The organism is Oryzomicrobium sp. (assembly GCF_036820405.1).
Classification (GTDB): Bacteria; Pseudomonadota; Gammaproteobacteria; order Burkholderiales; family Rhodocyclaceae; genus Oryzomicrobium.
In genome coordinates this window covers 25,936-80,649 of sequence record NZ_DAISLS010000011.1, presented here as the reverse complement: position 1 = coordinate 80,649, position 54,714 = coordinate 25,936, and the positions used below count along the sequence as shown (strand labels likewise).

At 69.0% G+C, this 54,714-nt stretch carries 56 protein-coding genes (1 of these 56 only partly in view); 26 read left to right on the top strand and 30 right to left on the bottom strand.

The genetic code is table 11. From position 1 onward, the window contains the following. Positions 1 to 1,114: the 5' portion of a 2-isopropylmalate synthase gene (leuA, locus tag V7Z98_RS11990; protein ID WP_334158224.1), read on the bottom strand. 596 nt of this gene lie to the left of the window's left edge; 1,114 of the gene's 1,710 nt are visible here — the first part of the coding sequence; its start codon is at positions 1,112 to 1,114; the stop codon falls past the left edge of the window. A gap of 556 nt (positions 1,115 to 1,670) precedes the next feature. On the opposite strand from leuA, the gene V7Z98_RS11985 reads away from it, so the two are divergent. From V7Z98_RS11985 to V7Z98_RS11955, 7 genes are all read left to right on the top strand, one after another. Then, entirely contained in the window at positions 1,671 to 3,293 is a 1,623-nt protein-coding gene (locus V7Z98_RS11985; RefSeq protein WP_334158222.1) for a diguanylate cyclase domain-containing protein, read from the top strand. A 175-nt stretch (positions 3,294 to 3,468) separates the two neighbouring features. Then, complete coding sequence (locus tag V7Z98_RS11980; protein WP_334158220.1) at positions 3,469 to 5,091, top strand: MFS transporter; 1,623 nt, start codon at positions 3,469 to 3,471, stop codon at positions 5,089 to 5,091. 216 nt (positions 5,092 to 5,307) lie between these two features. After that, the gene (locus V7Z98_RS11975; protein WP_334158218.1) at positions 5,308 to 5,625 is read left to right on the top strand and encodes a hypothetical protein; all 318 of its coding nucleotides are present in this window, start codon (positions 5,308 to 5,310) and stop codon (positions 5,623 to 5,625) included. Positions 5,626 to 5,704: 79 nt separating this feature from the next. Then, complete coding sequence (locus V7Z98_RS11970; protein ID WP_334158216.1) at positions 5,705 to 8,065, top strand: TonB-dependent receptor; 2,361 nt, start codon at positions 5,705 to 5,707, stop codon at positions 8,063 to 8,065. Positions 8,066 to 8,077: 12 nt separating this feature from the next. After that, complete coding sequence (locus tag V7Z98_RS11965; protein ID WP_334158214.1) at positions 8,078 to 8,734, top strand: MotA/TolQ/ExbB proton channel family protein; 657 nt, start codon at positions 8,078 to 8,080, stop codon at positions 8,732 to 8,734. After that, positions 8,721 to 9,125, top strand: a complete 405-nt coding sequence (locus tag V7Z98_RS11960; RefSeq protein ID WP_293264452.1) for an ExbD/TolR family protein — start codon at positions 8,721 to 8,723, stop codon at positions 9,123 to 9,125. The genes V7Z98_RS11965 and V7Z98_RS11960 overlap by 14 nt, the downstream gene beginning before the upstream one ends. Next, positions 9,115 to 9,825 carry a TonB family protein gene (locus tag V7Z98_RS11955; RefSeq protein WP_293264454.1) on the top strand — a complete coding sequence of 237 codons (711 nt, stop codon included), beginning with the start codon at positions 9,115 to 9,117 and terminating at the stop codon, positions 9,823 to 9,825. Before V7Z98_RS11960 ends, V7Z98_RS11955 begins: the two co-directional genes overlap by 11 nt. A 21-nt stretch (positions 9,826 to 9,846) precedes the next feature. Here the strand turns inward: V7Z98_RS11955 and V7Z98_RS11950 are convergent, their stop codons facing one another. Beyond that, entirely contained in the window at positions 9,847 to 10,608 is a 762-nt protein-coding gene (locus V7Z98_RS11950) for a sulfite exporter TauE/SafE family protein (RefSeq protein ID WP_293264456.1), read from the bottom strand. Between the two features lie 111 nt (positions 10,609 to 10,719). Here V7Z98_RS11950 and V7Z98_RS11945 point away from each other — a divergent pair, with 111 nt between their 5' ends. Further along, the gene (locus V7Z98_RS11945) at positions 10,720 to 11,643 is read left to right on the top strand and encodes a LysR family transcriptional regulator (RefSeq protein ID WP_334158208.1); all 924 of its coding nucleotides are present in this window, start codon (positions 10,720 to 10,722) and stop codon (positions 11,641 to 11,643) included. 3 nt (positions 11,644 to 11,646) lie between these two features. Here V7Z98_RS11945 and V7Z98_RS11940 read toward each other — a convergent pair whose 3' ends face one another. The 5 genes from V7Z98_RS11940 to V7Z98_RS11920 form a co-directional block, all read right to left on the bottom strand. Then, on the bottom strand, positions 11,647 to 12,699 hold the full coding sequence (locus V7Z98_RS11940; RefSeq protein WP_334158206.1) for a DMT family transporter: 1,053 nt from the start codon (positions 12,697 to 12,699) through the stop codon (positions 11,647 to 11,649). 112 nt (positions 12,700 to 12,811) lie between these two features. Beyond that, complete coding sequence (locus V7Z98_RS11935) at positions 12,812 to 13,165, bottom strand: nucleotide pyrophosphohydrolase (RefSeq protein ID WP_293264462.1); 354 nt, start codon at positions 13,163 to 13,165, stop codon at positions 12,812 to 12,814. A 171-nt stretch (positions 13,166 to 13,336) separates the two neighbouring features. After that, the gene (locus V7Z98_RS11930) at positions 13,337 to 13,756 is read right to left on the bottom strand and encodes a GreA/GreB family elongation factor (protein WP_293264464.1); all 420 of its coding nucleotides are present in this window, start codon (positions 13,754 to 13,756) and stop codon (positions 13,337 to 13,339) included. Between the two features lie 193 nt (positions 13,757 to 13,949). Next, positions 13,950 to 14,114: a hypothetical protein gene (locus V7Z98_RS11925; protein ID WP_334158202.1), complete on the bottom strand. Its 165-nt coding sequence runs from the start codon at positions 14,112 to 14,114 to the stop codon at positions 13,950 to 13,952. A 184-nt stretch (positions 14,115 to 14,298) separates the two neighbouring features. After that, complete coding sequence (locus V7Z98_RS11920; protein ID WP_334158200.1) at positions 14,299 to 15,549, bottom strand: CaiB/BaiF CoA transferase family protein; 1,251 nt, start codon at positions 15,547 to 15,549, stop codon at positions 14,299 to 14,301. Between the two features lie 165 nt (positions 15,550 to 15,714). Here V7Z98_RS11920 and V7Z98_RS11915 point away from each other — a divergent pair, with 165 nt between their 5' ends. Both V7Z98_RS11915 and V7Z98_RS11910 read left to right on the top strand, forming a co-directional pair. After that, positions 15,715 to 16,473: a 7TMR-DISMED2 domain-containing protein gene (locus V7Z98_RS11915; RefSeq protein ID WP_334158198.1), complete on the top strand. Its 759-nt coding sequence runs from the start codon at positions 15,715 to 15,717 to the stop codon at positions 16,471 to 16,473. Next, the gene (locus tag V7Z98_RS11910; protein ID WP_334158196.1) at positions 16,473 to 17,903 is read left to right on the top strand and encodes a sensor histidine kinase; all 1,431 of its coding nucleotides are present in this window, start codon (positions 16,473 to 16,475) and stop codon (positions 17,901 to 17,903) included. Before V7Z98_RS11915 ends, V7Z98_RS11910 begins: the two co-directional genes overlap by 1 nt. 58 nt (positions 17,904 to 17,961) lie before the next feature. Here the strand turns inward: V7Z98_RS11910 and V7Z98_RS11905 are convergent, their stop codons facing one another. Next, positions 17,962 to 19,401 carry an aldehyde dehydrogenase family protein gene (locus V7Z98_RS11905; protein WP_334158194.1) on the bottom strand — a complete coding sequence of 480 codons (1,440 nt, stop codon included), beginning with the start codon at positions 19,399 to 19,401 and terminating at the stop codon, positions 17,962 to 17,964. Between the two features lie 265 nt (positions 19,402 to 19,666). Here V7Z98_RS11905 and V7Z98_RS11900 point away from each other — a divergent pair, with 265 nt between their 5' ends. After that, the gene (locus V7Z98_RS11900) at positions 19,667 to 22,741 is read left to right on the top strand and encodes a diguanylate cyclase (RefSeq protein ID WP_334158192.1); all 3,075 of its coding nucleotides are present in this window, start codon (positions 19,667 to 19,669) and stop codon (positions 22,739 to 22,741) included. A gap of 143 nt (positions 22,742 to 22,884) precedes the next feature. Continuing rightward, positions 22,885 to 23,328, top strand: coding sequence for a hypothetical protein (locus V7Z98_RS11895; protein ID WP_334158190.1), 444 nt, complete (start codon positions 22,885 to 22,887; stop codon positions 23,326 to 23,328). 427 nt (positions 23,329 to 23,755) lie between these two features. Here V7Z98_RS11895 and V7Z98_RS11890 read toward each other — a convergent pair whose 3' ends face one another. Further along, entirely contained in the window at positions 23,756 to 24,676 is a 921-nt protein-coding gene (locus V7Z98_RS11890) for a LysR family transcriptional regulator (RefSeq protein ID WP_334158188.1), read from the bottom strand. A 125-nt stretch (positions 24,677 to 24,801) separates the two neighbouring features. Here V7Z98_RS11890 and V7Z98_RS11885 point away from each other — a divergent pair, with 125 nt between their 5' ends. Beyond that, a complete protein-coding gene (locus V7Z98_RS11885) occupies positions 24,802 to 25,974 on the top strand; it encodes a YeiH family protein (protein WP_334158185.1) in 1,173 nt (390 codons plus the stop codon). A 96-nt stretch (positions 25,975 to 26,070) separates the two neighbouring features. Here the strand turns inward: V7Z98_RS11885 and uraH are convergent, their stop codons facing one another. Further along, positions 26,071 to 26,484, bottom strand: a complete 414-nt coding sequence (gene uraH, locus V7Z98_RS11880) for a hydroxyisourate hydrolase (RefSeq protein ID WP_293264480.1) — start codon at positions 26,482 to 26,484, stop codon at positions 26,071 to 26,073. Between the two features lie 27 nt (positions 26,485 to 26,511). Continuing rightward, a complete protein-coding gene (locus V7Z98_RS11875) occupies positions 26,512 to 26,997 on the bottom strand; it encodes a GlcG/HbpS family heme-binding protein (protein WP_293264482.1) in 486 nt (161 codons plus the stop codon). A 138-nt stretch (positions 26,998 to 27,135) separates the two neighbouring features. Between V7Z98_RS11875 and V7Z98_RS11870 the strand changes: the two genes are divergently transcribed. Further along, positions 27,136 to 27,807, top strand: coding sequence for a heavy metal response regulator transcription factor (locus V7Z98_RS11870; RefSeq protein WP_334158183.1), 672 nt, complete (start codon positions 27,136 to 27,138; stop codon positions 27,805 to 27,807). Beyond that, positions 27,804 to 29,216, top strand: coding sequence for a heavy metal sensor histidine kinase (locus V7Z98_RS11865; protein WP_334158182.1), 1,413 nt, complete (start codon positions 27,804 to 27,806; stop codon positions 29,214 to 29,216). The genes V7Z98_RS11870 and V7Z98_RS11865 overlap by 4 nt, the downstream gene beginning before the upstream one ends. Positions 29,217 to 29,361: 145 nt before the next feature. Here V7Z98_RS11865 and V7Z98_RS11860 read toward each other — a convergent pair whose 3' ends face one another. Next, the gene (locus V7Z98_RS11860; protein WP_334158180.1) at positions 29,362 to 30,237 is read right to left on the bottom strand and encodes a LysR family transcriptional regulator; all 876 of its coding nucleotides are present in this window, start codon (positions 30,235 to 30,237) and stop codon (positions 29,362 to 29,364) included. Between the two features lie 241 nt (positions 30,238 to 30,478). On the opposite strand from V7Z98_RS11860, the gene V7Z98_RS11855 reads away from it, so the two are divergent. Continuing rightward, entirely contained in the window at positions 30,479 to 31,195 is a 717-nt protein-coding gene (locus V7Z98_RS11855) for a DUF554 domain-containing protein (RefSeq protein WP_334158179.1), read from the top strand. A 147-nt stretch (positions 31,196 to 31,342) separates the two neighbouring features. Here V7Z98_RS11855 and V7Z98_RS11850 read toward each other — a convergent pair whose 3' ends face one another. The 10 genes from V7Z98_RS11850 to V7Z98_RS11810 all read right to left on the bottom strand — a co-directional run bounded on the left by V7Z98_RS11850 (position 31,343) and on the right by V7Z98_RS11810 (position 39,526). Beyond that, positions 31,343 to 31,621 carry a hypothetical protein gene (locus tag V7Z98_RS11850; protein ID WP_334158178.1) on the bottom strand — a complete coding sequence of 93 codons (279 nt, stop codon included), beginning with the start codon at positions 31,619 to 31,621 and terminating at the stop codon, positions 31,343 to 31,345. A 221-nt stretch (positions 31,622 to 31,842) separates the two neighbouring features. Further along, positions 31,843 to 32,139, bottom strand: coding sequence for a GIY-YIG nuclease family protein (locus tag V7Z98_RS17890; RefSeq protein ID WP_442951839.1), 297 nt, complete (start codon positions 32,137 to 32,139; stop codon positions 31,843 to 31,845). A 106-nt stretch (positions 32,140 to 32,245) separates the two neighbouring features. Continuing rightward, a complete protein-coding gene (soxB, locus tag V7Z98_RS11845; protein ID WP_293264494.1) occupies positions 32,246 to 33,973 on the bottom strand; it encodes a thiosulfohydrolase SoxB in 1,728 nt (575 codons plus the stop codon). 82 nt (positions 33,974 to 34,055) lie between these two features. After that, positions 34,056 to 34,736: a sulfur oxidation c-type cytochrome SoxX gene (soxX, locus tag V7Z98_RS11840; RefSeq protein ID WP_334158176.1), complete on the bottom strand. Its 681-nt coding sequence runs from the start codon at positions 34,734 to 34,736 to the stop codon at positions 34,056 to 34,058. A 10-nt stretch (positions 34,737 to 34,746) separates the two neighbouring features. Continuing rightward, positions 34,747 to 35,595, bottom strand: coding sequence for a sulfur oxidation c-type cytochrome SoxA (gene soxA / locus V7Z98_RS11835; protein WP_293264498.1), 849 nt, complete (start codon positions 35,593 to 35,595; stop codon positions 34,747 to 34,749). A gap of 122 nt (positions 35,596 to 35,717) precedes the next feature. Next, complete coding sequence (soxZ, locus tag V7Z98_RS11830) at positions 35,718 to 36,029, bottom strand: thiosulfate oxidation carrier complex protein SoxZ (RefSeq protein WP_293264500.1); 312 nt, start codon at positions 36,027 to 36,029, stop codon at positions 35,718 to 35,720. A gap of 60 nt (positions 36,030 to 36,089) precedes the next feature. Then, on the bottom strand, positions 36,090 to 36,572 hold the full coding sequence (soxY, locus tag V7Z98_RS11825; protein WP_334158173.1) for a thiosulfate oxidation carrier protein SoxY: 483 nt from the start codon (positions 36,570 to 36,572) through the stop codon (positions 36,090 to 36,092). Between the two features lie 57 nt (positions 36,573 to 36,629). Beyond that, positions 36,630 to 37,712, bottom strand: coding sequence for a c-type cytochrome (locus tag V7Z98_RS11820; protein WP_334158171.1), 1,083 nt, complete (start codon positions 37,710 to 37,712; stop codon positions 36,630 to 36,632). Next, positions 37,696 to 39,081 (bottom strand): sulfite dehydrogenase, encoded by a 1,386-nt coding sequence (gene soxC / locus V7Z98_RS11815; protein WP_293264504.1) that lies wholly within the window; start codon positions 39,079 to 39,081, stop codon positions 37,696 to 37,698. The genes V7Z98_RS11820 and soxC overlap by 17 nt, the downstream gene beginning before the upstream one ends. Before the next feature lie 103 nt (positions 39,082 to 39,184). Continuing rightward, positions 39,185 to 39,526 carry an ArsR/SmtB family transcription factor gene (locus V7Z98_RS11810; protein ID WP_054621613.1) on the bottom strand — a complete coding sequence of 114 codons (342 nt, stop codon included), beginning with the start codon at positions 39,524 to 39,526 and terminating at the stop codon, positions 39,185 to 39,187. Between the two features lie 270 nt (positions 39,527 to 39,796). Here V7Z98_RS11810 and V7Z98_RS11805 point away from each other — a divergent pair, with 270 nt between their 5' ends. Next, the gene (locus V7Z98_RS11805; protein WP_293264507.1) at positions 39,797 to 40,120 is read left to right on the top strand and encodes a c-type cytochrome; all 324 of its coding nucleotides are present in this window, start codon (positions 39,797 to 39,799) and stop codon (positions 40,118 to 40,120) included. A 12-nt stretch (positions 40,121 to 40,132) separates the two neighbouring features. Further along, positions 40,133 to 41,431: an NAD(P)/FAD-dependent oxidoreductase gene (locus V7Z98_RS11800; RefSeq protein ID WP_334158169.1), complete on the top strand. Its 1,299-nt coding sequence runs from the start codon at positions 40,133 to 40,135 to the stop codon at positions 41,429 to 41,431. Between the two features lie 181 nt (positions 41,432 to 41,612). On the opposite strand, the gene V7Z98_RS11795 is transcribed toward V7Z98_RS11800, so the two are convergent. The 3 genes from V7Z98_RS11795 to coaBC all read right to left on the bottom strand — a co-directional run bounded on the left by V7Z98_RS11795 (position 41,613) and on the right by coaBC (position 44,129). Beyond that, a complete protein-coding gene (locus V7Z98_RS11795; RefSeq protein WP_334158168.1) occupies positions 41,613 to 42,245 on the bottom strand; it encodes a c-type cytochrome in 633 nt (210 codons plus the stop codon). A 135-nt stretch (positions 42,246 to 42,380) separates the two neighbouring features. After that, a complete protein-coding gene (dut, locus tag V7Z98_RS11790; protein WP_334158167.1) occupies positions 42,381 to 42,830 on the bottom strand; it encodes a dUTP diphosphatase in 450 nt (149 codons plus the stop codon). A gap of 30 nt (positions 42,831 to 42,860) precedes the next feature. Continuing rightward, positions 42,861 to 44,129 (bottom strand): bifunctional phosphopantothenoylcysteine decarboxylase/phosphopantothenate--cysteine ligase CoaBC, encoded by a 1,269-nt coding sequence (gene coaBC / locus V7Z98_RS11785; RefSeq protein ID WP_293264513.1) that lies wholly within the window; start codon positions 44,127 to 44,129, stop codon positions 42,861 to 42,863. A gap of 158 nt (positions 44,130 to 44,287) precedes the next feature. On the opposite strand from coaBC, the gene radC reads away from it, so the two are divergent. From radC to rpmG, 4 genes are all read left to right on the top strand, one after another. Next, entirely contained in the window at positions 44,288 to 44,965 is a 678-nt protein-coding gene (gene radC, locus V7Z98_RS11780) for a RadC family protein (RefSeq protein WP_334158166.1), read from the top strand. Between the two features lie 98 nt (positions 44,966 to 45,063). Continuing rightward, positions 45,064 to 45,426 (top strand): PilZ domain-containing protein, encoded by a 363-nt coding sequence (locus V7Z98_RS11775; protein ID WP_334158165.1) that lies wholly within the window; start codon positions 45,064 to 45,066, stop codon positions 45,424 to 45,426. A 106-nt stretch (positions 45,427 to 45,532) separates the two neighbouring features. Continuing rightward, entirely contained in the window at positions 45,533 to 45,766 is a 234-nt protein-coding gene (rpmB, locus tag V7Z98_RS11770; protein ID WP_054621621.1) for a 50S ribosomal protein L28, read from the top strand. A 16-nt stretch (positions 45,767 to 45,782) separates the two neighbouring features. After that, on the top strand, positions 45,783 to 45,938 hold the full coding sequence (gene rpmG / locus V7Z98_RS11765) for a 50S ribosomal protein L33 (protein ID WP_293264516.1): 156 nt from the start codon (positions 45,783 to 45,785) through the stop codon (positions 45,936 to 45,938). Between the two features lie 151 nt (positions 45,939 to 46,089). Here rpmG and V7Z98_RS11760 read toward each other — a convergent pair whose 3' ends face one another. Together V7Z98_RS11760 and V7Z98_RS11755 are read right to left on the bottom strand one after the other, a co-directional pair. Next, complete coding sequence (locus tag V7Z98_RS11760) at positions 46,090 to 47,388, bottom strand: Y-family DNA polymerase (RefSeq protein WP_334158164.1); 1,299 nt, start codon at positions 47,386 to 47,388, stop codon at positions 46,090 to 46,092. Positions 47,389 to 47,397: 9 nt separating this feature from the next. Then, positions 47,398 to 48,051, bottom strand: coding sequence for a LexA family protein (locus V7Z98_RS11755; RefSeq protein ID WP_334158163.1), 654 nt, complete (start codon positions 48,049 to 48,051; stop codon positions 47,398 to 47,400). A 193-nt stretch (positions 48,052 to 48,244) separates the two neighbouring features. Here V7Z98_RS11755 and V7Z98_RS11750 point away from each other — a divergent pair, with 193 nt between their 5' ends. Continuing rightward, complete coding sequence (locus V7Z98_RS11750) at positions 48,245 to 48,625, top strand: oxidoreductase (protein WP_293264522.1); 381 nt, start codon at positions 48,245 to 48,247, stop codon at positions 48,623 to 48,625. A gap of 76 nt (positions 48,626 to 48,701) precedes the next feature. Next, on the top strand, positions 48,702 to 49,283 hold the full coding sequence (locus V7Z98_RS11745) for a DNA-3-methyladenine glycosylase I (protein ID WP_334158162.1): 582 nt from the start codon (positions 48,702 to 48,704) through the stop codon (positions 49,281 to 49,283). Here V7Z98_RS11745 and V7Z98_RS11740 read toward each other — a convergent pair. Beyond that, positions 49,280 to 49,603 carry a hypothetical protein gene (locus V7Z98_RS11740; RefSeq protein WP_334158161.1) on the bottom strand — a complete coding sequence of 108 codons (324 nt, stop codon included), beginning with the start codon at positions 49,601 to 49,603 and terminating at the stop codon, positions 49,280 to 49,282. The two genes, V7Z98_RS11745 and V7Z98_RS11740, sit on opposite strands and share 4 nt — an antisense overlap. A gap of 11 nt (positions 49,604 to 49,614) precedes the next feature. Next, positions 49,615 to 50,106 (bottom strand): META domain-containing protein, encoded by a 492-nt coding sequence (locus V7Z98_RS11735; protein ID WP_334158159.1) that lies wholly within the window; start codon positions 50,104 to 50,106, stop codon positions 49,615 to 49,617. A gap of 91 nt (positions 50,107 to 50,197) precedes the next feature. Here V7Z98_RS11735 and V7Z98_RS11730 point away from each other — a divergent pair, with 91 nt between their 5' ends. Then, a complete protein-coding gene (locus V7Z98_RS11730) occupies positions 50,198 to 51,130 on the top strand; it encodes a 1,4-dihydroxy-2-naphthoate polyprenyltransferase (RefSeq protein WP_334158158.1) in 933 nt (310 codons plus the stop codon). 234 nt (positions 51,131 to 51,364) lie between these two features. After that, complete coding sequence (locus V7Z98_RS11725; RefSeq protein ID WP_334158157.1) at positions 51,365 to 53,089, top strand: cytochrome D1 domain-containing protein; 1,725 nt, start codon at positions 51,365 to 51,367, stop codon at positions 53,087 to 53,089. Between the two features lie 114 nt (positions 53,090 to 53,203). Here the strand turns inward: V7Z98_RS11725 and V7Z98_RS11720 are convergent. After that, positions 53,204 to 54,714 (bottom strand): pseudouridine synthase (locus V7Z98_RS11720; RefSeq protein ID WP_334158155.1); only part of this gene is annotated, 1,511 nt, incomplete at its 5' end.

The following is a 54,714-nucleotide window of genomic DNA, read 5'->3' as shown; positions in this document are numbered from 1 at the left end:
CCACGTCGGCCGGGTCGATGGGCAGGTAGGGCACTTCCCAGACGGCGTCCGGCCGCTGGACGGCCAGGCCCTTCTTGATGGCGTCCTGGTGGGATCCGGAGAAGGCGGTGAACACGAGGTCGCCGACATAGGGGTGGCGCGGGTGGATCGGCAACTGGGTGCAGTGCTCGACGGTGCGGGCCACGTCGTTGATGCGGGAGAAGTCGAGGCCCGGGTCCACGCCCTGGGAGTAGAGGTTGAGGGCGAGGGTCACCACGTCCACGTTGCCGGTGCGCTCGCCGTTGCCGAACAGGCAGCCTTCGACCCGGTCGGCGCCGGCCATCACTGCCAACTCGGCGGCGGCCACGGCGCAGCCCCGGTCGTTGTGGGGGTGCACCGAGAGGATGATCGAATCGCGCCGGGCGAGGCGGGTGTGCATCCACTCGATCTGGTCGGCGTAGTAGTTGGGGGTGCCCATCTCCACCGTGGCCGGCAAATTGATGATGCACTTGCGTTCCGGGGTGGGCTGCCAGACCTCGGTGACGGCGTCGCAGACCTCCCGGGCAAAGTCGAGCTCGGTGCCGGTAAACACTTCGGGGCTGTACTGGAACACCCACTCGGTGTCGGGCTGTGCAGCGGCGCAGTCCCGGATCAGGCGGGCGTGCTCAATGGCGATGGCCTTGACCCCGGCCTGGTCGGTGTCGAAGACGATGCGGCGGAAGTTGGGGGCCGTGGCGTTGTAGAGGTGCACGATGGCGCGGCGGGCGCCCTGCAACGATTCGAAGGTGCGGCGAATGAGGTGATCCCGGGCCTGGGTGAGGACCTCGATGGTCACATCGTCCGGGATGTGGCCGCCTTCGATCAATTCGCGGACGAAGTCGAAGTCGGTCTGGGAGGCGGAGGGGAAGGCGACCTCGATTTCCTTGAAACCGATGGCCACGAGGGTCTTGAACATGCGCATCTTGCGCTCGGCATCCATGGGCTCGAAGAGCGCCTGGTTGCCGTCCCGCAGATCGGTGCTCATCCAGATCGGCGGGCGGGCGATCACCTGGTTAGGCCAGGTCCGCGCGAAGGTGGGGTCGGTGACGTGCACCGGGGTGAAGGGACGGTATTTGGCGGCGGGGTTCTTCAACATGATGATCTACTCCAATGCGGTCGATAACGGAAAGAAGGGGCACGCATGGGGCTGCCAGGCTGTCCGGCGGTGTCGCGGACATGGTTCGCGGCCTGGCAGCCGGACGGCAGTCGCAGGATGGAGAAGGCGGGCAGTAGCAGCAGTTGCAGGGAGGTCATGACAGTCTCCGGAGGAGAAAAACGACGACGAAAGGGGAGTCGAGGATGGCCCGAAGCCGCGAGGCTCGCGCATTCCGCCCTTGCCGGCCCGGAGGCTGGCGGAGGCGGTTTCAACAGGAGGGGGGAGAGTATGTGCGCGCTAGACGCGCAGCAGCAGACCCAGGTCCAGGAGCTGGGCCAGGGAGAGGGAAGCGATCGGAGCGTTGCGCTCGATCATGGGGGTCTGCTGGGAAGTCATGACGGCAACCGTAACCGAAGGCGCGGCGGCAGGTCAACCCCGCCCGGCGGGCGGGCACGGAACGCGGGGTGCGGATTTTTCCGCCCTTCCGTGCCGAATCACGCACCGGCCACGCCAGTCCGCTCCCATTCGGTCATACCCAGGGATTATCATCGGCGGCATGATGTTCCGCCTGAACCGCCGTATCCGCCCCTTCGACAGCCTCATCTCCCGATTGATGCTGCTCGGGCTGTGCCTCGTCACGATCGGCATCGCCGCCCGCTACTACGCCATCAGCCATTTCCTGCGCGAGGACCTGGCGACGGTGGTGGAGGCCCAGCAACTGGCGCTGGCCACCTATGTGGCCCGGGACATCGACGAACGCATCGTGCACCGTCGCAACCTGTTGGAACGCATCGGCGCGGCCCTGCCGCCGGACCTGCTGCGCCGCCCGGCGGCGCTGCGCGCCTGGCTCAAGGAACACTACGAGTTCCAGCCCCTGTTTTCCGCCGGCCTATTCGTCACCGACACCCGGGGCGTGGCGCTGGCCGACTACCCGGTGCTGCCCGACCGGGAGCATGGCGACTATGCCGACCGGGATTACATCAAGGACGCCCTGGCCGGCCGCACCACCATCGGCCGGCCGGTGATGGGCCGGGCCGCCAAGGAACCGGTGCTGCCCATGGCGGTGCCGCTCCTGGACGGCCGGGGCGAGGTGCGGGGCGCGCTGGTGGGCATCACCGCCCTGGCCACACCGGGCTTTCTCGACCTGCTACAGCAGAGCCACATCGGCAAGGGCACTGGCGGCTTCCTGCTCGTCTCGCCCCAGGACAGGCTGTTCGTTGCCGCCTCGGAACCCGACATGGTGTTCACCCCCACCCCGCCCTCCGGGGTGAACGCCCTGCACGACCGGGCCATGGGGGGCTACCGGGGCACCGGCATCACGGTCAACGCCAAGGGTGTGGAAGAAGTCTCGGCCATGGTCACGGTGCCCAGCACCGGCTGGTTCCTGGTGGCCCGCCTGCCCAGCCGGGAGGCCTTCGCCACCGTGGCCCGCACCCAGTCCTTCCTGCTGCGCAACGGCGTGCTCGCCTTCATGGTGTTCGCCGCCCTCGCCTCCACTGGCATGTACGTTCTGCTGCGCCCCCTGTCCCGTGCCGCCGACCACGCCGAGCGCATGACCCGGGGCGAGATTCCCCTGGAGCCCCTGCCGGTGGTGCGCCAGGACGAGGTGGGCCACCTGATCGGGGCTTTCAACCGGTTGCTGATGAAGCTCGACGAGCAGCAGGCGGAACTGGCCCGCATCGCCCACCACGACTCCCTCACCGGCCTGCCCAACCGGGCCCTGCTGGCGGACCGGCTGCACCAGGCCCTGGCCCGCGCCCAGCGCACCGGCAGCCGGGTGGCCCTGCTGTTCATGGACCTGGACGGCTTCAAGCTGATCAACGATTCCCTCGGCCACGAAGCCGGCGACGACGCCCTGCGCCAGGTGGCCCAGCGCCTTGGCAAGATCGTGCGCCAGAGCGACACCCTGGCCCGGGTCGGCGGCGATGAGTTCGTGCTGTTGCTCTGCGATCTGGGCGAGGACGCCGAAGCCGCCGCCGGCATCGTCGCCCAAAAGTGCATCGAGACGCTGCTCCCGCCCCTCACTGTCGCCGATATCCCCTGTGCTATCGGCGTGTCGATCGGCATCGCCACGGGCAGCGGCGACACCGCCGCCGGAGCCCTGCTGCAAGCGGCGGACCGTGGCATGTACCGGGCCAAGAAGGCCGGCCGGGGACGCTACGTCGCCTGCCCGGTGTAAGCCGGCGCAGGCCGCCCCAGGCCGGCGGCGCCCCTTCCTGTCCCTCGGCGCCCCGCCCTACACGGCCGGCCGTGGGCAAGGCCGCCGGCATCGCCGATAATGGCGCGCCGCGGCCGCCGCCAGCGCCGCATTCCCCGATCCCCACGCTCCACGCCTCGACGTCCCCGACGCCGCCATGCCCGATACCCGCGCCACTCCGCCATCCGCCGCTGCCTCCGTCAATTCCGCCCAGAAATCCCCGAACCTGCAACGCCAGGTGGCGGTGGCGGCCTGCTTCGGCACCTTCCTGGAGTGGTACGACTTCCTCACCTTCGCCACCCTGGCCACCTACTTCGGGCCCCTCTTCTTCCCGCCGGACAACCCGGTGGCCGGGCTGCTGGCCAGCCTGGCCACCTTCGGTGCGGGCATGGTGGTGCGGCCCCTGGGGGCGGCCCTGTTCGGTTCCCTGGGCGACCGCATCGGCCGGCGCCGGGTGTTCATCGTCACCATCATGCTGATGGGCATCGCTACGGTGGGGGTGGGCCTGCTGCCCACCTACGCCCAGGTCGGCCTGCTCGCCCCGGGCCTGCTGCTGGCCCTGCGCCTGTTGCAGGGCCTGTCGGTGGGCGGCGAGATCGGCGGCTCGGCGGTGTATTTGACCGAGCACGCTCCGGAAGGCCGGCGCGGCCTGTTCACCAGCGTGCTGCAACTGATGGGCCCCCTGGGCATGATGGCTTCCGCCGCCCAATTGGTGCTGCTGCAATCCTGGCTGACCGAGGCGGACTTCGCCGCCTGGGGCTGGCGCGTGCCCTTTCTGGTGTCGGCGCTGCTGCTGGCGGTGTCGCTGAAGAGCCGGGTGGCCCTGCACGAGTCGCCGGTATTCCGCCAGTTGCAGGCGAAAAAGGCCCTGTCGGCCACGCCGCTGCGCGACTGCTTCCGCGACCGCACCACCCTGGCGCGCATGGGGGTGCTGGCCCTGTGCATCTCCGCCGGCGGCTCGCTGCTGTTTTTCTCCGCCCAGGTCTACACCACGGTCTTTCTCAAGAGCGTGGTCAAGCTGGAGGCCAAGACCGCCAGCCAGCTGGTGATGGTGGCCACCGTCGCCCTGTTCCCCTTGACCCTGGCCGCCGGCGCCCTGTCGGACCGCATCGGCCGGCGCCCGGTGCTGTTGGCCGGACTCTTGGTGGGCGCGCTCACCCTGCTGCCGGTGTTCCAGGCCTTCATCCCCGCCGGCAACCCGGCCATGGCCCGCTTCCAGCGCGACGTATCGGTGGTGCTGGCGGGCAGCGACTGTTCCTATTCGCCCTTCGCCGCCCCGGCCAGCGACTGCGCCCGGGCCCAGGAATGGCTGGTCAAGCAGGGAGTGACCTATACCCGCGACGACCTGCCGGCCGGCAGCCCCACCACCGTGCGGATCGGCACCGCCGAGCCGGTGGCAGCCCGCGACGCCGCCGCCCTGGCCCCGCTGCTGGAAGCCGCCGGCTGGCCCGGCCGGGCCGACCCGGCCCAGGTGGACGGCCTGACCCTGGTGCTGCTGCTGTTGGTGCCGATCGTCGCCGTGGCGCTGATCACCGGCCCCCAGACGGCGGTGCTGGCCGAACTCTTTCCGGCCCGCACCCGCTACTCGGCGGTGGCCCTGCCCCACAATCTGGCGGCGGGCTGGATCGGCGGGCTGTCGCCCTTCGTCGTCACCCTGCTCAACGTGCGCTACGGCGACGGCACCGCCGGCCTGTGGTACCCGGTGGTCCTGCTCGGCCTGGCCTTCCTGGTGGGGCTGCGCTTCCTGCCGGAGACGAAGCAGGCGCGGCTGGAGGAGTGACGAGCGCCGCCCCGGGCGACGCTCGTCACTCCGCCGGCATGAGCGGTCCTCCCGCCGAGGAGGCCGGGCAACGCGGACAACAGTAACAATTGCAACAATGTTGCATTAAAAGAGACGCGGCGCTTACCATGACGCCATGGTCGCCATCGCCCTTCGCCCATTCGCCAAGCCCGCCACGGGAGCGGAAGGGAAAGCCTTGCCGCCCGGGGTGAGGTCATGACCGGCCGGGCGCCCGCGGCGCGCCGCCCCTGGCAGAACTGGCGGCTGGCGCTGCTGCTGGTCCTGCTCGCCTGTTTCGTCGGCCTGGTAGCGGCCGAAGCCTTCCACCGCCACGACTCCGTCGCCGCCGGGGACGCCTGCGTTCTGTGCCAGGCGGCGGCCCACCCCCCTCTCGACGCGGCGCTGTCGGGCAGCGAACTCGCCCCGCCTCTGCTCGTCGCCCTCTATTTCATCGCCCGCCTGCGGGAGCGGATTCGTTTCGCCTCGCCCAGCCGCGTCCCCTATCGCTCCCGCGCACCGCCACTCGCTTTCTAGTTTCGCCTGCATTGCCGCAGTACTAGAACCGCCTCGACCCCGTCGAGGCGACGTGCATCCGTCTCGTGGGAGTGGTTCCATGCCATCGATCAAGAAAGGTGCGGGCGCCGTCTGGGCGCCCGCCGGCTTCGCCTTCGCCCTTGCCGTCCATGCGGCCCCCGCCGCCGCAGCCGACATCCGGGGGACCGTCGCGGACGCCCTGGGGCAGCCCCTGGCCGCAGCGGCCCTCACCCTGAAAACGCCGGACGGCCAGGTGGCCGGGCAGGCCCGCAGCGACGCATCCGGGCAGTTCGCCTTTTCCGGCGCCGCGCCGGGCACCTACGCCATCCTCGCCAACAAGCCGGGGTTCCAGACCGGCACCGCCATCGTCAACCTCACCGCCCAGGGCGCCGCCCCGGTGAAGATCACCCTGGCCTCGAAGGAGGCCCTGGAAATCAGCGTGGCGGCGGAACGCCTCAACAAGGCCCGCAGCGGCCTGTCGCCCCAGACCGGAGGCAGCGTCTACCGGCTGGCGGACCAGGACATCCAGGCTTTGCCCGAAGGCGCCAACACCTCCTTCAACCAGGTGCTGCTGCAGGCGCCCGGCGTGGCCAACGATTCCTTCGGCCAGCTGCACGTGCGTGGCGACCACGGCAACCTGCAGTACCGCATCAACGGCGTGATCCTGCCGGAAGGCATCAGCGGTTTCGGCCAGGCGCTGGACAGCCGCTTCGCCCAGCGCATCGACCTGCTCACCGGCGCCCTGCCGGCCCAGTACGGCTACCGCACCGCCGGGGTCGTCGAGATCGAGACCAAGACCCGATTCGACCAGGGCGGGCGCCTCGACCTCTACGGCGGCAGCCGGGGCACGGTCAATCCGAGCATCGAGTACGGCAACACCCAGGGCAACCTGAGCTACTACGTGACCGGCTCGTTCCTGACCAACGACGCCGGCATCGAGAATCCGACCTCCAGTTCATCGCCGATCCACGACCGTACCGAGCAGAGCAAGGGATTCGGCTACCTGTCCTACCTGATCGACCCGACCACGCGCTTGACCGCCATGTTCGGCACCTACGACGGCAAGTTCCAGATACCCAACAACCCGGGGCAAACGGCAACCCCAGCCTACCTCACCGGAGCAGGCGTGGCCGGCTTCGACTCGTCCAAGCTCGACGAGCGCCAGCGGGAAAGCAACCGCTACGGCATCCTCGCCCTGCAAAGCTCCATCGGCGCCAACTTCGACTACCAGGTGGCCCTGTTCACCCGCTACACCAGTGTGCGTTTCAACCCGGACCCGGTGGGCGACCTGGTGTTCAACGGGGTTGCCTCCCAGGTCTTCCGCAGCAGTTCCAGCACCGGCCTCCAGGGCGACGGAACCTACCGCCTGAACGACAGCCACACCCTGCGCATGGGCCTCTTCGCCAGCACCGAGAACATCCGCTCCGACAACAGTTCGACGGTCTTCCCGGTGGACGCCGGCGGCACGGTCACCGGCGCGCCCTACACCATCGTCGACAACAACGCCAAGAACGGCAACACGCTGATGGGGCTCTACCTCCAGGACGAATGGCGGGCCACCGACAAGCTGACCGTCAATTACGGCCTGCGGGCCGACCAGATGGACGCCTTCGTCAAGGCCGGCCAACTGAGCCCGCGACTGGGGCTGGTGTACAAGGCGACGCCCGAGACCACCTTCCACGCCTCTTACGCCCGCTATTTCACCCCGCCCCCCACCGAACTGGTATCGCCCCGCACCCTGGCCCTGTTCTCCGGCACCTCCAACGCGGCGTCGAACATGCAGAACGACCCGGTGCAGCCGGAACGCTCCCACTACTTCGACCTGGGGATGTCCCACCAGCTGACGCCTGCGTTCAACGTCGGCGTGGACGCCTTCTACAAGCAGGTGACGAACCTCCTGGACGAGGGGCAGTTCGGCCAGGCCCTGATCTTTTCGCCCTTCAACTACGCCCAGGGCAAGATCTACGGCATCGAGCTGACGGCCAGCTACAAGACCGACAGCTTCTCGGCCTACGCCAACCTGGCGCGCACCACCAGCCTGGCCAAGCAGATCACCTCGGCCCAGTTCAACTTCAGCCAGGACGAGCTGGACTACATCGCCAACCACTGGATCCACACCGACCACGACCAGAAATACACCGCCTCGGCCGGCGTCGCCTACACCTGGCTCGGCACCCAGTACTCCGCCGACGCCATCTACGGCAGCGGCCTGCGCCGGGGCTTTGCCAATACCGAGCACCTGCCGTCCTACGTCCAGGTCAACCTGGGGGCCAACCGCAAGTTCCAGGCCGGCGAGCTGGGCACCCTGGAAGGCCGGGTGGCGGTCATCAACGTCTTCGACCGGGTCTACGAGCTGCGCGACGGCAGCGGCGTGGGCGTCGGTGCCCCCCAGTTCGGCCCACGGCGCGGGCTGTTCCTGGGCTTGAGCAAACTTTTCTGAGGAGAACCGGACATGCAGGACATCCACGAGGCCCTCGCAGCCCTCAAATTCGGCGGCGCGATGGTCTACCCGCTCCTGGCGCTGGCGGTGCTGGCGCTGCTCATCACCCTGGACAAGCTGTTCGTCTACTGGCGCTACGTGCGCCTGCCGACGGCCTTGCTCGACCTGGCCGAAACCTACGGCTTCCGCTGGCAGGAGTTGGAAGGACAGCTCGACGCCCTGGGGCCGCGCAACTACTTCGGCCGCTTCTTCCGCGTCATCGTCGCCAACCGCGGCCAGCCCGCCTGGTGGGTCGAGTCCCGGGCCGGCGACGAAGCCCAGATCATCGAGAAGACCCTGAGCCGGGGGCTGTGGGTGCTGGAGACCATCGTCACCGCCGCTCCCCTGCTGGGGCTGCTCGGCACCATCACCGGCATGATGCATTCCTTCAACCTGATCGGCGCCGGAGGGCTGGTGGACCCCACCGGGGTCACCGGCGGCGTCGCCCAGGCGCTGATCGCCACCGCCCTGGGCTTGTTCATCGCCATCCTGGCCCTCTTCGCCTTCAACTTCTTCTCGCGCCGGCAATCCCAGGCCCTGGACGAGATGGAGCGCCTGGGCACCCGGCTGGTGGACAACATCCGCCTCGGGCAGGACCGGGGGGAAGGCGGCGGCCATGAAGCTGCGTAGAACCCGGCAGGCCAAGCGCGGCCGCATCGAGATCATCCCCATGATCGACGTCATGTTCTTCCTGCTGGCCACCTTCATGCTGGCCTCGCTGTCGATGCAGAACCTGCATTCCCTGGCGGTGGACCTACCCCAGGGCCATGCCGCGCCGATGCACACGCAGACCCCGGTAACCCTGACGGTGACATCGGACAGCCGGCTCTTCCTGGACAAGACGCCGGTGACCCTGGACACCCTGGCCCCGACCCTGAAGGCCATGCTGGCCGGCCCCGAGGCCAGCGTCATTGTCGCCGCAGACAGCGCCGCCCCCAACGGCACCACCGTGCGGGCCATGCTGCGTGCCCGGGAGGCCGGGGCCCGGCATTTCCAGATCGCGGTCAAGCATGTCGACTGACGCCTCCGCCCTACCCCGCCCGCGGGAATTCGACAATCCCTGGCGGCGGCTGCCCTGGACCCTGCCCCTGTCGCTGCTGATCTGGGCAGCGGTGCTGTGGGCCTTCGCGCTGTTCACCGAGGGGCCCCGGCAACGCCTGCCCGAGCCGCCCCCCATCGAGGCCCAGTTGATCGAGCTGCCGCCGGAGCCCGCCAGCCCGTCCCCGCCCACGCCCAAGGCGCCGCCCCGGCCCGCCCTGGAGCCGACCAGGACGCCGCCGCAACGAACGCCGCCCCCCAAGGCGGCCCCCCTTTCCGCCCACGCCCCGTCACTGCCGGCCGCCGCGCCCACACCTTCCGCACCTCCCGCCCCGGCCGCCGCCCAGGAGGCGCCGGCCCGCCCACCGCCGCCCCCGTCCGCCGCGGCCCCATCCACCGGCGGCAAACTGTCCGCCAGCGGCGGCGCCCAGGCCATCGTCAAGCCGATGCCCCGGATTCCGGACGAACTGCGCGAGGAGGCCCTTCACGTGGTGGTCACGGCCCGCTTCCACGTCGCCGCCGACGGCAGCGCCACCGTGGAACTGGTCAAACCCACGCCCAATCTCCGGCTCAACCGGCTGCTGCTGGACACCCTCCGGCAATGGAAATTCTTCCCGGCGCTGCGGGACGGCCAGCCGACCGCCTCCACCGAGGAGATCGCGATCCACATCGACGTGAAATGACCCGCCTCCGGCCTTGTCCCGCTACTTGAGGATGTCGTAGGCCAGCTTGACGATCAGGGCCACCAGCAGGACCAGGAACAGGCCGCGCACGAAGCCGGCACCGCGCTTGATCGCCAGGCGGGAGCCGACCACGGCACCAGCCATGTTGAAGACGGCCATCGGCAGCGCGACGGCGTAGATCACCTTGCCGGCGCCAATGAAGAAGATCAGGGCCGCCGCGTTGGTGGCCAGGTTCACCACCTTGGCGCAGGCCGACGCCACCAGAAAATCCAGGGCGTAGCAGCGGATGAAGAGAAAGATCAGGAAGCTGCCGGTGCCCGGGCCGAACAGGCCGTCGTAAAAGCCGATGGCGCCGCCGATCAAGAGCGCCAGCAGGCGTTCGCGGCGGCCGATGGACAGGGGCTTGCGGATCGCCCCGAAGTCCTTCTTGACGAAGGTGTAGATCGCCATCGCCACGATCAGGAACAGCACCAGGGGGCGCATGGCGGCGGTGGGCACCGCCGACACGGCCATGGCACCGCAGAACGACATGACGAAGGCGGTGGCCGCCGCCGGCAGCGCCAGTGACCAGGGCACCCGCACCCGGCTGACCCAGGACTTGGCAGCCAGGGCCGTGCCGCAGGCCGAGGTGAGCTTGTTGCTGCCGAGCAAGGTGGCCGGGGCCACACCGGGCATGAAGTTGAACAGGGCCGGCACCTGGATCAGGCCGCCGCCACCCACGGCGGCATCGATCAGGCCCGCACAGAAGGCGAAGCAGCAGAGCAGCAGCGTGGTTTCGATCATGACGTAGCGGAGTGGCGGGGAAAAAACAGGGGCCATCCTAGCGGCCGCCGATTGCCGCTGGTTGCAATATCATGTTGCACAAAACGCAACGTGAGATGTGAGGCACACGCCATGGCCATGCTCTGGGAACTACAGGCCTTCTGCGCGGTGGTGGAGCGCAAAAGCTTCGTCGTCGCCGCGCGCATGCTGGGGCGCTCCCCCAGCGCCGTGACCCGGGCGGTGCAATCCCTGGAACAGCAGCTCGGCCAGGAACTGCTCAGGCGCTCCCATAAAGAGGTGGGGGTCACCGAGGCCGGCGGCACCTACTATGCCTACGCCTCGGAGATGATCGCGTTGCAGGACGAGGCCGAGGAAAAGCTGGCCGGGGTGGCCGCCCAACCCCAGGGCTGGATTCGCTTCTCGGCGCCGGAAAGCCTGGCCCTGCGCCTGATGCCGGAGATGATCGCCCGCTTCGGCACCGCCTATCCGGACGTGCAGATCGACGTGCGCTACGCCGACGGCCTGCTCGACCCGATCAAGGAAAGCCTGGACTTCGCCATCCGCGGCGCCTTTCCCCAGTCCAGCGAACTGCGCGCCTTTCCCCTGTGGAACTACCGGCGCTACCTCTACGCCAGCCCGGACTACGTGGCCCGGCGCGGCCTGCCGCAGACCCCGGAGGCCCTGGCCGGCCACGACTTCGTCATCCACACCGCGCCCCGGGTCCTGCGCGACTGGTTCCTGCGCAGGGGCGGCGACAGCTACCGGCTCAACCCCCAGCCGCGCCACCGCTTCAGCTCCGGCATCGCCGTCTACCAGGCGGCCCTGCACGGCATGGGCATCGTGCGTCTGGCGGACTGGCTGTGCCGCCCGGCGGAAGCGGCCGGCCAGCTGGTGCGGATCTGCCCGGACTGGCACCTGACCTCGTCCACCGGGGTGGAGCCGCGCATGCACGCGGTCTACGCCGGCGAGCGCATGCCGCGCCGGGTGCGCCTGTTCCTCCAGGCCCTGCGTGAAGCCGGGGAGGCGGAGGCCAGGGCGACGCGGGCCAGTGTTTAGTGGCTAGTGGCGGTGGTCCCGATGGTGGGCATCGGGGAAGTGGGGGTGGGAATGGACCATGGGCTCGTGCCGGTGGGCGTGGACATGGCGGGTCCCCGGGGCAACGGGATAAGGATGGTCGTGCTGGTGATGGGCGTCGTGGGTGTGGGCGTGGGAATGCTCCAGGGCCCCGTGGTAATGCGCGTGATCGTGGCGCTCGGTCAGGTGCAGCCACACGCCCCAGGCCATCAGCGCCCCGGCCAGGGCCAGCCGGACGGTGAGGGGCTCGCCGGAAGCCAGCGCGATCAGGGTGCCGAAGAACGGCGCCACCGAAAAATAGGCCCCGGTCCGCGCCGTGCCCAGGTGGCGCAGGCCGACCACGAACAGGACCAGGCTCACCCCGTAGGCCAGCAGCCCGACCACCATGGCTAGCGCCGTGGCCGGCCAGGGTGGTAGCCGGTCCCCCAGGGCGAAGGCCAGGGCCAGGTTCACCGTGCCCGCCGCCAGCCCCTTGACCATGGCGATCCAGGTGGCGTCGCTGAGGGACACCTTGCGCGTCAGGTTGTTGTCGATGCCCCAGGCCAGACAGGCCCCGAGCACCGCCAGCGCCGGCCAGGCGCCGGCGAAGCGGGCATCGCCGGGCCAGCTGACGAGCACGGTGCCGGCGACGATGGCGACCATGCCGGCGGCAATGCGCCGGTCCACGCCTTCCTTGAAGGCGATCCAGGCCAGCAGGGCGGTGAACACGCCCTCGGCATTGAGCAACAGGGCCGCGCCGGAGGCTGGCATCCCGGCCAGCCCGAACATCAGCAGCACCGGGCCGACCACGCCCCCGGCGCACACCGCGCCGGCGAACCAGCCGGCCTCGCCGGCCGAGAGCCGCACCGGGGCGGCCCGGACCAGCAGGCGGTAGGCCGCCAGGCCGAGGCCCGAGCCCAGGTAGAACAGGCCGGCCAGCAGCCACGGTCCGGCATCGCGCAGCAGGAACTTGGCGAGGGGGGCGCTGGCGCCGAAGAGCAGCGCGGCGCCTAGGGCGGCGGCAATGCCGGGGTTGAACAAGCGCTGGAGAAAAGACATGGGCAATGGTTCCGGTTCCCTGGTCGCCCCTGACCACGTCCCCGGAGCGGAACGGCCATTCGAGCAGCCGCTCCCGGGGAGCGCTGGACGGCGCCGGTCTATCGGGATCGGGCTACAGCTCGGTGTACTTGAGCGCCTTGCCCCGGGCCTTTTCCACCGGGTACTTGGCCCGGTTGAGGACCATCTTGTCGCGGAAGGCCTGGGCCAGGTCCACGTCGAGCCGGTCGGCCAGGCGGGTCAGCACCAGCAGCACGTCGGCCAGCTCGTGGGCCACCGCCTCGCGCTTCCCTTCCGGCAGGGCGGCGCTTTCCTCCGGGGTCAGCCAGAGAAAGTGCTCCAGCACCTCGGCGGCCTCCACCGACAGGGTCATGGCCAGGTTCTTGGGGGTGTGGAAGGGCGTCCACTCGCGCTCTTCGACGAAATCGCGCACCTGGGCGCGCAGCTCTTCCAGGGTCATGGACGGCATGGGTCCGGCTCGCAAAAAATCACTAGGGCGGATGATCCCCCAACCCGGCCCGGGATGCATCAGTTCCCGCCCCGGTCGGCATGGCCCATTGCCGGCGACCATGGCAAAACCCCGCGCCTGGCGCGGGGTTTGGGCGGGCGCCAACGGCGCCGGGAGGGGGCGAGAGGGGGCTTACAGGGCCGCCCAGCCCTTGGACTCGGGTTGGAACGGCAGGGCGGCCACGGTCCATTCCTGCACCGCGCCGTCGGCGCCCGGCACCTCGATGCGCTCGCCGACGCGCACGCCGAACAGGGCAGCACCCACCGGGTGCAGGATCGACCAGCACTCCTCGTCCGGATCGTGGTCTTCCGGATAGACCAGGGTCAGTTCCCGCTTGGTGCCGTCGGCGGCTTCCAGCACCACGGTGGAGTTCATGGTCACCTGGTCCGGGGGGATGCCGTCCGGCGGCACCACCTTGGCCGAGCGCAGCCGCGCCAGCACCCGGGAAGCGGCGTCGGACACGCCCTGTCCGCGCTGGAAGCGGGTCTCGATCAGCACCACCAGACGGGATTGGTCGACGGCGGAAATACAGGGTTGCGAAGCTTGGGTCATGGCTGGACTCCTGGCCCGCGGGGCCGGACGGCATCTGGCCGGGCGCGGGCGACGAACGAAAAACGGCGAAGGATGAAAGGGCTGGGGCGGTGGCGGATGCCCGGCAGGGGAAGGGCGGCGGCGACGAACCTCGGTCGGGGCCGCGCCGGGACCCGGGGTGGCGCCGGGGAGGCGCCGCAGCGTTGCCGGAAGATCAGGCGGAAACGCTGGCCCGCGGGTCGGGCCGCTGCCGGGCGGGGGAGAGGCAGGCGGCCAGTCGGTGGCGACTCATGCCGGCGCGGCCGCTCCCCCGGGCGACCCGGTCCCCGGTCTGGGGGCGCGGCAGGTCGCGGGCGAAGATGGAGGCGGATACGGGCATGGTTGGCGCGGGAAGGACTCGGAATGCACCACAACGGTGCAGATGGCCCATTCTACCCCGCCCCACCGTTCCCCCCAAGCCCCGGGCGCCGGGGCCGCTTGCCACCACCGCCAGGCGCCGCCCAGTGCCTCCTTGTGGCGAACAGCGACGGAGCCCCCGGCAAGCCCCGGCAAGCCGTTTCCGTTTAAATCGCCCCCGCCGCCCGCAATCGGGCGATGTCGGCCGGAGTAAAGCCGAGGCGGCCGAGCACCGCATCGGTGTGCTCCCCCAGGGTCGGGCCGAGCCAGTCGGTGCGCCCCGGGGTGGCGGTGAGGGTGGGCACCACGCCGGGGATGGTGAACGGCTTGCCGTCCGGCAACGTGGCCGCCTGGAGCATGCCCCGGGCGAGGAACTGGGGGTCGGCGAACATGTCGGCCACCGAATAAACGCGGGAAGCCGGCACCTCCGCCGCCTCCAGGGTGGCCAGCACGGCGTCGTGGTCGTGGGCGGCGGCCCAGGCGTCGATCACCGCGTACAGCTCGTCGCGGCGGGCGTCGCGTCCGGCGTTGTCGGCCAGGGTGGGGTCATCCGCCAGGTCGGAGCGGCCGATGGCCTGCATCAGGCGGCGGAAGATGGCGTCGCCGTTGGCGCCGATGGCAATGTGCCGCCCGTCCCGGGTGGTGTGGGTGTTGGACGGGGTAATGCCCTTCATGATGTTGCCGCTGCGCTCGCGCACGAAGCCGAACACGTCGAACTCTGGCACCAGGGATTCCATCATGGCGAACACCGCCTCGTAGAGGGCCACGTCCACCACCTGGCCGGCGCCGCCGCCCACCTCCTTGTGGCGCAGGGCCATCAGGGCGCCGATGGCGCCCCATAGCGAGGCCAGGGCGTCGCCGATGGATATGCCGGTGCGCACCGGCGGCCGATCCTCGAAGCCGGTGACGTAGCGCAGCCCGCCCATGCTCTCGCCGATGGCGCCAAAGCCCGGCTGGTCACGGTAGGGCCCGGTCTGGCCGAAACCGGAGAGGCGCACCATGACCAGCCCCGGGTTTGCGGCGCGCAGGGTCTCCCAGCCCAGGCCGAGCTTTTCCAGCACGCCGGGACGGAAGTTCTCGATCACGACGTCCGCCTCTTGCGCCAGCCGGCGCACGATGGCGGCCCCTTCCGGGTGTTTGAGGTTCACCGTCACCGACTGCTTGTTGCGCGACTGCACGTACCACCACAACGAGGTGCCCTGGTACAGCTGGCGCCAGCGGCGCAGGGGGTCGCCGCCGTCCGGCGACTCGACCTTGACCACCTCGGCGCCGAAGTCGGCCAGGATGCGGGAGCAGAACGGCCCGGCGATCAGGGTGCCCAGTTCGAGCACCTTGACCCCGTCCAGGGGGCGGGGCGCGGCAGCAGCGGCAGTGGGGGTCTGGGAGGAATCGGGGGCAGGGGCCGGAGGAATGGACATGGGGCAGGCTCCAGGTAAGGCGCGGTGGCACGGGTGGCAAGAGCGGTTGCCGCCATGCTACCGGCTTTGCTCCGGAGCGACCCGTGGTACCGGCCATCGCTTCGCTGCGACCAGCGCCAACTTTGCCAAGGTCATGGCAACGGCCTTCATGCCACAATCCGGACAATGCCTCCGTCCTCATCCGATGCCCACCCGGCGTCCTGCCCCCCTCCCCCGGCGCCGCCCTGGCACTGGCTACTGCCACTCCTCCTGGCGGCGCTGGCCTTCCTGGCGCTCTGCGGGCCGCTCCCGGCCCGGGCCGAAGAGGCCCAGGAATGCCCGACAGAGGCCGCCCTCGGACCGGCCCACAACGTCCAGGGCCAGGCTCTGCTGCGAGACCCGTCCCGCCGGCTGACCCTGGGGGACGTGACCTCGGCGGCCCGGGCCGCCGAATTCGAGGCCCTGCCCGGCCAACTGTCCGGCGGCTACACCCGGGACATTCTGTGGCTGCGCTTCTGCCTGCCCCCCGGCAGCGACACACTGCCCCGCTGGCTGCGCATATCCCCCGCCATGCTCGACGACCTGGCCCTGTACCTGCCCCAGGCCGGCGGCGGCTACGAGCTGCGCCGCGCCGGCGACCGCTACCCCTTCACCGCCCGGGAATGGCAATACCGCCTGTTCGCCATCGCCATCCCGCCGGGCACCGACGTGCGCCGCCCCTTCTACCTGCGCCTCGATACCACCAGCGCCCTCAACATGCGCCTCGACCTGTGGCACGGGGCCGAATTCCAGGACCTGGTGGTGCGCGACACCATGTTCTACGGGCTGCTCGGCGGCACCATCCTGCTGCTCATCGTCTTCAGCCTGATTTCCTGGCGCTGGCTGAAGGACCGGCTCTACCTGTTCTACGCCGGCAACGTGCTGGCGGAGGCGTCTTCCTGCTGATGAACGCCGGCTTCGGCAGCCAGTTCGCCTACCCCGGGCTGGGGGGGGCGAACGATCTGGCCATCGCCTGGCTCACCGGGCCGATCTTGACGATACACGTCCTGTTCTTCACCTACCTGTTCGCGGTGCGCCAGCACCTGCCCCGCCTCTACCCGCTGATGCTGGCCCTGGCCGGCACCTACGCAGTCCTGGCGCCCCTCAGCCTGTTCACCGACTGGCGCACCATCGGCCTGATCCTGCAATTGCTGGCCTTCCCGGTGACCCTGCTGTGGATGGTGCTGATCGTCACCCTGGGCTTCAAGGACCCCAAGCGGCGCATCTACATCGTCGCCTTCCTGCCCTGGCTGATGGGCCTGTTCGGCAATGCCATCTTCCGCATGGGCGGCATTTCCGACAATTTCTGGATCAGCTACAGCGGCGAAATCACCGCCCTGATCCATCTCATCATCCTGCCCATCCTGATCATCCACCGGGCCCGCCAGGCCGAGCAGGAAAAGGACCAGGCCCTGGCCCGGGAACTGGCCGAGGCCCACCGGGCGGAGCAAGAACTGGAAGCCCGGGTGCGCGAGCGCACCGGCGAGCTGCGTCAGGAGATCGAAACCCGGAGCCGCATCCAAGCCCGGCTCCAGGACGCCCTGACCACCGAGCAGGCCACCCTGGCCAATCAGCGCGAACTGGTGGCCATGCTCTCCCACGAATTCCGCACGCCCCTGACCCTGATCGACACCGTGGCCCAGCGCCTGGACATGATGCTGGAGCGCATCCATCCGGAACTGGTGCCGCGCATCCTGAAGATCCGCAGCGCCGTCACCCGGCTGCTGGGGCTACTGGAGAACTGCCTGGCCAACGAACGCCTCAACGGTACCGGCACCGAGCTGCACCTGGAAACGGTGGACGTATGCGCCCACCTGACCCAGGCCTACCGGGGCGGGACGGCTCCCGCCGAGGCCCGGCGCATCCGCCTCGACTTGCCCGAGGCGGCGGTGCGAGTGCGCTGCGACCGGCACCTGTTCGACGTGGCCCTCTCCAACCTGGTCGGCAACGCCCTCAAGTACTCCCCTCCGGACAGCCCGGTGACCCTGCGGGTGCGGCGCGAACCCGCCGGGCAGGTGGCCATCGCGGTGCAGGACCGGGGCCAGGGGGTACGCCCAGCAGACCGGGAACGCATCTTCGAACGCTTTTTCCGCAGCGACGGCCTGCGCCCCCAGGGGTCCGGCCTGGGCCTGCACCTGGCCCGCTCCCTGGCCCGCCGCCACGGCGGCGACGTGATCCTGGAAGCGGGGGCGGAAGCGATGGGTGCCGAGGAGGCGGAGGAAACGTCCGCCGGAGCCGGCGCCACCTTCATCCTCACCCTGCCGGAAGACGGCCCGTCGGTCGCAACGGACGTCGCCGTCAACCAGGAGCAGGCTGCCGAGACGACGGCCTCCTAGAGCGGCGGCGGGCACGCCGCATTCGCCTGGAGCAGCCCGATTCAACCCCGTTCAGCGCTCATCCCTTGAGCTGCACCGACTGGGGCTCCAGGAACTCCATCACCCCGTGGCGGCCCAGCTCGCGGCCGTAGCCGGACTGCTTGAACCCACCGAAGGGCGCCTGGAAGTTGAAGAAGGCGCCGTTGATGTCCACCTGGCCGGTGCGCATCTGCCGGGCGAAGGCCAGGGCCTTGTCCCCGTCCGGGCACCACACCGCGCCGCCCAGGCCGTAGGCGGTGTCGTTGGCCAGTTGCAGGGCCTCCGCTTCGTCCCGGTAGGGCATGATGGCCAGCACCGGGCCGAAGATCTCTTCCCGGGCGATGGTCATGGTGGGGCGCACGTCGCCGAACACGGTGGGACGCACGTACCAGCCGCTTTCCAAGCCTTCCGGCGCCTCGGGGCCGCCGGTGAGCAACGTCGCCCCTTCGGCCACGCCCTGGCGGATGAAGTCCCGCACCCGCTCGCGCTGGGCCCGGGTGACCAGGGGGCCGAGGCGGGTCGTCTCGGCGAAGGGGTCCCCCGGCGCGTAGGCCTGGGCCGCCGCCACCGCCAGTGCGGCCGCCTCGTCATGCCGGGCCGCCGGCACCAGCAATCGGGTCAGGGCCGAGCAGGTCTGGCCGGAATTGAGCAGGCAGGCCCCTACCGAGCCCTTCACCGCCTGGGCGAGCAGGGCATCGTCGGCGGCCGCCTCGGGCAGGATCACCGAGGCCGACTTGCCCCCGAGCTCCAGGGAGACGCGCTTGACCGTCTCGGCGGCCAGGGCCGCCACCCGCTTGCCGGCCCGGGTCGAGCCGGTGAACGACACCGCGTCCACCGCCGGGTGGGCGGCCAGGGCCTCGCCCACCACCGGCCCCAGGCCGGTGACCAGGTTGAACACGCCCGGAGGCACGCCGGCCTCATCCATCACCTCGGCCAGGACGAAGGCGTTGAGGGGCGCCACTTCCGAGGGTTTCAGCACCACGGTGCAGCCCGCCGCCAGGGCGGCGGCCACCTTGGCGGCGATCTGGTGCAGGGGGTAGTTCCACGGGGTGATGGCGGCCACCACTCCCACCGGCAGGTAGGCGACCCGGGAATGGCCGACCACCTCGTCGGCGAAGCCCTCGGCGGCAATGGCGGCGCAGGCCTCGAAGGAGGCGATCGGGTTGCCGGCCTGGATGCGCACCGCCAGCTTGAGGGGCATGCCCACTTCCCGGGCGATCAGTTCGCCGATTTCCTGCTGGCGGGCCTTCAGCCCGGCGGCCACCTTGGCCAGCAGGGCGCCCCGCTCGGCCGGGGCAGTGCGGCTCCAGGCCGGGAAGGCGGCCCGGGCGGCGCGCACCGCCGCGTCGGCATCGGCGGCATCGCCCAGGGGCACCCGGCCCAGGGGCTGCTCGGTGGCCGGATTGACCACCTCCTGGGTGCCGCTCCCGGACGGGGGCACCCAGCGGCCGTCGATGTAGAAGGCGTCGCGCACGATCATGGCAGGCTCCGGAAAGGAAGGATGAAAAGCGGGAGGGGGCATCTTAACCCCGCCCTGGGCGGGCTCATGCCGCTTAGGGCGTGCCGGCGCCATGATCCATGGCAAAATGCCGCGTGATTGCCCCCCGCTAACTACTTAATAACGAAACACAATAACCACACCTGGAGCATGGCGATTTCATGATGCTTTGATGCTCGTGAAATAGCGCATACCGCCTGGCTTATTACAAAAATAATACTCCGTACATCCTGGCAACCGGGCCCGGATGCAACGCCACTCCGCCATGCCCAACCCCGACGACCTCAAGACGCTCCACGCTGATCCGGAAGATCGTTCCGCCCTGGCCAGCACCGCCATCGCCGTATTGGTCGCCATGCTAGCCTGCGCGGTGTACTGGGCCGTGCTGGTCAGCTCCCATAACGAACAACTGCGCGGCGCCGAGCAGCAGAGCCAATTGCGCGCCCAGCAGATTTCCAAGGCGCTGCTGTCCCAGGTGGAAACCCTCGTGGGCGGGCTGGACTTCGCCACGCGCAGCCTGGCCGAGGAGTTGAGCCACAAAAGCCCCGAGGGCTTCAACGCCACGGTGCGGACCGTGGTGCAGTCCTATCCCCAGGGTTCGATCCTGCAGATCGCCATCGCCGACCGGAGCGGCAAGGTCATCTATGCCAATCCGGCCCCCGATCCCTGGTCCCCGCTCCCCGCCAACGTCGGCGACCGGGAGCACTTCCGCGTGCATCAGGACAACAGCCGGACCGGCGCCGCGGACCGCTTGTTCATCAGCGCGCCGGTACTGGGCCGGGTGTCGGGCCAGTGGTCGATCCAACTGTCCCGGGCGCTGCGCCGCAACGGCGAATTCGACGGCATCCTGGTCATTTCCCTGTCGCCTCACTACATCTCGGATTTCTTCCAGAGCATCTTCGACAGCGAGCGGGACGTGGTGATGCTGCTGCGCCAGGACGGCCGCTACCTGGCCCGCTCCCAGGGGGAGCAGGCGGTACTCGGCAAGGCGGTGCCCGACAGCCGCGAGTACCTGCGCAACAACCACCTGATGCACGGCACCTACGAGGCCGTGGCCCGAGTAGACGGCATTGCCCGCTATTACGCCTGGAGCCGCGCCCAGGCCTATCCATTGGTGATCAACGTCGGCCTGGACAAGGACGCCGCCCTGGCCGGCGTCCAGCAGGCCATCCAGGCCAGCCGGCAGCGCAACCTGCTGGGCATCGCCATCGTCCTCGGCGGCGTCCTGGTCATCTCCTGGCTGCGCCTGCAACGTAGCCGGGCCAAGGCATTGCTGCGGGCCAAGGACGAGCGCCTGGCCAAGCTGGTGACCCAGGTGCCCGGCGCCATCTACCAGTACAAACTGGCCGCCGACGGGACGTCCAGCTTCCCTTACGCCAGCCCGGGCATCGCCGACATTTACGGATTCACGCCGGATGAACTGGCCACCAACGCCGCTAAGGTGTTCGACCTCATTCATCCGGACGACCTGGAATCGGTCAAGGCAACCATCATGGCATCGGCCCACGACCTCACGCCCTGGGAATGCAAATACCGGGTGGGGACGAGCACCGGGGGCTGCCGCTGGCTGCACGGCTACGCCCGGCCGGAGCGGCTGCCGGACGGCAGCGTCCTGTGGCACGGCTACCTGCACGACATCACGACGGAGCAGGCCATCCAGCAGGCCCTGCACGAAAGCGAGGAGCGGCTGCGCCTGACCCTGGACGCGGTGCGGGACGGCCTGTGGGAATGGGACACCGAGCGGGGCACCCTGCACTGGGACGCCCGTTGCTACGAATTGCTGGGTTACCCAGACCGGGGCTTCCCCATGGGGCTGGGCGCATTCCTCGACCTCGTGCACCCGCTGGATGTCGACCGCTGCCGCATCGACCAGGCCCAGCACCTGGAATCGAACCGGATCTACCGCACCGAATTCCGCCTGCGCCGCGCCAGCGGCGAATGGCTGTGGGTCGAATCCCGGGGCCAGCTGCTGCCGGCCACCGAGCACCGCCCGGCCCGCATGATGGGCACCCTGTCGGACATCGGCGAGCGGGTCACCCAGGCCCAGGTGCGCCGCGCCCTGCTCGACCAGAGCGCCGCCGCCATCTTCCTGGCCACGCCGGACCGGCGCATCTCCCACGCCAATGCCCGGGCCATCGAACTGTTCGCCCCCAATGGCCATGCCCTGATCGGCAAGGACTTTCGCATCATCCACACCGACGAGGCCTCCTTCGCCGCCTTCGGCGAGCATTACCAAGCCCTGCGCCAGGCCGGATCGGTCCGGCTGGAATGGCGCCTGCGCGACAACCGGGGCCGGGTGCGCTGGTTCAATGCCCACGGCTCCCTGCTGGGCGAGGACGACCCCAACGGCAGCGTCATCTGGACCATGCTCGACACCGACGCCCAGCACCGGGCCATGGACGCCCAGGAACTGGCCCAGCAGCGCCTGACGGCAATCATAGAGCAGTTCCCCGGTGGCGTGCTGGTGGAAGACCAGGCCGAGCAGCGCATCGTCGTCGCCAACCAGGCCCTCTGCCAGCTCGGCGGCCCCGGCTGGAGTCCCCGCGACCTGGTCGGACGCACCCATGCCGAACTGGCCGCGCGGCTGCCCGCCGACCTGCTGGTCCCGCCCCCCGGCGAGGACGCCGCCCCCGACGCTTGGGAATGCCACCTCGACGACGGCCGCGACGTGGCCGTCGAACGCATCCCCCTGCACAGTGCCGGCACGCCCGTCGGCCTGTTCTGGTTCATCCGCGACATCACCGAACGCAAGCGGCGCGAAACCGCCCTGGCCGCCCTGGCCGCCACCGACCCCCTCACCGGCCTGGCCAACCGCCGCACCTTCATGGCGCGCATGAACGACGAGCTGCACGAGCAGCGCCGCGGCCGGCACGGCCCCAGCGTGCTGGTAATGCTCGACCTGGACCACTTCAAGCGGGTCAACGACACCTACGGCCATGCCGCCGGCGACCGGGTGCTCCAGCACCTGGCCGGGCTGATGCAGGCCGCCCTGCGCCGCGACGACCTAGCCGGCCGCCTGGGCGGCGAGGAATTCGCCGTGCTGCTGTCCGACACCGACCTGGACGGCGGCGGCGCCATGGCCGAGCGCCTGCGCATCGCCCTGGAAACAACCCCGGCGCGCACCGACACCGGCGAACTGTTCGTCACCGCCAGCCTGGGGGTCACCCTGTTCCGGCCGCCCTTCGACAGCCCGGAAGACTGCCTGGCCCGGGCCGATGCGGCCCTCTACGAAGCCAAGCACCGCGGCCGCAACCGGGTCATGGTCAGGGACGAGGACCGGGGCTTTCCCATCACCCACGCCGCCCCGGTGCGGGACGCCTGATTCCGCAAAGCGGATCGGACCGGGCGCCAGCCCCTGCGCTCCTTTCCCCCTCGCCGCCGCCCGCCCCGATCCCCCTTAATCCGCGACAATGGCGGCCTTGCCAGGCCCGCTTCGGGCCAAGCCTTCCTCCCGGAATCCGCCCGATGACCTCCCGCCCCCTTGCCCTCTCCCTCGCCTTGGCCGCCCTGGCGACCCTCGGCGCCGCCGCCCAGGCCGCCCAGCCCCCCTTCTCCGGTCCCGACTACAGCGGCCGCTACGCTTGCACCGGCGACGACGCCAAGGAAGGCGCCTACAGCGCCACGGTGACCCTGGAACTGGTGCCCGAGCACAGCAGCGGCAAGTACGGCGCCTACGCCTTCACCCTGGAGGTGCCGGGCTTCGGCACCTATCCCGGCCACGCCGTGGCCAAGGGGGCGGCCATGGCCATCCACTTCGCCCATACCGACCCGGCCACCCGGGACTTCGGCACCGGCCTTGCCACCTTCGCCCCTGGCCGCAGCGGCCGCTGGACCTTCACCAAGTTCTACTACGAGCCCGAATTCAAGGGCGGCAACCACGGCAGCGAGCGCTGCGAGCAGCAGCCCTAGCCCTGGCACCTAAGGCGGCGCGTCCCGCCGAATCGCCGGCCCAACCGGCTGGCGCAGCGCTTTCGACACCGGGGGCGCTGCGCCGAGGCGGCCGCAGAAGACGGCGAACGCCAGGGCGATACTTGAATTTTTTTCATGTATTTTTGCGGGCACAACGGCAAGGTCGAGAACTGGCGCGGACCTTTGCTTTTCGACCAGATCGAAACATTAATTTTTTTAATGCATTGATCGATTGCAGGCCGCCCGGCGGCCAGGCGAATCCCGGCGCACGCCAGCTCTTCCGCGCATCCACGCATCAACACAGTTCAGTCCCCGTGCTCCGTGCCAGCGGCATCCCCCGCACTTGTGTGCGCACGACATCCAAAGCAGCCCAGGCATTCCCGGGCCGGAGCTGAAACCCGCCCCAGCGGCTGCTCCCCTCTGCCCCCTACCCCGCCAGGGACGCAGCGAGGAAGCGGGCCAGACCGCCTTGCAGGGGCTTTTGCCGGTGGCGGATGAAGTACAGGGGCCGGGCCAGGTCCGCCAGTCCGGCCAGGTCCGGGGGCAGGCCCGCCGCCCCTTGCCGCGCCCCCAGGTCCACCACGTCGCCCCGCTCCAGCAGGTCCGCCACCACATGGCGCGACAAGCACGACACCCCCAGGCCAGCGGCCACGGTGCGCTTGACCGCCTCGGAATTGCCCAGGGCCAGAGTCACCTTGAGGTGGCCGAGCAGGGGCACCAGCAGTTGCTCCAGCACCTCCCGGGTGCCGGAGCCGGTTTCGCGCAGCACCCAGTCGGCCCCGGCCAGGGCCTCCCGGGTCAGGGCGCCGGCCGCCGCCGCATGGACCAGGGGATGGTCCCGGCCGGCGAAGACCACCAGCTCGTCCCGCTGCCAAGGCGTCACCACCAGGTCCGGGTGGCGGCACACCCCTTCGATGAAGCCGCCGTCCACGGTGAATTCCGCCACCGCGGCGACGATGTCGGCAGTGTTGGCCACGTCCAGACGCAGCCGGGCCTGGGGGTTGTCGCGGCGGAAAGCGGCGATCAGGGGCGGCAGCAGGTAGTTGCCCACGGTGGTGCTGGCCCCCAGGCGCAGGGAGGCGGCCTCGCCGGCGAACAGCCGGCCGATGTCGGCGGCCTGTTCGAGCAGGGCGGTGGCCCGGGGCAGCAGCAGGCGGCCCGATTCGTTGAGGCGCAGCTGGCGGCCGATGCGGTCGAACAAGGGGGTGCCCAACTGGCGCTCCAGCTCGGCCAAGGCGGCGGAGGCGGCGGACTGGGACAGGGCGGTGGCCTCCGCCCCCCGGCCGGTGGTGCCGTGGCGGGCGATGGCGACGAAGACTTCGAGCTGGCGCAGGGTGAGGTGGAGCACGACCTATTACCTTTAAAACTGGTTATTTCAACGTTTTTTATTCGTTTTTCAGGTTGATGGCAAGCCGGTAAGGTGGCGTCCATGGCGGGTCCGTCGATCCGCCCGGACAACCCACGAGGCTCCCCATGTCCTCCCCTGCCAATGCATCCGCGGCCCTGGCCGCCCCGCCCCTGTCGTTCGCGCAACGCATTTTCCAAGGCTTTCGGGCCGCCGCCCCCGGCCTCATCCTCACCCTGGCCCTGGGCCTGGGCGCCCTGCTGCTCGCCCGCCAGCCGGCGGTGCAGGGCTGGGGATTGTCGGCCCTGACCCTGGCCATCGTCGCCGGCATCTTCATCGGCAACACCGTGTTCGCCCCGGTGGAACGGCTCGCCGCCCCCGGCGTAGGGGTGGCCAAGCAGACCCTGCTGCGCGCCGGCATCGTGCTCTACGGTCTGCGCCTGACCTTTCAGGACATCGCCGCGGTGGGCACCGCCGGGCTGGTGGTGGACGCCCTGGTGGTGGCGATCACCTTCGTCCTGGCACTGCAACTGGGCACCCGCTGGCTCGGCCTGAGCCGCCGCCAGGCGGCCCTGATCGGCGCCGGCAGCGCCATCTGCGGCGCGGCGGCGGTGCTGGCCACGGCGCCGGTGGTGGCGTCCGCCCACGCGGCCCGGGATGAGGGCCACCATGAAAGCCCCCTGGCCGACCAAGTGGCGGTGGCGGTGGCCACGGTGGTGGTGTTCGGCACTCTGGCCATGTTCACCTACCCGGCCCTCTACGCCGCCCTGGCCCACTGGGGCTGGGCCGTCTCGCCGGAAGCCTTCGGCCTGTACACCGGCGCCACGGTGCACGAGGTGGCCCAGGTGGTGGCCGCCGGCCGCGCCATCAGCCCGGACGCGGCAGCCACGGCGGTGATCGCCAAAATGCTGCGGGTGATGATGCTGGCGCCCTTTCTGGTGATTCTGGCCGGGCTATTCGCCAGCGGCGGCGCCGGCAACGGTGGTAATGGTGCTAATGGCGGCAATGTCGCCGGCCGGGGCGCGGCGGTGCTGCGCGCCTTCCCCTGGTTCGCCCTGGGCTTCGTCGCCCTGGCCGGGTTCAATTCCCTGGACCTGCTGCCCCAGGCAGTGAAGGGCGGCCTGATCGTCGCCGACGACCTGCTGCTGGCCACCGCCATGGGCGCCCTGGGCCTGACCACCCGCTTTTCCGCCATCCGCCGCGCCGGCCCCCGGCCCCTGCTGCTGGCCGGCCTGCTGGCCCTGTGGCTGGTGGCGGGCGGCGGAGCCCTGACCGCCCTGGCCCTGCACCTGGCGGGCTGACCGTCCCCCAGCTCCCCGGCCCGGGGCAACGCCCCCTGGCCCAACAAAAAACCCCGCCAGGCATATGCCGGGCGGGGTTTTTTGCCAGTGCGGGGCTTAATTGCCCCGGTAGGTGGAGTAGCCGTAGGGGCTGAGCAGCAGGGGGATGTGGTAGTGCTGCGTCGCATCCTCGACGGTGAAGGGCACCGGGATCTCGGGGAAGAAGGTCGGCTGCTTGATCTTGGCGAAGTGCTCGCCGGTATGGAACACCACCCGGTACTCGCCGGCGGCGAAACGCTCCTTGGCCGGGAACATCTCACGGATGCGGCCCTGGGCGTCGGTCACGGCCGAGCCGAGGGGGCGCCAGCCGGCGGCGGTCTTTTGCTCGAGATCGACGGTCACGCCCGGGGTCGGCTGACCGCTTTGCAGGTCCAGGATGTGGACGCTCAACGGGTTGCCGGCGGCGAGGGCGGCGTGGCTGGCGAGGCAAAGCAGGCCGGCCAGGGCCAGGGTGCGGATCGGTTGCAGCATGGAACTATCCTCCTTGAAAAAAGGGATTCAACGGGTTTGCAGGTCGGGGCGGCCGGCCAGGGCGGCCCGGGCGCAGGTGTCGTCGCCCTCGGGGCCGCCGCCCCCCGCCACGCCGATGGCCCCCACCAGGGCATCGCCCTGCCACAGCGGCACGCCGCCGCCGAGCAGCAGCAGTTCGGGCAGGTGGGCGAGGTTGGCCGTGTCGGGGTTGGCCCGGGCGGCCCGCCCCAAGTGCAGGGTGGCGGTCTTGGTCGACAGGGCGCTGTAGGCCTTGCGGCGCGCCGCCTCGGTGTTGTGGGGGCCGACGCCGTCGCCCCGGCCCAGCAGCACGGTCTGGCCGCCGGCATCGAGCACGGCAATGGTGACCGCCTTGCCCCGGGCCGCGCAGGCCTCCCGGGCCGAGGCCGCCAGCTGTTCCGCAGCCGACAAGGTCAGTTGCGGTGCGACGGGCAGGGGCGCGGCCTGGACAGCGGTGGCGGCGAACACCAGGGGAAAGAGGAATTTGCCGGTCATCGGATGGTCTCCGTCACAGTGATGCCGGCCACGATAGCGGGCGGGGGCTGGCGGAACGGTGGCGGCCCGATGACAAAATTGTCATCCACCGCCGCGCCCGCCATGGCTACCATCCGGGCTCGATGAGGAGGCGCAAGCGTGCGGATACTGGTGGTGGAAGACGAGCCGAAGACCGGCGACTACTTGAAGAAGGGGCTGACCGAATCGGGCTTTGTCGTCGACCTGGCCCGGGACGGCCGGGAGGGGCTGCACCTTGCCGAGGAAGGGGGGCACGACCTGATCGTGCTCGACGTGATGCTGCCCGGGCTGGACGGCTGGCAGGTGCTGCACCGGCTGCGCGAGGGCCGGGGGACGCCGGTGATCTTCCTGACCGCCCGGGACGGCCTGGACGACCGGATCAAGGGGCTGGAACTGGGGGCCGACGACTACCTGGTCAAGCCCTTCGCCTTCGCCGAGCTGGTGGCGCGCATCCGCACCCTGCTGCGGCGCGGCCCCCTGCGCGAGGCGGACCAGCTGGCCATCGACGATCTGTGCATGGACGTGCCGGCGCGCCGCGTCACCCGGGGCGGCGAGCGCATCCACCTGACACCGCGGGAATTCGCCCTGCTGCACCTGCTGCTGCGCCGCCAGGGCGAGGTGCTCTCCCGCAGCCAGATCGCCTCCCAGGTGTGGGACATGAACTTCGACAGCGACACCAACGTGGTGGACGTGGCGATCCGGCGCCTGCGGCAAAAGATCGGCGACCCGGTGCCGGGGCGGCTGATCCACGCGGTGCGCGGCATGGGCTACGTGTGCGAATGGCGCCCGTGACGCCCCGCCTGTCCCTGGGCGCCCGGCTGGCGGTCTTGTTCGCCGCGGTGGTCGCCGTCGCCAGCAGCGCCCTGGGCTTTTACCTCTACCACTCCTTCGCCGGCCAGCTCGAATGGCGCGACGACGTGCAACTGCTCGGCAAGCTCCGGCAGTTGCGCCAGCAGCTCGCCGACGCGGCCACCCCCGAGCTGCTGCTGACGCGCCCCCAGTACCTGCGCGACACGATGAGCGGCGAGAGCAACGCCCTGATCGAGGTGCGCGCCCCGGACGGCGAGGTCCTGCTGACCATCAACCCGCGCCGCGAGGCCCTGCCCGCCCCCGCCCCCCTGGCCGAAAACGAGGAGCCGACTCCAACGGCGCTGGTGCGCTGGCGCACCCGGGACGGCAGCCCCGCCGCCGCGGTGGCCGGCGTGGCCCGGCTGGGGCAGCCCGACGGGCGCCCCGTCGTCATCACCGTCGCCCGCGCCTATCCGGACCGGGAGGCGCTGCTGGCCGCCTATCGCTGGCGCATCGGCCTGGCCGCCACCGCCGCCGCGCTGCTGGCCGCGCTCCTGTCCACCTGGGTGGTGTGGCGCGCCCTGGCACCGCTGCGCCGCTTGAGCCGCGAAGCCGGCGACATCACCGTCAATCGGCTGTCGACCCGGCTCGTGGATCGCGATGCGCCGCCCGAGATCGCGCGCTTGATCGCGGCGCTCAACACCATGCTCGCCCGCCTCGAAGACGGCTTCGCCCGGCTATCCCAGTTCGCCGCCGACCTGGCCCACGAATTCCGCACCCCGGTGGGCAACCTGCTCGGCCAAAGCCAGGTAATGCTCGCGCGCCCGCGCCCGGAGGCCGAATACCAGGCGCTGCTCGAATCGAACATCGAAGAGCTGGAACGGCTGGCGCGCATGATCGACAACATGCTGTTTCTCGCCCGGGCCGATCACGCCGGACAGGCCCTCGACAGGCAGCCCCTGTCGATCGCCGCCGAGCTGACCCGGCAGGCCGAGTACTTCGAGGGCGTGGCCGAAGAACGGGGACTGACGCTCCTGGCCCAGGGGGACGGCACCCTGTGGGCCGACCCGGCCTTGCTGCGCCGCGCCCTGGGCAACCTGGTGGCCAATGCGGTGCGGCACGCCACGCCCGGCAGCACGATCCGGCTGGCGGCGGCCCACGACGGGAACGCCTGGAACCTGATGGTGGAAAACGACGGCGCGCCCCTGCCCGAAGACGTGCTCGCCCGCCTGTTCGACCGCTTTTATCGCGCCGACACGGCTCGCTCCGATTCGGCCCGCTCCAATGGCCTGGGCCTGGCGATCGTGCGCTCGATCATGGCCCTGCACGGCGGGCAGGCCCAGGTGGCGCAAGCCGGGTCGCGGCTGCGCTTCACCCTGACGTTTCCCGACGCCCCGGGCCCGGCGGCGTAAGGCGGCCGCCCCAGGCGGTGCGGTGCGGCGTGGCGTGGCGTGGCGTGGCGGGCGATTCCGGCGCTCCGGGCCGGACGCGTCCAGACACGCTCAGGCGCTCTTCGGGCGCCCTCGCCCCTTGCGCTGGCGCTTCGGTCCGGTCGGGTCAATCGGCCCAGAAGGTCAGCAGACGTTCCACCAGGGCCGCATCCTGCTCGCCGCTGCGGCACACCAGGGACAGGTGGTAGTCCGGCAGGTCCGCCTCCAGGGGGCGGACCCAGTAGTCCTCGCCCATGTCCCCCGTCTCGGACTCGGGCACCACGGCAATGCCGGCAAAGCCCCGGCGCATCAGCTCCAGCAGCAGGGACACGTCGGAGCTGTAAAGGGCCACGTTGGGAGTCAGCCCCAGTTCGTGGAAGCTGCGCAGCAGGCGCTCGTAGGTGCTCACGCCGAAGGAGCGGCGCAGCAGAAGCAGGGGATGGGGCGCCAGGTCGGCCAGGGTGAGGCGCCGCGGCACCGTGCCGTGCAGGCGGCGCGGCAGCACCGCCACCGGCGGGCTGCTGGCCAGGCGCTGGATGCGGAAGTTTTCCGGGTGCAGGGGCGGCTGCATGAAGGCGGCGTCGATCTGGCCGGTTTCGAGCAGGTGCTCCAGGTAGCTCGAATCCCCCACCACCAGGCCGATCTGGCGGTCCTGGAAGAGCGCCCGCAGGGTCTCGAAGCGCGACAGCCACAGGGCCCGGGAGGTGGGGGTGAGGCCGATGCGTAGGGTCGGCCCGGCCTGGGTGGCGGCACGGATCACCTCTTCCTTGGTGGCGTCCACGCTGCGCAGGATGTCCCGGGCGCGGCGGTAGAGCAGCCGGCCGGCGTCGGTGAGTTGCAGCTGGCGGCCCTGACGCAGGAAGAGGGGCGTGCCCAGTTCCTCTTCCAGTTCGCGCAGGCGCTGGCTCAGGGGCGGCTGGGCCATGTGCAGCACCCGGGCCGCCCGGCTGATCTGGCCCTGGTCGGCAATGGTGCAGAAGTAGTGCAGGCGCTTCAGGTCCATGGCGTCACCCCGTGGCTTTCCATATCGTTTCGATATTCATGCAAATTCAAACGATATTATCCACGCTGACCTTCGCTCAATACACTTTCGTCTTCATATCGTAAAAGTTGCCTTGTTGGATTACGTTGCCACGTTGCCACGCTACCAGGCTGGCCGCGGACCGGGGGTGGGCCCCGGTTCTCCGGCCCCGGCGCTGCCGTGCCGAGGCGGGCAAGGCGACGCGGAAGAAAGCGAGCGTGCAATGCTGGGTCCCCTGGTCAATAGCGCCGTCCTGATCGTGGGCGGCATTTCCGGCGCAATCCTGGGCCGGCGCATCCCGGTGCGGGTCAGCCAGGCCCTGCCGCTAACCTGCGGCATCCTCGCCGCCGGCATCGGCACCACCCTGATGGCCAAGGTCCATGCCATTCCGCCCCTGGCCCTGGCGCTACTGGGCGGGGCGCTGATCGGCGAGCTGCTGTGCCTCGAACGGGGGCTGGAGTTGGCCATCGGCTGGGCCCAGAAGCAGGCCGAACGGCTGCTGCCTGGGGACAAGGGCAACCCCAAGGTGGAAGGCTTCGTCGCCAAGTACGTGACCATCCTGGTGCTGTTCTGCGCCAGCGGCATGGGCATCTTCGGTGCCACCCACGAAGGCATGACCGGCGAAGCCCAGATCCTCATCGCCAAGTCGGTGCTCGACCTGTTCACCGCCACCATCTTCGCCGCCGAACTTGGGGTCTCCGTGGCCCTCATCGCCGTGCCACAGATGCTCATCCAGGGCGCCCTCTACGCCAGCGCCACCCTGCTGGTGCCCCTGACCACCCCGGCCATGCTGGCCGATTTTTCCGCCTGCGGCGGCCTGGTGATGCTCGCCACCGGCCTACGCATCTGCGGCATCAAGCTGTTTCCGGTGGTGAACATGCTCCCCGCCCTGGTGCTGGCAATGCCGTGTTCGGCGCTGTGGGGGCGGGTGTTTGGGTGAGGAAGCGAACTCGCTGCCCGTGTAAGGGAAATTTGGCCGTACCTGGTGCGCTCCGACCACACACGTGCGCTGCCGGCCTCAACACCGGCAGCGTCAATTACGTGGCTGCGGTTATGGCAGCGGTGCTGCAAGGCTGACCGACACTTCTCAGCGGGCTACCAGAAGATCCAATGACCAGTTGGGCAACATGCGCCGACCAAGCTGTTGAACGAGCGATAACTCCCCTCGCAAGGACAGCCCAACATACGTCTCAGCAACTGCTTCGAGCTCCCCCTCGGGCAGCGTGATATGGAAGACAGTTAATTCTTGACTACCGCCTAAAGTCCACTCCTGGCCCCCGATGGACCCACCTAAAGCCTCGATCTCAGTCGTCAGACGCGAGAAAAGCTCAAAATCATATTCGGGACCAAGAATGACCTCGATCATGGAGTTTTCCAAAGGTTGAATTCACCAGCCTGCCCAGCTTTCGTGTAGACGGGCGCATTGCGGGAGGATATCGAGCCCTGTACGGCATATGCGCAAGGCCGGCAGAGTGATTGGTTGGATACCAAGAGGACTACACGGTTACCCCAGCTTGTCCACGAGGTGCGACATGAAACGCTCGTTGATTGTCCTGTAGTCGAGTTGGAGAAGGGCTTCATATGGGATTACACCATCCGCAACGAGAGAATCAACGCTATGAGCCACCTCCATATCATGCACGCAAGCTGCGTTATGTATTGAATGAGTTCTTCTGACGCGTCAAACCATTCCCCATGCGAATAGGCATCACGAAATTTTTCGTGGAGAGCGTACTCAGTGAGCTTATCTCCCGGATGAGCGCCAAGGAATAGCAATTTATCGGGTGAGCCGGTCTGAAGAACCCCCATCCGACTGTGAATGAACCGCGTAGTAAATCCAATCTTTATACGGCGAGTGATTTCGCCTTGGATGAAGTAAATCATAGTACCCAATGTGACTGACGGACTTAAATGCACAACGCCCCGCCACCACCGGAATCGACCGGTAGCGACGGGGCGTTGTGTTTTTGGCGACTAGAGGTTTAAACCGTCAGCCCACCATCCCCGGGTTGCCGTCCACGCCCTTCAGCTTGGGCAGGTTGAGGGCCACGGGTTTCACGGTCTTGATGCTGCGCAGGTAGCCGGCCACCACGTCCCAGATCGGTTCGCCGCCGGCGGCCTTGGCGTCTTCGGACACCGGGGCCCAGCCGGCGACCTTGTAGGTCTTGGCCGGGTCGATGGGCTTGCCGTTGAGGCGCATGTCCTGGATGCGGCCGCCCATCTTGGCGGTGGGGTCGCAGGTGTATTGCAGGCCGCCCACCCGCACCATGTCGCCGCCCTGCTGGTAGTAGGGGTCCGGGTTGAAGAGGTTGTCGCAGACGTCTTCGAGCACGGTCTTGATCATCTCCCCGGTCATGTTGGTGACGGTGGTGTAGGGGTAGGTGATGGCGGTCTGGTCGAGGACGTGCTCCATGGTGATGGCCTGGCCGGGCAGCAGCGAGGTGCCCCAACGGAAGCCGGGGGAGAAGGCGATCTCGGCGTCCTTGACCTTCATCAGGGCGTCCAGGATGACCTGGTCGAAGGTGCCGTTGAAGTTGCCGCGACGGTAGAGCAGGCCCTCGGTGACGGCCAGCTGCTCGCCGAGCTTGCTCTCGTAGGGGGCGCGGATCTTGGCGATCAACTCGTCCATGGCCTTGTCCGCCGGGATCAGGTTGGCGAACACGGGGAGCAGCTTGTAGCGGAAGTCGGCGACCTTGCCGTTCTTCACGTCGAAGTCGATCACGCCCAGGTACTTGCCGTTGGAGCCGGCGTTGGTGACCAGGGTGACGCCGCCGGCGTTCTTGACCTTGACCGGGGCGGGCACGCCGTCGTGGGTGTGGCCGCCCAAGATGGCATCGATGCCGCGCACGCGGGAGGCCATCTTGAGGTCCACGTCCATGCCGTTGTGGGAGAGCACCACCACCACCTGGGCGCCCTGGCCGCGGGCCTCGTCCACCACCTTCTGCATGTTGTCGTCCTGGATGCCGAAGGTCCAGTCGGCCACCATGTAGCGCGGGTTGGCGATGGGGGTGTAGGGGAAGGCCTGGCCGATGATGGCCACCGGCACGCCGTTGATCTGCTTGATGACGTAGGGCTTGAACACCGGGTCGCCGAAGTCGTTGGTCTTGACGTTCTGGGCGACGATGTCGATCTTGCCGGCGAAGTCCTTCTCTTCGATCTCCTTGAGGCGCTCCATGCCGTAGGTGCATTCCCAGTGCAGGGTCATGACGTCCACGCCGAGGGCCTTGCAGGCATCGACCATGTCCTGGGCGTTGGTCCACAGGCTGGTGCCGGAACCCTGCCAGGTGTCGCCGCCGTCGAGCAGCAGGGCGCCGGGGCGGGTGGCCTTCATGCGCTTGACCAGGGTGGCCAGGTGGGCGAAGCCGCCGACCTTGCCGTAGGTATGGGCGGCCTTTTCGAAGTCCAGGTAGGTGAAAGCATGGGCGTCCGGGGTGCCCGGGCGGATGCCGAAGTGCTTGAGCAGGGCCTCGCCCACCAGGTGGGGCACCTGGCCGCGCTGGCCGCCCAGGCCCAGGTTGACGTTGGGCTCGCGGAAGTAGATGGGCTTGAGCTGGGCGTGGCAGTCGGTCATGTGCAGCAGCGACACGTTGCCGAAGCGCGGCAGCTCGTACATCTTCGCCGCCGATTTTTCGGCCAGGGCGAAGTCGCTGTGCAGGGCGAAGCCGCCGGCGGCGGCCACCGCCAGCATGTTGAGGAATTCACGGCGGTTCATGCTCATGGAGCTTGTCCCTTCCTTCTCTAAACGGAAAAAAAGCCCGAGCGACGGTGCCGGTCGGGCCAAGGGGGGTAAGTCGGGCGGCTCAGTCCTTGTTGACCGGGGACTCCGGGTCCATCAGGAAGGCGACGATGTCGGCGATCTGCTCCGGCGTCAGCCAGGCGTGGTAACCGAAGCGCGGCATGTTGGTGCAGGCGGAGAAGGCCTGGGCGTTGTACACTTTCATGTAGGCGTAGCGGGCGATGTCCTCGCCGTAGCCGCGCACCTTGCCGAAGTTGTGCAGGGAGGGGCCGATGGTGCCGTAGGCCACTTCCTTGGTCGCCAGCTGGTGGCAGGCGTAGCAGTTGCCGCCCCGGGGCGTGCCCTTGGCGTCGGGCTGAATCTTGCCGATGTGCCCGCCGCGGCCGGAAGAGGCCAGTTCCTCGCCCTTCTTCCAGTCGCCCACCAGGCGGCCTTCCACCGGGAAGCGGATGGTTTCCAGCTGGGCCTTTTCGATCTTGGCGCGCACGGCCGGCGGCGGGTTGTCCTTGTACTGGCTGCACAGGGCCATGGCCTCGTCCTGCTTGAGGCGGTCCAGGTGGGTACGCGGCTGGTCGGGATCGAAGGAATCCAGGTAGAGCTTTTCGGCCTTGGCGGCCAGGGCGGCGTCGGCCTTGGCCGGCTTGGCCGCAGCCACCTTGTCGGCGGCCTGGGCGGCCAGCGGCAGGGCGCTGGAGACGGTCAGGGCCACAGCGGCGGCCAGGAGTCGCAGGGTGTGATGGTGCATGGTCGTCTCCTCAGCGCTTGATGCCCGGGGATTCGAGCACCCCGCCGGCGGCCTTGTTCTGGAGGTACATCTCGAGGGCGATGACCGCGTCCGAGGGGAACTTCTGCTCCGGCCAGCGGGCCTGGCGCATGCAGTCGATCAGGCGGCGCTGCATGGTCCACACGGTGCCTTGGGAAACGCGGTAGGCGGGCCAGGTGCGCATGGCCTTCTGGGCGCCCTTGGACTGGGACAGGTTGTCCAGGTCCTGGAGGCGGATGCGCACGCCGTCCTGGCCGTGGCAGACCGAACAGCCGAAGTCCTGGGGGCCGGAACGGCGGTGGAAGATGTATTCGCCCATCTTCACCATCTCGGCTTCCTTGGGATGCTTCACCGGCACGTTGATCTTCTGGCCGTTGCTCTGGGCGCCGACCCAGGTGACCAGGGCCACCAGGTCCGATTCCTTGCCCGGCTTGGAGTACCAGTTCTTGGTCGCCTCAGCGAAGGAGAAGCCTTGCTGGGTCTGCATGCAGTAGACCAGGCGGGCTTCCACGTCCATCACCTTGCCGGCGTCGGCGAAGTAGCGCGGCAGCTGGGCGTAGGCGCCTTCGACCTTGCCCGGGCCGAGGCCCAGGTCGCACTGTTCGAGGCTGACGTTCTTGGGGCCGCGGGGGGTCTTCCACAGTTCTTCGCCGCGCATTTCGATCAGCTCGGCGGGGTTGCCGTCGGCGAGCATCTCGCGGTACTTGGCGATCTCGTCCATGGACTTGTCCTGGGCCAGGGCCGGCGTGCCGGTCAACGTGGCCAGGGCAGCCAGGGCTGCAAGGCTGCCGGCCATCCGTTTGGCGGCAGCATGGGGGGTGCCTCGGCGTTGCTTACGCATGTCGCTCCTCCATCAAGGATTGTGCGGATCCCGTGCGCCGCCTGGGCGGGCGCCGGGCGCTTATTGGTATGGGTACTGCACGGGCCGGCGCTGCAACCGCCGGCCCGGGAACGGCCGTCGCCTTAGGCGATGGTGCCTTCGTCGGTGCGCTTGTCGCCCTTGTTGTCCACCCAGGACACGGTGACTTTTTCGCCCTTGGCGCCGCCCTTGAACTTGAACGCCAGGTAGGGGTTCTTGGACACGGCGGGGCCGAATTCGCCCTGGAGGACGACCTTGCCGTTCCAGGTGGCGGTGACTTCGGAGATGAAGTGGGCGGGCACGATGGCGCCGGAGGCGTCCTTGCGCTGGCCGGTTTCCATCTCGTGGCTCATGAGGATCTTCACTTCGGTGACGCCGTCCTTGTTGGCGGCGCGGATTTTCATCGGATCAGCCATGGTGTGACTCCTGTCTCGTTTGTTCGGTGGGGCCTGGTGGGGGTATCGCGTGCCGCCGGTTTAGCCGCCGCAGCCGCCCAGGGTGACCTTGATTTCTTTCTTGGCGATGTAGAACTTGCCGTCGGCCTTGACCAGGGCGAAGACGTCGGAGGTCTGGCCCATCTTCACCCGGGTGGTGATGGTGGCTTCGGTGCCTTCGGGGATCATGAACTGGGCGGCCAGGGCGTTCGGGTTCTTTTCCACCAGGATCGCCACCTGCTGGCTATGGGGCAGGTTGCTGGTGACGGTGACCGGGACCACGGCGCCGTTTTCGGCGATGTCCGGAGCGTTCAGCACCACGTCCTTGGATTCCACCGGGGTGCCGGCGGCGCCCAGGGCCTTCAGGGTGTCGGCCAGGGTCTTGGCTTCGAAGGCGCCCTTGTTCCAGGCGGCCAGGGCCATCTGCGGGGTGATCATGCCGGCGGCGGCCAGCAGGCCCAGGAAGCCCATGCCGCCCATCTTCTTCATGGCATCGCGGCGGGCGTTGATCTCGTTCATGCTCATCGGTCGGTCTCCTCTAAATGGCGTCCCACGACGCCGTGTGATCTTCATGCACTGCGGTTACTTTGCCGGGGCGCCCGACAGGATCCACTGGACCAGGCTCTTGATCTCCTCGTCCTTGAGGGATTGCGGCGGCATGGGAATCTGGCCCCACACGCCGGCGCCGCCCTGCTTCACCTTGGCGACCAGTTTACCTTCCGCGTCGCCCTTGCCCTTGTACTTGGCCGCCACCTCGTTGAAGCCCGGGCCGACCACCTTGTTGGTCAGGCCGTGGCAGGCGGTGCAGCCGGAGGCCTGGGCGAGCTGGTGCGCCTGGGCGTTGGCGGAGGGTTTCTCCGCCGCGGCGGCCGGCTGGCCCTTGGCGGCGTTGATGTCCTTGCCGCGGGTGGCGCCGATGGTGCGGTTCTGCTCGGCCAGGTTGCCGTGGGCGGTCTCGGCGTAGTCCGGCAGGGTCGAGCCGATCTTCACCTCGGTCTTGCAGTTGCTCATGCAGGCCACCGCCTTCACGTCCGGCTTGCCGGTGCCGATGCCCTTGCCCGGCCACAGACCGTGGTCGGTGGTCATGCCGTTGCGGTTGGGCATGCGCTTTTGCACTTCGGCGATGTTGGCGTCGGAGAGCACGAAGTCGGCCGGCACGATCTCGCCCAGGTTGAGGATGTAGGCGAGCACCGCGTACACCTCGTCGGTCTTGAGGGACTTGGGCGCGGTCCACGGCATGGCCCGGTTGATGTAGTCCCACAGGGTCGACAGGGTGGCCACCTTCATCAGCGTGGTGCGCTGGGGGAAGCTGGAGCCGGGTTGGAGATTCTTGACGTGGCCGGTCTTGATGTCGTCGGCGGTGGTGCCGCCGACGATGGGGGTGAACACCTCGTTCGATTCGCCGAAGGTGCCGTGGCAGGTGGCGCACTTGGCCTCCCATACGTCCTGGCCCTGCTCCACCGAGCCCTGGCCCTTGGGCAGGCCCTTGAAGTCGGGGCGCACGTCGATGTCCCAGGCGCGGATTTCCGCCGGGGTGGCGGCCCGGCCCAGGCCCTCGAAGGCCGGGTTGGTGGCCGGGGCGGCGCCCTTGCCGGCGGCCAGGGCCGAGGTGGCGCCCAGGGCGCCGATCAGAGCAACGCAGGCGAGCTTAGAGAACCTGGACATTGGACACCTCCCCGCTCTCGGCCACTTTCCAGGATTGAATGGCGTTGTTGTGATAGATCGACTTGGTGCCGCGCACGGCGCGCAGCTGGCCGTAGGACGGCTGGACGTAACCGGTTTCGTCGGTGACCCGGGATTGCAGGATGGCCGGCTTGCCGTCCCACACCCAGCCGATGTTGAAGCGGCTCAAGGCCTTGGAATGGACCGGGCCTTCCAGGCGCGCTTCCTTCCAGTTGATGCCGCCGTCGAAGGACACATCCACCTTCTTGACCTTGCCCCGGCCGGACCAGGCCAGGCCGGTGACGTTGTAGAAGCCCTTGTCGAGCAGCATCTGGCCGCCGGAGGGGCTGGTGATGACCGACTTGGCCTCCTGGGTGGAGGTGTACTGGCGGTGCTGGCCGTTGGGCATCAGGTCGATGTAGTGCACCGCCTCGTCCTTGGAGGCGTAGGGCTGGTCGCCCACCTCGATGCGGCGCAGCCACTTGACCCAGGACACGCCCTGGACGCCCGGCACCACCAGGCGCAGCGGGTAGCCGTTCTCGGGGCGCAGCATTTCGCCGTTCTGTCCGTAGGCCACCAGCACCTCGTCGGACAGCACCAGTTCCATGGGGATGGTACGGGTCATGGAGGAGCCGTCGGCGCCCTCGGCCAGGATGTACTTGCCCTTCTTCAGGTCGGCGCCGCAGTCCTCAAGAATCCAGCGCAGGGGTACCCCGGTGAATTCGGAGCAGGACAGCATGCCGTGGGAGTACTGGACGGTGGGCACCGCCACGTTGCCCCACTCCATGCCGGTGTTGGCGCCGCATTCGATGAAGTGGATGCGCGACACCGGCGGCATGCGCAGGATGTCGTCCATGGTGTAGACCTTGGGCCGCTTGACCATGGAGGGATCGGAGCCGTTGATCATCAGGCGGTGGCGCGACGGATCGATGTCCTGCCAGCCCTGGTGGTGGCGCTCGAAGTGCAGGCCCGAGGGGGTGATGATGCCGAACAGGCCCTGCAACGGGGTGAAGGCCACGGACGAGCCGGACACCCGGGTCAGGCCCGGCGATTCGCGGCGGATCAGGCCCTTTTCGTACTGGCTGGGCAACCCGTAGGGGCGGGCGGCGACGCCTTGGCCCAGGCTGGTGCTCCAGGGCGGCAGGGTGAGGATGGCGGAGTCGCCCTCCTCGGCGGCCCGGGCCAGGCCGGAAAAGCCGGCGGCGCCGGCACCCATGGCGGCCACGGCGGCGGAAAAGCTGCCGCGCAGGAAATCCCGGCGGCCAGCCTTGACCGCGGCGATGTCGTCCTGGCTCAGGAAGCCCTCGGGGGCCGGGCGCACCTTGCCCAGGCGCTGGCCGGCGCCCTCCGGCCGTGTCGGATGCTCACTCATGCAGTCTCCCCTCTCATGGATGGCATGGTTCATTTGAATATTCGAATAAAGCGATTATCCAGACGTCGCTCAGGCATCGCGCCGCGGGCCGGGCTTTCACCCGTTAGGCGTCGCTCGCCGGGAACAGGCCGGCGCCGTCGGCCGGCAGCCGGTCAGCCCGGCTGGCCACCGACACGCACACGGTGCGGCACAGGTCTACGAAATTCTGATCCACCACCCGGTAGAACACCTCGTTGCCGTCCCGGCGGCGGTCCACCACGCCGGCCCGGTAGAGCAGGCTGAGGTGCCGCGAGACGTTGGCCTGGGTCAGGCCGATGGCGTCCACCACTTCGTGCACCGGCTTTTCGCTGTTGCACAGGCAGTGAAGAATCCGCAGACGGGTCGGGTCCGAAAGCAGGCTGAAGTACTCAGCCACCACATCGAACACCTTGTCGACTTCGTCCATGACAGCGTAGAGTCCGAATAACGCGCTTCGTTGATTGGTGCGTTAAATCTATAACTATGTAGTTATATAGTCAATAACGCTGCGTGCTGTAGCGCAGCATAAAACGATGTCCTCGGCATCCCCGTCTTGCCCCGTCCAATCGGGGAAAATTCGCGGGAGCACGAGGAAGAGAACAGGCTGTCGTTACCCGCGCCGGCGCGAGGCGCCCTCCCGGGCCGCCGAATGCGGCGCACCATTCCCTGCGGGAAAACCAGCTTTCAAGGAGGAAACATGATTCGTTCGTCGCACCGACGGGCCCTGGCCCTGATTGCCGCCGCCGCCCTCGCCGGCGCCAGCGGCAGCGCCCTGGCCAAGGACCCGAACCTGGGCCGCAACCTGGCCGCCACTTGCGCCAATTGCCACGGCACCAACGGCCAGGCCGTGCCCGGCTCCGGCCTGGACGCCCTGGCCGGCACGCCCCGGGACAAGCTCTTGCAGAAGCTCAACGACTTCAAGACCGGTGTGAAGCCGGCGACGATCATGCATCAGATCAGCAAGGGCTACACCGACGAGCAACTGGGCCTGATCGCCGACTACTTTGCCGCGCAGAAATAAGGGGGAGCGACCATGCCGAATCTGAATCAATTCAATCGCCGCGACTTCATCAAGGCGGCCGGTGCCGCCTCCGTGGCCGGCTCGACCCTGGGCCTGAGCGCCTGCGCCGGCGGCGCCAGCAAGGCCCGCGGCCATGTGGTGGTAGTGGGCGGCGGCTACGGCGGCGCCACCGTGGCCAAGTACCTGCGCATGTGGAGCGACCGGGGCATCGACGTGACCCTGGTGGAGCGCAACGCCAACTTCGTCTCGTGCCCCATCTCCAACCTAGTAGTGGCCGGCTACAAGGGCCTGGACGACATCACCGTTTCCTACGAGGGCCTCAAGACCCACTGGGGCGTGCGGGTCATCAAGGACGAAGTGACCGCGGTGGACACCGCCAAGCGCACCGTCACCCTGGCCCAGGGCGGCACCCTGTCCTACGACCGGCTGGTGCTCTCCCCCGGCGTGGACTTCCAGTGGGACCAGGTGCCGGCGCTGAACAACGCCGACGCCCAGGGCAAGATCCTGCACGCCTGGAAAGCCGGCCCCCAGACCGTGGCCCTGCGCAAGCAACTGGAATCCATGAAGGATGGCGGCGTGTTCGCCATCTCCATCCCCAAGGCGCCCTACCGTTGCCCCCCGGGGCCCTACGAGCGGGCCAGCGTGGTGGCCGCCTACCTGAAGGCGAAGAAGCCCAAGTCCAAGGTGCTGATCCTCGACGCCAACGAAGAGGTGATTTCCAAGAAGGCCCTCTTCATGAAGGCCTGGGACGACCTGTACAAGGGCATCGTCGAGTACCGGCCGAACAGCCAGCTCACCGACGTGGACGTGGCCGGCAAGACCGCCCTGCTCGAATTCGACAAGGTGAAGGCCGACGTGCTCAACGTCATCCCGCCCCAGCGCACCGGCGAGATCGCCGCCAAGGCCGGCCTCAAGCTGATCAACAACCGCTGGGTGGACATCAACTGGCTGACCATGGAATCGACCAGCACCCCGGGGGTCCATGTCCTGGGCGACGCCATCTTCCCGGCGCCGACCATGCCCAAGTCCGGGCACATGGCCAACCAGCACGCCAAGGTGGCCGCCGCTGCCATCATCAACCTGCAGTCCGGCCAGGAGCCCAACCCGGAGCCGGTGGTGATGAACACCTGCTACAGCTTCGTCGCCGAAAAGAGCGTCATCCACGTCGCCTCGGTGCACCGCTACGACGCGGAGAAGAAGCAGCCGATGCCGGTGGCCGGCGCCGGCGGCGTCTCGGCGGCGCGCAACGAGCTGGAGGCGAAGATCGCCCTGGGCTGGGCCAAGAACATCTGGGCTGACATGCTGACCTGAGCCGCACCCCAAGCTGGCGCCATTTGAAACCCCGCGCCAGTAGGGCATCTCCAGGCTCCCCACCTGGAGATGCCCGAAAACAAAGGCCCGCCGGGAGTGCATCCCGGCGGGCCTTTGTTCATGCGGAGTTTGGCGGAGGGCGGCGGACAAAGTGCCGGACGGGCCGGCATCCGCCATCCACTCAGTCCAGGGCGCCGATGTACTCGGCCACCGCCCTCGCCTCCAGCTCGGTCAGCTTGGAGGCCACCGCGTGCATCACCGCATTGTCGTTGGTGCGCTCGCGCTTGTTGAACTGCTTCAACTGCTCCTCGATGTAGAGCGGGTGCTGGCCCGCCAGGCGGGGTAACTGGGTGGTGCCGTAACCCTTGCTGCCGTGGCAGCTGGAACAGGCGGCCACTCCGGAATAGGGGTTGCCCTTGGTGAAGATGTAGCGCCCCACCCCGGCCAGGTCGGCGTCCCGGGGCTTGTGCGGCGCGGGCTTCTTGGCCTCGAAGAAGGCGCCCAGGGCCGCCATCTCGCCCTTGGTCAGTTCCTGGACCTGGGACTGCATGGTGTCGCTCTTGCGCCGGCCGCTCTGGAAGTCGGCCAGCTGCTTGGCCACGTACTCGGCGTTCTGCCCCGCCAGGCGGGGAAAGATCGGGCTGGACGACTCGCCCTCGGCGCCGTGGCAGAGGAAGCAGCGTCCGCCGACGATCTCCTCGGCCCGGGCCAGGTCCGGCTTGGCCGGATCGGCGGCGTGGGCTGCCCCGGCCCCAGCCACGGCCCCGACAATGGCCAGCAGCGCCACGGCGCCGCGCATCTTGGTCTTGTTCATGTCTCGCTCCCTTATTGGTGTTGTTCCGCCGAGTCCCGGCACAGCCACGTGCCATGCCGCTGCGGCGCTATTTCAGAATGTCATGAAATAGTAATGGAGCAAGACCGGGCGCCACAAGCCGGGCACCCGGGCGGATCAGTGCTTGCCGGTGCTGCCGAAGCCGTCGCCGCCCCGGTCGGAGGCTTCGAATTCCTCGACCACGTTGAAGCCCACCTGCACCACCGGCACCACCACCAGCTGGGCGATGCGGTCCAGGGGATTGATGGTGAAGGCGTCCTTGCCCCGGTTCCACACCGAGATGAGGATCTCGCCCTGGTAGTCGCTGTCGATCAACCCCACCAGGTTGCCCAGCACCACGCCATGCTTGTGGCCCAGGCCGGAGCGGGGAAGGATCATGGCGGCCAGCCCCGGGTCGGACAGGTGGATGGCGATGCCGGAGGGGACCAGGGTGGTATCCCCCGGGCGGACGTGGAGCGGCGCCTCGATGCAGGCGCGCAGGTCCAGCCCCGCCGCCCCCGGGGTGGCGTAGCGGGGCGGCATTTCGCGCAGGCGGTTGTCGAGCAGCTTGATGTCGATGTGGTGCATGGCGTTGTCCATGGGCAGAGGTGCGGTCCGTCAGGAAGCGAGGGCGGCGGCGACCCGGGCGACGATGGCCCGGGCGATGCCGTCCTTGCGGGTGGTGTCGAGGGGATGGGCGCCGGCGGCATCGAACAGGATGACCCGGTTGCTGTCGCCGCCGAAACCGTCGGCGATCAGGTTGCCCACCACCAGGGGAAGGTTCTTCTTGATCCGCTTCGACTCGGCGTACTGGGCCAGGTCGTGGCTCTCGGCGGCAAAGCCGACGCAGTAGGGCGGCCGGGGCAGCGCCGCCACGTCGGAGAGGATGTCCGGGTTGCGCACCAGGGCCAGGCTCATGGCCTCGCCGCCGGCGGCGGTCTTCTTGATCTTGCGGGTCTCGGGCGCCGCCGGCCGGTAGTCGGCCACCGCCGCCACGGCAATGAACACATCGGCGTCCACCGCCTGGGGCAGCACCGCGCCGTGCATCTCCAGGGCGCTGGTGACGTCGATGCGCGCCACCCCCACCGGGCAGGGCAGGCCGGTGGGGCCGCTCACCAGGGTCACCTCGGCGCCGGCCTGGCGCGCCGCCCGGGCCAGGGCATAGCCCATGCGCCCCGACGACAGGTTGGTGATGCCGCGCACCGGGTCGATGGCTTCGAAAGTGGGGCCGGCGGTGAGCAGCACCTTCTTGCCGGCCAGTACCTTGGGGGTGAAAAAGGCGATCACCTCTTCCACCAGCACCTCGGGCTCCAGCATGCGGCCAAAGCCGGTCTCGCCGCAGGCCTGGACGCCTTCGTCCGGGCCGAGCACGGCGATGCCGTCGGCGGCCAGTTGGGCGACGTTGCGTTGGGTGGCCGGGTTGTCCCACATCTGCCGGTTCATGGCCGGCGCCACCAGCAACGGGCAATCCCGGGCCAGCACTAGAGTAGACAGCAGGTCGTCGGCCCTCCCCTGCACCACCTTGGCCAGGAAGTCGGCGGTGGCCGGGGCCACCAGCATCGCGTCCGCTTCCCGGGACAGCTCGATGTGGGGCATCAGGTTGGGCACCCGCTCGTCCCAGGCATCGACGAACACCGCCTGGCCGGACAGGGCCTGGAAGGTGGCGGGGGCGACGAAGCGGGTCGCCGCCTCGGTCATGGCCACCCGCACCGTGGCGCCGGCCTTGATCAATTGGCGGGTCAGCTCGGCCGCCTTGTAGGCGGCCACCCCGCCGGTCACCCCGAGCAGGATGTGCCGGCCGGCCAGTTCGAGCCCGTCGACCGAAGAGGAAGATGGGCTCGCTTGCGCGGCTTGCAGGGAACGCGCGGATTGCCCAGGCAAAGCCATTGTCATATCGGTAGTATGCTGCGAAGTGAAATGAGGAATGTGGAAGGGACCCAAAGCGGCACCGGGACGTTCCACGGCGCCGCCATTCTAGCCCGAGGGCCGGGCCTCGCGTCCCTTCCCCCATCCGGCGCCATCGGCGCCCTTGCCGGAGACCCGCCATGGCCATCACCGACTGGCCGACCGCCGACCGCCCCCGCGAAAAGCTGCTCGCCCAGGGCGCCGGCACCCTCACCGACGCCGAGCTGCTGGCCATTTTCCTGCGCGTCGGCGTCCGTGGCAAAAGCGCCGTGGACCTGGCCCGGGACCTGCTCGCCCGCTTCGGCTCCCTGACCCGGCTGTTCGCCGCCGAGGCGCCCCAGTTCGCCGCGGTGCCGGGCATGGGCGAGGCCAAGTACGCCCAGCTCCAGGCGGTCCTGGAACTGACCCGCCGCGCCCTGGGCGAGGAAGTGGCGGAACGCCCCCTGTTCACCTCGCCCCGGGCGGTGGCCGACTACCTGCGCCTGACCCTGGCCCGGGAGCCCCGGGAAGTCTTTCTCGCCCTGTGGCTGGACGCCCGCCACCGGCTGATCGCCAGCGAGCCCCTCTTCCACGGCACCCTGACCCAGACGGCGGTCTACCCGCGGGAGGTGGTCAAGCGGGCCCTGGCCCACAACGCGGCGGCGGTGATCGTCGCTCACAACCACCCGTCCGGCGCCGCCGAGCCCTCGGCCGCCGACGAGAGCCTGACCCGGGCCCTGCGCGACGCCCTGGCCCTGGTGGACGTGCGCCTGCTCGACCACTTCATCGTGCCTTCCGTCGGCGCCCCCCGGTCCCTCGCCGAGCGTGGTCTAATCTGAACGCGGCAAAACTACTTTCTCACCCATTCCTGGCGAAACATTGCATGACATTTATTTCTCCAGAACCGCTCCGGCAAGCCGGTATAATCGCGCCAACCATGATCGAACACCGCATGCACAGGCGCTTTCCGGTGCGTTGGCCCGTCGCCATCGTCTTCGACCACGCCGCCGAACGCGCCACCTACCGGGGCCTGACCTGGGATCTTTCCTTGGGGGGCGCGGCCATTCTTTCCGAGCACAACCTGTTCGTTCCCGGCGCCGTCACCCTGCTGATCTCGGTGCCGCCCCTCTACCCGGGGCAGCGGCAACCTCTGATCGAAGTGCGGGCCAACATGGCCTACACGGTGCTCTCCAACACCCACGACTGCTTCCGCCTGGGCATCCGCTTCGACCAGTTCAAGGATAACGGCGAGCAGCGCCTGCTCGACAACCTGCAGGCCCGCTACGAGATCATCGTCTGAGCCCCTTCCCGGGGCCGTTCGCGGGAAGTTGCGGAAGTGCTTGATATTTCTCGCGCAGTTACGTTAAAATCGCCGGCTTTCTCTTCTGTGATTTTGGAGCACTGACATGGCGCGTGTCTGCCAAGTGACGGGGAAAGCCCCGATGGTGGGGAACAACGTTTCCCACGCCAACAACAAAACCAAGCGCCGCTTCCTGCCGAACTTGCACTACCGCCGTTTCTGGGTGGAGAGCGAGAACCGCTTCGTGCGCCTGCGTGTTTCCAACGCCGGCCTGCGAGTCATCGACAAGAAGGGCATCGATGTCGTTCTCGGCGAGCTGCGCGCTCGTGGCGAGATCTAAGCAGGAGCATTAAGCAATGCGCGAAAAGATCAAGCTCGAATCCACCGCGGGCACCGGCCACTTCTACACCACCACCAAGAACAAGCGCACCACGCCCGAAAAGCTGGAGATCAAGAAGTTCGATCCCAAGGCTCGCAAGCACGTGATGTACAAGGAAACCAAGCTGAAGTGATGATGGCGCCCTCGCCACACGGCCTCAGCCGCTTCCCCTGAAAACCCGCCCAGCGCAAGCTCGGCGGGTTTTTTCTTACCCGGCTTTCGCCCCCCCTCCTTCACGCTCACGCCCCAGCGGCATTTCCCGCAGTCCCCTCTGCCCCGCGTCCTCACGCCTTGGCCACGGCCAGATCCCTCCAGGCCGTAGTGTAGGCCGGCGAGATCAAGTCCTGGCGCATCGCCCAGGCCATGCCCTTCCTCAGCCCCGCCCCACCGGGCCCCAGGGTGCCGCCGCCCCAGCGCCGGTTGGCCGCGTCGAGCACCGTCATCAGCCGCTCCTGGCGTGCCTGCTGCACCAGCACCCCGGGAGGCGTGAAAAGGCTGCCCTGGCGCCCGGAGCGGGGCACCAGGCCAATCAGCAGCACCCCGGCCTTGGCGTAGGACAGGTCGGGCCGGTAGATGCGGGCCAGGGCTTCCCGGGCACGGCGGATCAGGGTCAGGGTATCGTCGCTGGCCTCGGCCAGGGGCAGGATCAACTGGCCGTGGAACGGACGTTCGGACCATTCACCGCCCCGGTGCCGGTGGCCGCGGATATAGACCCCCACCGCCTCGGCCAGGGATTCCTGGCGGCGCAGCTTGTGGGCCGCCCGGGCCATGTAGGTGGCCACGGCGGCGGCCAGGTCCGCCTCGGCATGGACCGGCCGGCCGAAGGAGCGGGACGACAGAATCTGGCGCCGATCCACCACCGCCAGCTCCACCCCCAGGCAAGGCGTGCCGCGCAGTTCGCGCACGGTACGCTCCAGGATCACCGAAAAGCGCTGGCGCAGGGTTTCCGCATCGGCCTGGCGCAGGTCCCAGGCGGTACGGATGCCGCGCCCTTCCAGGGCTTCGCGCAGGCGCCAGCCGACGCCCCACACCTCGCCCACGGCGATGCCGCGCAGCAGCGCCTCCTGGCGCACCGGCGGCAGAGCGCCCAAGTCGCACACCCTACCCCACTCGGCCTGTTTCTTGGCCAGGTGGTTGGCCAGCTTGGCCAGGGTCTTGGTCGGCGCGATGCCGACGCACACCGGCAGGCCGATCTCGCGGCGCACGGCTCGGCGGATTTCCCGCCCCCGCTCCGCCGCATCGGGCTGGCCGGAGAGATCGAGGAAGCACTCGTCGATGGAATAGGCTTCCCGGTCCGGGGCAAAGCGTCCCAGGATGGCCATGAAGCGACTGCTCATGTCGCCGTAGAGGGCGTAATTGGAAGAAAAGGCCGTCACCCCCTGGCGCGCCGCCTGGGCGCGGATCTTGAACCAGGGCGCCCCCATGGGAATGCCCAGGGCCTTGGCCTCGGCGCTGCGCGAAACGACGCAGCCGTCGTTGTTCGACAACACCACCACCGGGCGCTTTTCCAGGTCGGGGCGAAACAGGCGCTCGCAGGAGACGTAGCAGTTGTTCACATCCACCAGGGCGATGGCGCGGGCCATTTGCGCCTCCTACAGCCGGTGCAGGGCGCGGGTGACCACGCCCCAGACGGTCACTTCCTGACCCTCGCGGAAGACCAGGTCCGGGTAGTCCGGATTCTCGGCGCACAGGCGCACCCCGCCGGGGCCGCGGCGCAGGCGCTTGACGGTCAGCTCGCCATCCACCACCGCCACCACCACCGCGCCGTCCCGGGGCGGCAGAGAGCGGTCCACGATGATCTCGTCGCCGTCGAAGATGCCGGCGTCGCGCATCGACCACCCCGACACGCGCAGGATGAAGGTGCTCTCCCGGTTGAGGATGAGGTGCTCGTTGAGGTCGATGCCCCGGTCCAGGTAATCATCCGCCGGGGAAGGAAAGCCCGCCGGCACCCGGGAAGCGAACAGGGGAAAGGTCCGGGCCGGGCCGCCCTGGAGCGGCCGCGCCTCGCCGGCCCGGTCGCCTGCCGCCAGCCGGGGCCCGGCCTGGTGCCGGAACTGCTCCAGCCAATCGATCACCGCCGCCGCCTGGCTCTGCGGCACCCGCACCGGCACGGTGGGTTCGCCGAAGGCCCCGCCCCCCGGCTTGCGCCCGGCCCCGGCCCGGGAACCGCCGCGACGCCCCGGCCCCGCCCCGCCGGCCTCCCGGCCACTGCCGACGCCAGGATTGCTGCTGTCATCATCACCCACGCTATTCACGTCGCCACCTTGAAATTGAAATCCGAACAAAATTCAAACCAATGGTAGCAGCCCCGCCCTTTCCGTTCCAACTCCGCACCGGCGCGCCATGACACCGGCACCGGGGAAAGCGCATTGACCCAGGTCAAGCGGTAAAAATCCGGGGCGCCGTAGAGTGCTGCTTTTCCGCTCGGAGACCATAACAATGACGACCTCCTTCCGTATCGCCGTGATCGGCGCCGGCGAAACCGGCACCCCGCTGCTCAAGCAACTGCTCGCCGCCCCCTTCGTCCAGGTGCTGGGCGTGGCCGACCTGGACCTCAGCCTGCCGGGCATCGCCCTGGCCCGGGAACACGGCGTGACCGTAACCAACAATTTCATGGACCTGGCCGGCAAAGGCGAGGAAGTGGACATCATCATCGACGTCACCGGCGCCCCCAAGGTGCGCGAGACCCTGCGCCAGCACATGATCGACTCCGGCAACAGCCACACCCTGATCCTGCACGAGCGCATCGCCCTCCTGATGATGTCGCTGTCCGCCGGCCAGGCCGTGAGCGGCAAGCACACCGAACTGGAATACCACTGAGCGCCCGGCGCGGGGCGGTGACCCGAGGGCTGCGGCACGCTACAGTCGCGGCGTTGCCGCCCGACGGATTCCGCCCATGACCGACGCCTCCCGCCCCGCCCCCACCCGCTGCGCCTGGGTCAGCGACGACCCGCTGTACCAGGACTACCACGACCGGGAGTGGGGCGTGCCGGTGCACGACGAGCACCGGCTGTTCGAATTCCTCATCCTCGAAGGCGCCCAGGCCGGGCTGTCGTGGATCACCGTGCTGCGCAAGCGGGAACGCTACCGGCAGGTCTTCGCCGGCTTCGACCCGGCCCAAGTGGCGCGCTTTACCTCCGCCGACCAGGAACGGCTGCTGGCCGATCCGGGCATCATCCGCCACCGGGGCAAGGTTGCCGCGGCGGTGGGCAACGCCCAGGCCTTCCTGCGCGTCCAGGACGAGTTCGGCAGCTTCGACGCCTACCTGTGGAACCGGGTGGATGGCGTGCCGGTGCGCAACGCCTGGACCTCGATCCGCGACGTGCCGGCCCGCACCCCGCTGTCCGACGCCCTGGCCAAGGATTTGCAGAAGCGCGGCTTCAAGTTCGTCGGCTCCACCATCTGCTACGCCTACCTGCAAGCCGTCGGCGTGGTGAACGACCACACCACCGACAGCTTCTGCTACCGGACGGCCTAGCGCCCGACCTCGGCACCGGCGGGGGATTGCCCGCCATCGCCCGCATTGCCCGCACCACCGGTGCCGCTGCCGGTGCCATTGGCAGCCGCCTCGGCACTGTCCAGGCGCTCCTTGGCCTGGCGCTCGGCGTCGGCCAGGGATTGGCGCACCCGTTCCTGGGCATCGGCGGCCTGCTGCACCTCCCGGGCCTTGAGTGCCGCCGCCGTGGCGGCGCTGCCCGCGGTTTCCGACACGCCGCAGCCGGCCAGGCCCGCAGCCAGCGCCAGCAGGCCGAAGACGGCCGCCCCGTGCCTCCTATCACCGCGCCAAAGACGCCGCATCGCAGCGCGCCTCACCGCTGAGGCGTGGCGCGGAAGCGCCCCACCACCCGGCCGGTGCCGTCGAGCAGCTCCAATTCGTCGTTGTGCCGGGCACCGATGCGGTAGGCCCGGGTATCGGCCAGGGCCTTGAGAAAGGCCGGCTCCGGGTTGGGCTCCGGGCAGGCCATGCGGGTGGTGGCGCCCGGGGCGAAGCGCAGCTGGCGCTCGGTGGCGCTGTAGGTGCCCACCAGCCGGTTGCAGCCGGTACCGCCCTGGACCGGCAGGAGGCCCTCGGCCATGCCCGGGGCGGGCTCGGCGCGCAGCACCAGGTGGGGCTCCCGGTCACCCTCGGCGGGGGCAACCGGCACGCCGCCCAGCTCCACCGCCTTCCAGTAAGTTTCGGCCAGGCCCGCCGGCGGGGGCAGGACGTCGCTCCCGGGGGCGCCCGGCACGGCGGGGGCGGCACAGCCTGCCAGTGCCAGGGCGGCAACGGCAATGACGTTGCGTTTCACGGCGTGTTTCATGGCACAGTCCTCAGGTGATCGTCGAAGCCGGCATCCTGCCAGATCGCCCCCTTTTTTCGCTACCTGCCCCCTCCTCCGTTCCGCTCCCTTCATGTCCACTCCCGCCGTTCCGATCCGCCCCCTCTCCCACGCCGCCGTCTGGTGGCAGACCCTGCGTCCGCGCACCCTCACCGTCTCCGTGGCGCCGGTGCTACTGGGGCTGGCCCTGGCCTGGTCCCTGGCCGGAGTGTTCCGCCCCCTGCCGGCCCTGGCCTGCCTGCTGGGGGCCCTGCTGATCCAGATCGGCACCAACCTGCACAACGATGCCGGCGATTTCCTGCGCGGCGCCGACACCAGCGAGCGCCTCGGCCCGCCCCGGGCCTGCGCCCAGGGCTGGCTCACCGCCCGCCAGGTGCGCAATGCCGCCTGGGGCGCCTTCGCCCTGGCCTTTCTCGTCGGCATCTATCTGGTAGCCGTGGGCGGCTGGCCCATCGTCGCCCTCGGCCTGGCATCCCTGGCCGCCGGCTGGGCCTACACCGACGGCCCTCGGCCGATCGCCTATTCCGCTACCGGCGAGCTGTTCGTCTGGCTGTTCTTCGGCCTGGCTGCGGTGGGCGGCACGGTCTACCTGCAACTCGGCCAGGTGCCGGCCGCCGCCTGGCTGGGCGCCCATCTGCTCGGCACCCTGGCGGCGGCGGTGATCACGGTGAACAACCTGCGCGACGAGGACGAGGACCGCCGTTCCGGCAAGCGCACCCTGGTGGTGGCCGGCGGCCGCCGCCTCGCCCTGGCGGTGCTGGGGCTGCTGCTGCTCACGCCCTTTCCCCTGTCGCTACTGTTCCTGCTGACGCCCATGGGCGGCCATGCCAACCCGTGGCTGCTGCTGCCCTGGTTGCTGTTCCCCCAGGCCCTGCGCCTTTACGGCGAGGTGCGCCGCACCGCGCCCGGTCCCCGCTACAACGCCCTGCTCGGTGCCACGGCGCGGCTCCAGCTCGGCTTCGCCGCCGCCCTCGCCCTGGGGCTGATATTGGCCCGGTGGCTTTGACGCCCGCTGGTTTTGACATTTGTCAGCCCGCCTTGGCATAGCGCTTGGCAGTGCCAAGGATGGGGCGCTATAACGGTCCTGCATAGCGCTGCACCGCCCCGGCATCGGGCGCCATGTCTCCAACATGACGCCCGCCGGACAAAAAAATCTGCCATGCTGCCGTTGCTGTCATACAACCGGATCATCCTTGCCGATGCCGGACAACTACTCCAAAACTCTCCAGAGGAGTTCTCCATGACGCATTTCCGTGTCCCCTCGCTGGCCATCGCCCTGGCCGTCTCCGCCGCGTTCGCCGGCACCGCCCACGCCGCCGACCCCAATCCCAAGATGGACCCGGCCGACGTCCGCTACCACGCCGGCAGTTCGCCGCTGGCCAATGTGGAGATGTACCAGGACATCAACCCCAAAGCGCCGCCGATGACCAAGGCCGAGTTCGACAAGGCCCGCAAGATCTACTTCGAGCGCTGTGCCGGCTGCCACGGTGTGCTGCGCAAGGGCGCCACCGGCAAGCCCCTGACCCCGGACATCACCCTGGAAAAGGGCTCGGACTACCTGAAGGTGTTCATCAAGTACGGTTCCCCCGCCGGCATGCCCAACTGGGGCACCTCGGGCGAACTGACCGACGACGAAGTGGACCTGATGGCCCGCTACGTGCAGCAGACCCCGCCGCAGCCGCCCGAATTCGGCATGGCCGAAATGAAGGGCACCTGGAAGGTGCTGGTGCCGCCGGAAAAACGGCCCACCAAGAAGATGAACAGCTACAACATCAACAACATCTTCTCCACCACCCTGCGCGACACCGGCGAAGTGGCCCTGATCGACGGCGATACCAAGAAGATCATCAACATCGTCAAGACCGGCTACGCGGTGCACATCTCACGCATGTCGTCCTCGGGCCGCTACCTGTTCGTGATCGGCCGCGACGCCAAGATCAACCTGATCGACCTGTGGATGGAAAAGCCTGACAACGTGGCCGAAATCCGCGTCGGCCTGGAGGCCCGCTCGGTGGAAACCTCCAAGTACAAGGGCTATGAGGACAAGTACGCCATCGCCGGCTCCTACTGGCCGCCCCAGTACGTGATCATGAAGGGCGACACCCTGGAGCCGCTGAAGATCGTGGCCACCCGGGGCATGACCGTGGACACCCAGGAATACCACCCGGAACCCCGCGTCGCCGCCATCGTAGCCTCCCACTTCAACCCCGAGTTCGTGGTCAACGTGAAGGAGACCGGCAAGATCCTGGTGGTGAACTACAAGGACATCGAGAACCTGACCACCACCGAGATTCCGGCGGCCCGTTTCCTCCACGACGGCGGCATGGACTCGACCCACCGCTATTTCCTCACCGCCGCCAACCAGTCGAACAAGGTGGTGGTGGTGGACACCAAGACCGACAAGCGGGTGGCCATCGTCGATGTGGGCAAGATTCCCCACCCGGGCCGCGGCGCCAACTTCGTCCATCCCAAGTACGGTCCCGTCTGGGCCACCGGCCACCTGGGCGACGAATCCATCGCCCTGATCGGCACCGACCCGGTCAAGCACAAGCAGTACGCCTGGAAGGTGGTGGACACTCTCAAGGGCCAGGGTGGCGGCTCCCTGTTCGTGAAGACCCATCCCAAGTCCAAGAACCTGTGGGTGGACACCGCCCTCAACCCGGACGCGGCCAACAGCCAGTCCATCGCCGTGTTCGACACCGCCAATCCGGACAAGGGCTTCCAGACCCTGCCCATCGCCGAATGGGCGGGCCTGGGCGAAGGCGCCAAGCGCGTCGTCCAGCCGGAGTACAACCAGGCCGGCGACGAAGTGTGGTTCTCGGTGTGGTCGGCCAAGAACCAGCAGTCGGCGATCGTGGTTGTGGACGACAAGACGCGCAAGCTGAAGGCCGTGATCAAGGATCCCAAGCTGATCACCCCCACCGGCAAGTTCAACGTCTTCAACACCCAGCACGACGTGTATTAAGCCTGCATGCAGTACGCCCCGCGCCGGCTTCCGGCGCGGGGAAAACAGAACGGGGAGCCCATGGGCTCCCCGTTCTGTTTTGCGGCTTGTGCTGCACGCCGCTGAAGACTGGGCTTAGAACGCCTCGCCTTCCTCCAGGTAGCGCCACTGCCCCGGCGGCAGGTTGCCGAGCTTGACCCCGCCGATGCGCACCCGCTTCAGGCCCACCACCTTCAGGCCCACCAGTTCGCACATGCGGCGAATCTGGCGCTTCTTGCCCTCGCGCAGGACGAAGCGCAGCTGGTCGTCGTTGATCCACTCCACCTGGGCCGGCTCCAGCGGGTCGCCGTCCAGTTCCAGGCCGTGGTTGAGCAGGGCCAGGCCGTTGTCGATGAGCTGCCCCTCGACCCGCACCAGGTATTCCTTGTCCACCTCGGAATCGGCACCGATGATGCGCCGGGCGACGCGGCCATCCTGGGTCAGCACCAGCAGGCCCACCGAGTCGATGTCCAGCCGCCCCGCCGGCGCCATGCCGCGCAGGTGGGCCGGCGAATAGGCGGGACCGCCGGATTCGGACCAGCGGTTTTCCGGGCGGATCAGCACGATGGCCGGCTCGTAGCCGTCCTCGGCCTGGCCGGAGACGTAGCCCACCGGCTTGTTGAGCAGCACGGTGACCTGCTGGTCCTGGTTGCGCTGGGCCTCCTTGGACAAGGTGATCTCGGCGTCCGGCGCCGCCCGGGTGCCCAGCTCGGCCACCCGTTCGCCGTTGACGAACACCCAGCCGCGCTCGATGTAGCCGTCGGCCTCCCGGCGGGAACAGATGCCCCGCTCGGCCATCAGCTTGGAAACCCGCACCAGCCCTTCGTCGTCGAAGACCCGCTCGGGAGATTCAAGCGGGGCGCGGGCCTCGGCATGGTCGTCACGGAAGTCCTGGCGGGGCGCCCGTTCCGGCGCATCGCGGAATTCGTGGCGCGGCCCGCGCTCGAAGCGCTCGCCCTGGCCCCGCTCGCCGCGCCCATCCTGGCTATCCCGGCCCCCCCGGTTATCTCGATTATCCCAGCGGGGACGCTCGGCAAAGTCGCGCTGGGGACGGTCGCCCCGGCTGGCGAAATCGCGCTGGGGGCGGTCAGCGAAATCACCCCGCGGCGGCCGGTCGCCGAAGCTGCGCAGGCGGTCGCCTTCCGGACGCGGAGGACGGTCGCCATAGGGACGGTTCGGCCGGTCCCCCCGGTCGGAAAATTCCCGGCGCGGACGGTCCACGTACTCGCCCCGGGCGGGACGGTCGCCAAAGCCACGAGGCCGATCCTCGCCCTGGCGCGACGGACGGTCGCCACCGCGCTCGGCGAAATCGCGGCGCGGGCGGTCGTCGTAGGGACGTTGGGGACGGTCGCTCCGCTCGCCGTAAGGGCGGTTCGGACGGTCGCCACGGTCAGCGAAATCCCGGCGCGGACGGTCACCGAAGTCGCCGCGCGGCGGACGGTCGCCAAAGCTGCGCGGACGATCCCCTTCCGGGCGCGGAGGACGGTCACCGCGGTCACCACGATCGCCCCGCTCACCGTAAGGACGGTTCGGACGGTCGCCACGGTCGGCAAAATCCCGGCGCGGACGGTCACCGAAGTCGCCGCGCGGCGGACGGTCGCCAAAGC

Coding starts and splice junctions, on each gene's coding strand:
- V7Z98_RS11745 (WP_334158162.1), top strand. CDS start 48,702: ATGACCGACGCCTCCCGCCCCGCCCCCACCCGCTGCGCCTGGGTCAGC.
- dut (WP_334158167.1), bottom strand. CDS start 42,830: ATGCACCACATCGACATCAAGCTGCTCGACAACCGCCTGCGCGAAATG.
- V7Z98_RS11955 (WP_293264454.1), top strand. CDS start 9,115: ATGTCGACTGACGCCTCCGCCCTACCCCGCCCGCGGGAATTCGACAAT.
- V7Z98_RS11735 (WP_334158159.1), bottom strand. CDS start 50,106: ATGAAACACGCCGTGAAACGCAACGTCATTGCCGTTGCCGCCCTGGCA.
- V7Z98_RS11750 (WP_293264522.1), top strand. CDS start 48,245: ATGACGACCTCCTTCCGTATCGCCGTGATCGGCGCCGGCGAAACCGGC.
- V7Z98_RS11985 (WP_334158222.1), top strand. CDS start 1,671: ATGATGTTCCGCCTGAACCGCCGTATCCGCCCCTTCGACAGCCTCATC.
- soxC (WP_293264504.1), bottom strand. CDS start 39,081: ATGAGTGAGCATCCGACACGGCCGGAGGGCGCCGGCCAGCGCCTGGGC.
- rpmG (WP_293264516.1), top strand. CDS start 45,783: ATGCGCGAAAAGATCAAGCTCGAATCCACCGCGGGCACCGGCCACTTC.
- V7Z98_RS11965 (WP_334158214.1), top strand. CDS start 8,078: ATGCAGGACATCCACGAGGCCCTCGCAGCCCTCAAATTCGGCGGCGCG.
- V7Z98_RS11910 (WP_334158196.1), top strand. CDS start 16,473: ATGAACGCCGGCTTCGGCAGCCAGTTCGCCTACCCCGGGCTGGGGGGG.
- V7Z98_RS11775 (WP_334158165.1), top strand. CDS start 45,064: ATGATCGAACACCGCATGCACAGGCGCTTTCCGGTGCGTTGGCCCGTC.
- soxX (WP_334158176.1), bottom strand. CDS start 34,736: ATGCACCATCACACCCTGCGACTCCTGGCCGCCGCTGTGGCCCTGACC.
- V7Z98_RS11915 (WP_334158198.1), top strand. CDS start 15,715: ATGCCTCCGTCCTCATCCGATGCCCACCCGGCGTCCTGCCCCCCTCCC.
- V7Z98_RS17890 (WP_442951839.1), bottom strand. CDS start 32,139: ATGATTTACTTCATCCAAGGCGAAATCACTCGCCGTATAAAGATTGGA.
- V7Z98_RS11855 (WP_334158179.1), top strand. CDS start 30,479: ATGCTGGGTCCCCTGGTCAATAGCGCCGTCCTGATCGTGGGCGGCATT.
- soxZ (WP_293264500.1), bottom strand. CDS start 36,029: ATGGCTGATCCGATGAAAATCCGCGCCGCCAACAAGGACGGCGTCACC.
- V7Z98_RS11960 (WP_293264452.1), top strand. CDS start 8,721: ATGAAGCTGCGTAGAACCCGGCAGGCCAAGCGCGGCCGCATCGAGATC.
- V7Z98_RS11930 (WP_293264464.1), bottom strand. CDS start 13,756: ATGACCCAAGCTTCGCAACCCTGTATTTCCGCCGTCGACCAATCCCGT.
- V7Z98_RS11920 (WP_334158200.1), bottom strand. CDS start 15,549: ATGTCCATTCCTCCGGCCCCTGCCCCCGATTCCTCCCAGACCCCCACT.
- V7Z98_RS11980 (WP_334158220.1), top strand. CDS start 3,469: ATGCCCGATACCCGCGCCACTCCGCCATCCGCCGCTGCCTCCGTCAAT.
- V7Z98_RS11760 (WP_334158164.1), bottom strand. CDS start 47,388: ATGGCCCGCGCCATCGCCCTGGTGGATGTGAACAACTGCTACGTCTCC.
- rpmB (WP_054621621.1), top strand. CDS start 45,533: ATGGCGCGTGTCTGCCAAGTGACGGGGAAAGCCCCGATGGTGGGGAAC.
- V7Z98_RS11725 (WP_334158157.1), top strand. CDS start 51,365: ATGACGCATTTCCGTGTCCCCTCGCTGGCCATCGCCCTGGCCGTCTCC.
- V7Z98_RS11730 (WP_334158158.1), top strand. CDS start 50,198: ATGTCCACTCCCGCCGTTCCGATCCGCCCCCTCTCCCACGCCGCCGTC.
- soxA (WP_293264498.1), bottom strand. CDS start 35,595: ATGCGTAAGCAACGCCGAGGCACCCCCCATGCTGCCGCCAAACGGATG.
- V7Z98_RS11885 (WP_334158185.1), top strand. CDS start 24,802: ATGTCCTCCCCTGCCAATGCATCCGCGGCCCTGGCCGCCCCGCCCCTG.
- V7Z98_RS11810 (WP_054621613.1), bottom strand. CDS start 39,526: ATGGACGAAGTCGACAAGGTGTTCGATGTGGTGGCTGAGTACTTCAGC.
- V7Z98_RS11935 (WP_293264462.1), bottom strand. CDS start 13,165: ATGCCGTCCATGACCCTGGAAGAGCTGCGCGCCCAGGTGCGCGATTTC.
- V7Z98_RS11850 (WP_334158178.1), bottom strand. CDS start 31,621: ATGATCGAGGTCATTCTTGGTCCCGAATATGATTTTGAGCTTTTCTCG.
- radC (WP_334158166.1), top strand. CDS start 44,288: ATGGCCATCACCGACTGGCCGACCGCCGACCGCCCCCGCGAAAAGCTG.
- V7Z98_RS11905 (WP_334158194.1), bottom strand. CDS start 19,401: ATGATCGTGCGCGACGCCTTCTACATCGACGGCCGCTGGGTGCCCCCG.
- V7Z98_RS11800 (WP_334158169.1), top strand. CDS start 40,133: ATGCCGAATCTGAATCAATTCAATCGCCGCGACTTCATCAAGGCGGCC.
- soxY (WP_334158173.1), bottom strand. CDS start 36,572: ATGAGCATGAACGAGATCAACGCCCGCCGCGATGCCATGAAGAAGATG.
- V7Z98_RS11940 (WP_334158206.1), bottom strand. CDS start 12,699: ATGTCTTTTCTCCAGCGCTTGTTCAACCCCGGCATTGCCGCCGCCCTA.
- V7Z98_RS11740 (WP_334158161.1), bottom strand. CDS start 49,603: ATGCGGCGTCTTTGGCGCGGTGATAGGAGGCACGGGGCGGCCGTCTTC.
- uraH (WP_293264480.1), bottom strand. CDS start 26,484: ATGCTGCAACCGATCCGCACCCTGGCCCTGGCCGGCCTGCTTTGCCTC.
- V7Z98_RS11950 (WP_293264456.1), bottom strand. CDS start 10,608: ATGATCGAAACCACGCTGCTGCTCTGCTGCTTCGCCTTCTGTGCGGGC.
- coaBC (WP_293264513.1), bottom strand. CDS start 44,129: ATGGCTTTGCCTGGGCAATCCGCGCGTTCCCTGCAAGCCGCGCAAGCG.
- V7Z98_RS11805 (WP_293264507.1), top strand. CDS start 39,797: ATGATTCGTTCGTCGCACCGACGGGCCCTGGCCCTGATTGCCGCCGCC.
- V7Z98_RS11895 (WP_334158190.1), top strand. CDS start 22,885: ATGACCTCCCGCCCCCTTGCCCTCTCCCTCGCCTTGGCCGCCCTGGCG.
- V7Z98_RS11925 (WP_334158202.1), bottom strand. CDS start 14,114: ATGCCCGTATCCGCCTCCATCTTCGCCCGCGACCTGCCGCGCCCCCAG.
- soxB (WP_293264494.1), bottom strand. CDS start 33,973: ATGAGCATGAACCGCCGTGAATTCCTCAACATGCTGGCGGTGGCCGCC.
- V7Z98_RS11945 (WP_334158208.1), top strand. CDS start 10,720: ATGGCCATGCTCTGGGAACTACAGGCCTTCTGCGCGGTGGTGGAGCGC.
- V7Z98_RS11820 (WP_334158171.1), bottom strand. CDS start 37,712: ATGTCCAGGTTCTCTAAGCTCGCCTGCGTTGCTCTGATCGGCGCCCTG.
- V7Z98_RS11900 (WP_334158192.1), top strand. CDS start 19,667: ATGCAACGCCACTCCGCCATGCCCAACCCCGACGACCTCAAGACGCTC.
- V7Z98_RS11860 (WP_334158180.1), bottom strand. CDS start 30,237: ATGGACCTGAAGCGCCTGCACTACTTCTGCACCATTGCCGACCAGGGC.
- V7Z98_RS11795 (WP_334158168.1), bottom strand. CDS start 42,245: ATGAACAAGACCAAGATGCGCGGCGCCGTGGCGCTGCTGGCCATTGTC.
- V7Z98_RS11970 (WP_334158216.1), top strand. CDS start 5,705: ATGCCATCGATCAAGAAAGGTGCGGGCGCCGTCTGGGCGCCCGCCGGC.
- V7Z98_RS11875 (WP_293264482.1), bottom strand. CDS start 26,997: ATGACCGGCAAATTCCTCTTTCCCCTGGTGTTCGCCGCCACCGCTGTC.
- V7Z98_RS11975 (WP_334158218.1), top strand. CDS start 5,308: ATGACCGGCCGGGCGCCCGCGGCGCGCCGCCCCTGGCAGAACTGGCGG.